Here is a 54,837-nt window from a genome sequence, read left to right as displayed (position 1 = left end):
CGTCGTCGAGCTGGACCGTCGGGACGGCCGGGATCGTGCAGGCGAAGGCCATGATTCGGGTCTCCTGCGAGCGGACGCGCCAACACGACAAGGCCCGGACGCTCGCGCGCCGGACCTCACCGTGAGAATTCCGAAGAGCGCCCGCCGGAGCGGGCGCCGGGTCACGCGCTCAGGCGGCGGTGCCGGTCGGGGCCGAGACCGGGGCCGGCGCGGCGGCCGGGCGACGCCCGCCCACGGGACGCGGCTTCGGCTTCGGCGCGGCGATCAGCCCCTCGCGGATCGCGGTCTTGCGGGCCTGCTTGCGGGCGCGGCGCACCGCCTCCGCCTTCTCGCGCGCCTTGCGCACGGAGGGCTTCTCGTACGCCTTGCGCTGCTTCATCTCGCGGAAAATGCCCTCGCGCTGCATCTTCTTCTTCAGCACGCGGAGGGCCTGATCGACGTTGTTGTCCCGAACGAGTACCTGCAAGGGTGTGTCCTCTAGAATTCTCGATAATCGTGGCCGGCCGGGGGCCGTCCTCGCGACTTCCGGCGAACCGGAATGCGCCCCGCGCCCGGTCGGTCCCGACCGGGTGAGGCACACGTCGCGATTGCCGCTACTGGCCGGCGCACGTCGCGCCTGGCTGCGCCATACACCAGTTCAAGGCGATTTCCAACCGGGAGCGGCGCGATTCCGCCGAAACCGCCCGCCGGTCAGGCGTTCGACTGGATGAAGTTGCGCACCAGCGGGTAGGTCTGGTTCTCCCACTTGCGCCCCGAGAAGACGCCGTAATGGCCGACGCCGGCCTGGAGGTGGTGGCGCTTGCGGAAGGGCCGCAGGCTGGCGCAGAGATCGTGGGCCGCCATGGTCTGGCCGACCGCGCAGATGTCGTCGCGCTCGCCCTCCACCGTCATCAGGGCCGTCTTGCGGATCGCCCGCATGTCGATCGGCTCACCCCGGTAGGTGAGTGCGTTGCGGGCGAGCGTCGCCTCCTGGAACACTGTCTGCACCGTCTCCAGGTAGAACTCGGCCGGCAGGTCGAGCACCGCGAAGTACTCGTCGTAGAAGGTCTCGATCTGCGTGGCCTTGTCGGTCTCGCCGCGGGCGATGTGCCAGAACAGGTCGAGGTGGCCGTGCATGTGCCGGGCGGCGTTCATCGACATGAAGGCGGTGAGCTGGAGGAAGCCCGGATAGACCCGGCGCCCCGCCCCGGCATGGCGGCGCGGCACGGTGGCGATGAGGTTGCGCTCGAACCACGCGATGGGCCGCGAGGTGGCGAGGTCGTTGACCTTGGTCGGGTTGATGCGGGTGTCGACGGGCCCCGCCATCAGGGTCATGCTGGCCGGGTGCGCGGCGTTGCGCGATTCGGCCATCACGGCGGCGGCGGCGAGCGCCTGCACGCAGGGCTGACAGACCGCGACGAGGTGGGCCCCCTCCCCGATCGTCTCCAGGAACTGCACGAGGTGGCCGACGTAATCGTCGAAGCCGAACCGCCCCGCCTCGACGGGCACGTCGCGGGCATTGTGCCAGTCGGTGATGTAGACGTCGTGGTCGGCGAGCAGCGTGCGCACGGTGGCGCGGAGCAGCGTCGCGAAGTGCCCCGAGAGGGGCGCCACCACCAGCACGCGGGGCTGCGCGGTGTCCAAATCCTTCCGAAAGTGCAGCAGCGTGCCGAAGGGCGTGCGCGCGGCCGCCTCCTCGCGCACCGGCACCTCGCGGTTGCCCACCCGCACGCTGTCGATGCCGTAGGCGGGCCGCGCGTGGGTGAGGCCGGCGCGCATCATCATGCGGGACGCCGCCAGCAGCCAGGTCGCGGGCTCGCCGTAACCCCGGTCGGTCCAGGGCGAGATGCTCTGGTGCATGAGGTGGCCCCAGGACCGCGCCGCGGCCGCGGCATCGGACTGAAACTCGAAGAGATCGTAGAGCATCAGCCCGAGGACTCCTGTTCGCGCGCCATGGTGAACGCGCCTGCCGCAGACGAGAGCAAGGGCACCGCTCGCTCTCGACCACCTGACTTCACGTCAATCCCGTTCACAATTGGTGAGCGCCGGATGCCCGGCGGACGAGGCCGATCCCGCCGCGGCGGCTTCTCCCCGATCATCTCAGGCATGCGATGGCCGTGCCAAGCGCCAAGTGCACGGCGACCGCCGGGGGCGAGGCCGCTGGCGCACCTCACCGCGCCCGCCTATGGTTCCGGCACGGCCGGGTCGGCACCGGCAGGAATTCGGCACCGGCACGAGTTCGACACCGGCACGAGTCTTGGATCCGCTGACGCTGGGGCGGGCCCCGTCGGGCCCGCGGGGAGGAATCGCATGGCCGAGGCCACGCTGACGGTGTCGAGCCGGAACTACTCGTCGTGGTCGCTGCGCGGCTGGCTTCTCTGCCGGATGGCCGGCCTCGACTTCGCCGTCGAGGTGCTGGGCACCGGCGACGCGGCGAGCCGGGCGGAGCTCCTCCACCTCTCCCCCTCCTTCCTGGTGCCGCGCCTGACCCACGGCCCGGTGCGGGTCTGGGACGTGATGGCGATCGCCCAGTACCTCCACGAGTGGCGGCCGGAGGCCGGGCTGGTGCCCGCCGACATCGTGCAGCGGGCCTGGTGCCGCTCGGTCGCGGGCGAGATGCATGGCGGCTTCGTGAACCTCCGCTCGGCCCTCCCGATGAACCTGCGGGCGCGCTACACCGCGTTCAAGCTGTGGGGCGGCGCGCAATCGGACATCGCCCGGGTCCGGGAGATCTGGGAGGAGGCGCTCACGGCGAGCGGCGGCCCCTGGCTGTTCGGGCACGCGCCCACCGTCGCGGACGCCATGTACGCGCCGGTCTGCACCCGCTTCGTCACCTACAACGTGGATCTCCCGCCCCGCTGCGCCGCCTACCGCGACCACGTCATGACGTGGCCGCTGATGCAGGAGTGGATCGCCGACGCGCAGGGCGAGCCGGAGGAGATCGAGGAACTCGACATGGAGTTCTGAGGGCTGATCCGGATCTCCCCCTTCCCTGTTCCGGACGACGGGAGCGACAGCGGAAGGAGATCCGGAGACCAGATGATGGATCGCCGCGAAGCGGCTCCGCTTGTCGGCAACGTTGCTGACAGACGGCCGCTTCGCGGAGTCTTGCGCTGGTTTCCGGGTCGCATTCCGCTGTCGCTTCATGCGCCCGGAAAAGGGTGGAAGAGGGTGCGCCTCTCCGATCAAGCGCTCCCTATTGCCGCCCGGCCTGCTGCTGCTGGATCAGCGGCGTGATCCGGCGCACCGTCACCCGGCGGTTCTGGCGGTTGGCCTCCTGGGTGTTCACCTTCAGGTACTGCTCGCCGTAGCCCTGGGTGGTCAGGTTCTCGGGGGGCACCCGGAAGTCGCGGGTGAGCACCGTCGCCACCTCCTGCGCCCGCCGGTCGGAGAGCGAGAGGTTGTCGACGTCGCTGCCCACCGCGTCGGTGTAGCCCTCGATCAGGAACACCTCCTGCGGGTTGCGCTGCACCGCGCGGTTGATCGCGTCGGCGATCACCGCGAGGCGCCGGGCCTGGTCGGGCGCGACCTGCCAGGAGCCGCTGTCGAAGGTGATCGTATCGATGTCGACGCTGCGCATGCGGGCGCGCAGGGTCGGGCTGTAGCGCACCTCGTCGAGGGTGTAGCGGCGCTCCACCGGCGCCACCGGCGGCGCGGTGAGGGTCTCGTAGATCAGGCCCTCATCCGCCTGCTCCGCCTCCACCACGTAGCGCTCGCGGGGGATGCGGATGTCGGGCGGGGGCAGCACCACGACGTCGCGCTCCATCAGGCGCGGCCGTCCCTCGAAGGTGTTGTCGATCAGCACGACCTCGCGTCCGTCCGGTGCCCGCCGGGTGCGGCGGAGCAGCCGGCCGTCCTCGTCCACCACCGTGACGATCTGGTCGCCGCCGGGGCGGTCGATGATCGTCACCACGTCGCCGCCGCGGCGCTCGATGCGGGCGTTGCGGTCGAGTTCGCGGAAGCGCTCGGTCTCGTCGTGGCGGATGAAGTAGCGGTCGTTGTCCCGCACGATCACGCGGCCGGGCTCGCGGATGTAGAGGCGGCCGCCCTCGTTGTACTCGCGCCGCTCGCGCCGCACCTCGTCGTAGCTGCGCACGTCCACGTCGCTGCGCCGGAAGCCGCCGGGCACGAAATCCGGGTCGTCGCGCCGGCCGCCGCCGGGAAGAAAGTCGCGGCGATCCAGATCGCGGCCCTCCCTGCCCGGTCCGCCAGGCGGGGGCGGGGGCGGCACGGGCTGGCCGGGCTGCGGACGCTCCAGCGCTCCGGGCGGCGGCGGCGGAGGAGCCTCGTTCGGCGGCCGGCCGGGTGCGGCGGGAGGCAGGGCTTGTCCCGGCTGAGGCCGCCCGGGCGCGCCCGGCGGCGGCGGGGGAGCCTCGTTCGGCGGCCGGCCGGGTGCGGCGGGCGGCAGGGCCTGTCCCGGCTGGGGCCGTCCGGGCGCGCCCGGCGGCGGCGGCGGGGGAGCCTCGTTCGGCGCACCCGGCCGGCCCGGGCGCGGCTCGCCCGGCCGCTCGCCCCGCGGTCCCGGCTCGCGCGGCGGCACCGCCGGTTCGCCCGGTGCCGGCGGCGCGGGCCGGGCCTGATTCGGTCGATCGGGTGAAGCGGGTGGGCGAGGCGCTTCCGGCGGCCGGGGCGGCGGGGCCTCCGGCGGCCGCGGACGCTCGTCGCGCGGCGCCGGAACGGCCGGAGCCTGCGGGGGCGCGGGCTCGCGGGCCGGCGGCGCCGCCGGGGGACGGGCGGGTTCGGGACGCTCGCCGCGGGGCGGCGCCGGGCGCTCGGGTGGCGGCGCGGGGCGCTCCGCGGGCGGAGCCGGTCGCTCCGCAGGGCCGCGCTCGGGCGCGCGCTCGCGCGGCGGTGCCGGACGCTCGGCCGGGGTCGGCGCCCGCTCGGGGCCGCGCTCGCGGGGCTCCGGCCGCTCGGGGGGATGCTCCCGCGGCTCCGGACGGGGCGGGCGCTCTCCGCGCTCGGCGGGCGGGGCGGGCCGCTCGGGGGCGGGCCCGCGGGGCTCCGGCCGCTCGGGACCCGGGCCGCGCTCCGGCCGGCCGCCGGGCCGCTCGCCCCGCTCCGGGCCGTGGTCCGGACCGCGATCCGGCCCGGCCTGCGCCAGCCTGAGGCGTCCCGCGGGCTCGGGATCGGCCCGGCCGGGCAGCGGCTGGATCAGGAGGGCGGGGAGGATCGTTCCGGTCAGCAGGAGCGCGCGGACGGGCCGCATCATCTCACCTCGGGTCACGTGGCGGTCCTGTCGAACCGCCAAGGCGCCGAATGGTTCCGCCGCCCGGTCAGCCCTTGGCGCGCATCAGGCGCGCCTTGTCGCGCTGCCAATCCCGCTCCTTGGCGGTCTCGCGCTTGTCGTGGAGCTTCTTGCCCCGCCCGAGCCCCAGTTCGACCTTCGCCCGGCCGCGCTCGTTGAAGTAGATCTTCAGCGGGATGACCGTGTAGCCCTCGCGCTGCGTCGCGCCCAGGAACTTGTTGATCTGGCGGCGGTGCAGCAGCAGGCGGCGGGGCCGCTTGGTCTCGTGGTTGAAGCGGTTCGCCTCGAGATATTCCGGGATGTAGGCGTTGAACAGGAAGAACTCGTTGCCGGACGGGCCGGCATAGGCGTCCCCGATCGTGGCCTTGCCCCCGCGCAGGGACTTCACCTCGGTGCCGGTGAGCGCGATCCCCGCCTCGACCGTGTCGGTGATCTCGTAGTTGAAGCGGGCCTTGCGGTTGTCGGCGACGACGCGGCGGGCGGGATCCGATTTCGGGGCCATCGACGGGCTCTTCTCCGGCGCCGGCCACGAGGCCGGCGCGTCACGATTGCGGTGTCAGGCGGTGGCGAGGCCGGCGTGCCGCAGGGCCTCGTCGACCGCGCGGCGGGTCCCCTCCCCGACCGGCACCAGGGGCAGGCGCACCTCCGCCTCCATCAGGCCGAGGCGTGCGAGAGCGTACTTCGCCGGGGACGGGTTCGTCTCTAGGAAGAGGTTCGTGTGGAGCGGCATCAGCCGGTCCTGCACGCGCAGGGCCGCCCGGTACTCGCCCGACAGGCAGGCTTCCTGGAAGTCCGCGCAGAGGCGGGGCGCCACGTTCGAGGTCACCGAGATGCAGCCGTGGCCGCCATGCGCCATGAATCCCAGCGCCGTCGCATCTTCGCCAGAAAGCTGGATGAAGTCTTCTCCCATCGCTTGGCGCTGGAGGCTGACGCGGGCCACGTTGGCGGTGGCGTCCTTCACGCCGGCGATGTTGGGCAACTCGTACAGGCGCTTCATGGTGTCGACGCTCATGTCGATCACCGAGCGGCCCGGAATGTTGTAGATCAGGATGGGAATGCCGATCGCGTCGTTCACCGCCTTGAAGTGCTGGTACAGCCCTTCCTGCGTCGGCTTGTTGTAGTAGGGCGTGACGATGAGCACCGCGTCGGCCCCGGCCTTCTCCGCATGACGGGCGCGCTCGACCGCCTCCGCGGTGGAGTTGGAGCCGGCGCCGGCGACCACCGGCACCTTGCCGCCGGCCTCGTCCACGCAGGCCTCGACCACGCGGTCGTGCTCGGCGTGGCTGAGCGTCGGGCTCTCGCCGGTGGTGCCGGTCGGCACCAGGCCGTGGGTGCCGTTCTCGATCTGCCACGCCACGAAGCGCCGGAAGGCGGCCTCGTCGAAGGCACCGTCCCGGAACGGGGTCACCAGGGCGGTGAGCGATCCTCTCAGGCGCTGCGAAATCGACGTCATGGGGTTCCTCGCCCGAACGGGGCCGCGGCGGCCACGCCGCGTCGATCGACACATAGGCGCTCCGCCGCGCGGGCGCAAACCGCTCCGCTCACGGTTAATGCCTTCTTAACGCCCCGCTTCCACGATGGCATGTCCGCTCTCGCTTAGGGGAACGACGACGATGGAGCTTTCGCCCCGACGGCGCCGCCTCGCTGTCCTCACGCTTCTCGCCTCCGGGTCGGCGCTCGCCCTCCTGTGCGGGCCGGCCGTCCGCGCCGCGGATCCCGAGGGCGAGGTCTCCGCGCGGCCGGAGGTCCAGGGCGAGGCCGCCACCGGGACGATGGTGGCGGGGGCTCTGCGCGCCTCGGCGAGCGCGGAGGACGCGCTCCCGGCCCCCTCCCCGCTCGCCGAGCGGGTCCCGGGCAGCGGCCCGGCCGGCGCGAGCCCGGCCGCCGCCTTGCCCGCCTCCGCCACGGCCTACGCCTCCGCGGACCCGTCGGTGCCGATCCCGTTCCCGGCCCCGGACGCCGCCGTGACGCCCGCGGCGCCGGTGCCGAGCGTGCCCGATCCGGGCCGGCCCCCGCCCGCCGTCGACGTGGATGTCCCGGCCCTGCGCAGCGCGATCGACGCCTACCGCCAAGGCCGGATCGAGGAGGGCGACCGCCAGCGCGACGCCTTCGCGGACCCGGCTGCCCGCGCCCTCCTCGACTGGGTGGCGATCCGCGCCGGCACCGCGATCGGCTTCGAACGGATCGTCGGCTTCGTGCGCGACAACCCGGACTGGCCGGTCGGCGCGGTGGTCCGGCGGCGGATCGAGGAGGCGCTGCTGATCCAGCGCAAGCCGCCGAGCGTGGTGCGCGCCTACTTCGCCACCCGCCGGCCCGCGAGCCCGCCCGGCAAGTTCGCCCTCGCCCTGGCCTTCAAGGCCGACGGGCTCGACGCGGACGCGGCCGCGCAGGTGCGCGCCCTGTGGCGCGAGGACCTGTTCGGCCGCAGCCTGGAGACGAAGGTGCTCGACGCCTTCCCTGGCGTCCTCACCGAGATCGACCACCGCGCCCGCATGGAGCGGGCGCTGATGAAGGAGGATTGGGAGAGCGCCGGGCGCGCCGCCACCTACGCGGGCAAGAGCTACGCGACCCTGGTGCGGGCGCGCCGCGCCGTCGAGGCCAAGTCGTCCGCCGCGGCCAAGCTCCTCGACGCCGTGCCGCCGAGCCTGCGCGGCGATTCCTCCACCCTGTTCTCCCGCGCCCAGCTCCTGCGCCGGCTCGACAAGCCCGCGGAGGCCGCCGCCGTGCTCGCGGCCGCGCCGCGCAACCCGGAGGTGCTGGTCGATCCCGACGAGTGGTGGGTCGAGCGGCGCATCGTGGCGCGCAAGCTCCTCGACCTCGGCGATGCCCGGACCGCCTACGCGGTCGTGGCCGGCCACAGCGCGCGCGCCGTGGACAAGCGCATCGAGGCGGAGTTCCACGCCGGCTGGATCGCCCTGCGCTTCCTCCACGACGCGGCGCTCGGCGCGACCCACTTCGCCAACGCGGCCGCCATCGCCGAGACGCCGATCTCGATCGCCCGGGCGGCCTACTGGCAGGGCCGCGCCGCCGAGGCGCTGGACCGGCCCGAGCAGGCCCGGGCCTTCTACCGGACGGCCGCCGCGCAGCCGATCGCCTATTACGGGCAGCTCGCCCGGGCGAAGCTCGGCGAGGAGACGCTGGCCCTGCGCAGCCCGGCCGTCCTCGACGAAGCGGCGCGCGCGGCCTTCGCGGCCCGCCCGGCGATCCGGGCCCTGCGGCTCTTGGCGGCGGCGGGCCTGCGCGAGCAGGCGCTGCCCCTTTACATCGACCTCGCCAACGGGCTGAACGACCCGGCCGAACTCGACGCGCTGGGCGACGTGGCGATGGCCGACAACGACCCGCGGGCGCTGGTGGCGCTCGGCAAGGTCGCGGTGCAGCGCGGCCTGCCCCTCGACCGCCACGCCTATCCGGTGAACGGCATCCCGGCCTACGAGGCCTTCTCGGCGGTGCCGCAGGTCGAGAAGGCGATGGTCTTCGCCATCGCCCGGCAGGAGAGCCAGTTCGATCCCAGGGCGCAGTCCGGGGTCGGCGCGCGCGGGCTGATGCAGATGATGCCCGCCACCGCCCAGCGCACGGCGCGGCGGGTGAGCGCCGCCTTCGACGCGGACCGCCTCCTCAGCGACCCGGCCTACAACGCCCGGCTCGGCCAGGCCCATCTCGGCGAGCTGATGGAGGATTGGCGCGGTTCCTACATCCTCGCCTTCGCCTCCTACAACGCGGGCGGGGGCAACGTGCGCAAGTGGATCGAGGCCTACGGCGATCCCCGCGACCCGAAGGTCGACCCGGTGGACTGGGTCGAGCGAATCCCGTTCACGGAGACGCGCAACTACGTGCAGCGGGTGACCGAGAACCTGCAGGTCTACCGCAGCCGGCTGGAGGGCCGCAGCGCGCTGCTGATCGAGAGCGACCTGCATCGCGGCGCCCGCTGACGCGCGCGCCGGGTGCGATCCGGCACGTCGGCCCGCGGCCCGGATCCCCACCTCTCGCCTATGGCCCTTCGGCCAAAGGCACCTCGTTATGTCCACGCGTCTCCCGCGCAGCCGCGGGTGGGCCGCCCTCGAGAGCACCACCGGCAAAGCTGGCAGCATCCCCCTCCTCACCGTCACGGGCGAGGTCGAGACCCCGCCCGGGTCCGGTCCGGTCTACCTCGCCGAGGCGATCCTGCCGGAGATCGGCCCCGACGCCCTGGTCCTGTGTCTGCGCGGGGCGCGCTGCCCGGACGAGGGCGAGCCCTCCGTGCGCCATCCGGTGAGCTTCAAGAAGCGCGAGCATCACCGCAGCTTCAGGGAGGTGGTGGTGCTGTGGAACGGCACGCCGATCCTCCGCCACCCGGTGACGCGGCCCCACTGATCGGTCCGCGGGGTCCGGTTCGGGCCTGCGTGATCGCTCGGCCGGACCGGCTGCGCGACCGCTCGCATGGCCTCACAAGGCTCGATCGGCGCCAAGGCGGTTGAAGATCAGCAGATTCGATCGAGCCCAGCGATGATGAGTCCCAGCATCAAACCACGAGGGTGGCAGCAACACACCTCAGCATGAGGATGTCGTGCCTTCCAGATCCGCTCAACTGATGCGGTGGCGACAAAGATCGGTGCACACGATCGCCTTAGGGAAAGTTGGAGATCGCCCCACCCGCAGGTCCGCCGCTTCCCCCGGCACCACGGCCCTGCCAGAACCCTCGGGCGGCCGCGGCGTTGGCCGGGCGCGCATGGAGGAACCAGCACCATGAAGGTCGTGGCGGATCTCTGCATCGTCCCGATGGGCGTCGGCCCCTCGGTCTCGCCCTACGTGCGCGAGATCAAGGCGATCCTCGAAGCGAGCCCGGTCACCGCGGAGATGCACGCCAACGGCACCAACATCGAGGGCGACCTCGCCGACATCTGCCGGGTGATCGAGCAGTGCGAGGCCCGCCTCGCCGAACTCGGGGTGCAGCGCGTGTTCTACACGATGGTCTTCGGCTCGCGCCGCGACAAGGCGCAGAGCATGGCCGACAAGCTCAAGGCGGTGTCGTAGGGCGGGTCAGTCCGGGCGCTTCGAGAAGCCGATCTCGGCCGCCACGGACGCGAGCCGCTCCGGGTCGCGCTCCTTGCGCTCGCTGTAGCGGTCGACCAGGTGGTCGGCCCGCTCGCGGGTGAGCAGCGTAAACTTCATCAGCTCCTCGCAGACATCCACCACCCGGTCGTAGAGCGGCCCCGGCCGCATCCGGCCGGATTCGTCGAATTCCCGGTAGGCCATCGGCACCGAGGACTGGTTGGGGATGGTGATCATCCGCATCCAGCGGCCGAGCACCCGCAGGGCGTTCACGGCGTTGAAGCTCTGCGAGCCGCCCGACACCTGCATCACCGCCAGCGTGCGCCCCTGCGTCGGGCGCAGGCCGCCCTCGCTGAGCGGCAGCCAGTCGACCTGGCTCTTCATCACGCCCGTGAGGGTGCCGTGCCGCTCGGGCGAGACCCAGACCTGGCCCTCGGACCAGAGCGAGAGGTCGCGCAACTCCCGGACCTTCGGGTGGTCGGCGGTCGCATCGTCGGGCAGGGGCAGGCCGTGGGCGTGGAAGATCCGCACCTCGCCGCCCATCGCCTCCAGCAGCCGCGCGGCCTCGTAGGCCAGGAAGCGGCTGAACGACCGCTCCCGCAGGGAGCCGTACAGGATGAGGAAACGCGGGGCGTGGGCGAGATCCCGAACCGCCCGCAGCTGCGCCGCCGAGGGCACCACGACATGCGCCGCGCTCAAGGCCGGGAAGCCGTCGCGGGCGGAGGGGTCGGGCGGCAGGCTCTTGCTCACGGATCCGCGCTCATTCATACTTCAAGAATGTTTGAGATATTGCACCGATGATGGACGAGCGGCAAGCGGTCGCCGCCCTCGCGGCGCTCGGCCAGGAGCACCGCCTGCGCATCCTGCGCGCCCTCGTCACCGCGGGCCCGGAGGGCCTCGCGGCCGGCATGCTGGCGGCGACGGTCGGCGTGTCCGGCACCAACCTGTCCTTCCACGTCAAGGAACTGAGCCATGCGGGGCTGGTCCGGTCCCGGCGGGAGGGCCGCTCGATCCTCTACAGCGCGGCCTATCCGGCGCTGAGCGATCTGATCGCCTTCCTGATGCGCGATTGCTGCCGGGGCCGTCCGGAGGTCTGCACCCCCGCCGTCGAAGCCCTGGCCGCCGGCCTCTGCCCCGCGGGAGACGCAGCCCATGCCTGAGCCGTTCGACGTCGTGATCTACCACAACCCGGCCTGCGGCACGTCCCGCAACGCCCTGGCGATGATCCGCCATGCGGGCATCGAGCCGCACGTGATCGAGTACCTGAAGACGCCGCCCGCCCGCGCGCTGCTGGTGCGGCTGCTGTCGCGCGCCGGCCTCGGCGTGCGCGACGTGCTGCGCCGGAAGGGCACGCCCTACGCGGAGTTGAACCTCGGCGATCCGGCCCTCACCGACGACCAGCTCCTCGACGCGATCGAGGCACATCCGATCCTGCTCGAACGCCCCCTGGTGGTGAGCCCGACAGGCGTGCGCCTGTGCCGGCCGTCCGAGGCGGTGCTCGCTCTCCTGCCGCCGCAGCGGGGCGCCTTCGTCAAGGAGGACGGAACCCGAACCGAGGCGCTCGCGCCCGTCTCCCGTGAGGCCTGAGCCCCGCGGCGCGCGCAGCCGCCGCGCCGTCGTCGGCGCCCTGGGCGTGGTGCAGATCCTGACCTGGGGCAGTTCCTACTACCTGCTCACCGTGCTGGCGCCGCCGATCGCGGCCGAGACCGGCTGGCCGCTGCCCTGGATCGTCGGGGGTCTCTCGGCCGGGCTGCTCGTCTCGGGGCTGGTCTCGCCCCGGATCGGCCGCGCCATCGGCGAGGCCGGCGGGCGGCCGGTCCTGGCGGGCGCCGTCGCGGTGCTGGCCCTCGGCCTCTGCGTGCTCGGCGCCGCGCCGAGGCTGCCGGTTTTCGTGCTCGGCTGGCTGATCCTCGGCGCCGGCATGGGCGGGAGCCTCTACGACGCCGCCTTCGCCACCCTCGGGCGTCTCTACGGGGCGCAGGCGCGGCCGGCCATCGCGACGCTGACCCTGTGGGGCGGCTTCGCCAGCACGGTCGGCTGGCCGCTCTCCGCCTTCCTGGTGGCGCATCTCGGCTGGCGGGGCACATGCCTGACCTACGCGGGTCTGCTGCTGCTCGTGGCGCTGCCGCTGATCCTGCTCGTCCTGCCCCCGGCGCCGCCCCGGCCGGAGCCGGACGCGGCCGCCGGGCCGCCGGGCAATCCCGCGCTCTCGCCCCGCGAGCGGCGGGCCTTCCGGCTCCTCGCCGGCATCCTGACCCTGGGCGGGGCCACCACGGCGATCCTCTCGGTGCATCTCCTCACCCTGCTGCAGGCGCAGGGCGCCTCCCTCGCCGCGGCCGTCTCCCTCGGCGCGCTGGTCGGCCCGGCGCAGGTCGCGGCCCGCCTCGTCGAGATGGCGAATCGCGGCCGCCACCACCCGATCTGGACGCTGAGCGCGGCGATGGGCCTGATCGCCGTCGGGCTGGTGCTGCTGGGGACCGGATTCCCGGTTCCCGCCCTCGCCCTGACGCTCTACGGCGCCGGCAACGGCGTCTACTCGATCGCCCGGGGCACCCTGCCCCTCGCGCTGTTCGGGCCGGGCCGCTACGCGCCGCTGCTCGGGCGCCTCGCCCTGCCGAACCTCGTCGCCCAGGCGCTCGCGCCCTCCCTCGCCGCCCTCGTCCTGGCGCGGAGCGGTGCCCCGGCCGCCCTGGCGCTGGTGGCCGGGCTCGCACTGGTCAACCTGGTGCTGGTGAGCGCGCTCTGGCGAGTGCGGTGAGGCCCGCCCTCTCGCCGGCCCTTGACAATTAGCTGCATATGCAGCAATTTCCATCGCGAAGGGAAGCGGCCATGTCCCCCGAGATCGTCGAGGAGATCGCCCGGCACTGCGTCCTGACACGCACGCGCCTGATCGCCCGGACCGTCACGGCGATCTACGACGACGCCCTCAGGCCGTTCGGAATCCAGGCGTCGCAATTCGCGCTCCTGGTGATAATCGCCAAGCTCGGGCCGGCGCGGCGGGCGGAGATCGGGCGCATCAATCAGCAGGACCGATCGACGCTCACGCGCAACCTGAGGATCATGCTGCGCGAGGGCTGGATCGAGGAGGTGCCCGGCCGCGACGGGAAGGGCCGCCTCGTGCAAGCCGCCGCGCCGGGTGCGCGCCTCCTCGCGGAGGCGCTCGCCCCGTGGCGCGCGGCCCAGGCGCGCGCGAACGCGCTGCTGGGCGAGGTGGGCGCCGCGACACTCACCGACATCGGGAACCGCCTCCTGTTCGGGGCGGCCGCCTGACGCGTGATCCAATTGTTGCATATGCAGCTTATTCGCCCGCCGGAGAATGAGAGGAGAGCGACATGACCCCGATCCGCGACGCGCTGTTCCTCGGCTACGTCGTCGCCCTGGCGGCGCTCCTGGCCGGCATCGCCCTCCGCTTCCTGGCCGGCCGGGACCGGATCCTCGCCGTGGGCACGCTCGCCTTCTGGCTCGCCTTCGTCGGGACGCTCGGCGCCCTCGGCATCACCCTCGACCCGACGCTGCGGCCGCCCGGGCTCCTCCTCGTCGCCGGGCCGACCGTCCTCGGCATCCTGCTCCTCGCCCTGTCGCCCGCGGGCGGTCGCCTCGCCCAGTCGGTGCCGGTGCCGGTCCTGCTCGGGCTGCAGACCTTCCGGGTCGGCGTCGAAGGGACGATCCACCTGTTCGTGCAGGCCGGCCTCGCACCGCACCTGCTCACCCTCGAGGGCGGCAATGTCGAGGTGCTGGTGGGCCTCACGGCACCCGTGGCCGCCTGGATCGCCCCGCGCGGGGAGGCCAGCCGGCGGCTCGCCCTCGCCTGGACGCTCCTCGGCGTCCTCTCGCTCCTCAACGTCGTGGCGAGGGCCGTGTTGACGACGCCCGGACCGCTCCACCTCCTCAACGCGGAGGTGCCGACCGTCGCGATGGGCCTGTTCCCCTACGCCTTCATCCCGGGCTTCATGGTTCCGCTGGCTCTCCTGCTGCACGGCCTCGCGCTCCGCGCGCTTGTGGCCCGGCCCGGTCCCCTCCCCTCTTCGCGCATCCCGGCCGCTCCCGCGCGATGACCCGGTCCCCCACTCCGAACCGACGATCGACCAGGAGGCTTCCATGACGGCGACGCAGCACCCCTCCACTCTCTGGCGCCGGGCCTGGGACAGGCTCCTCACCGTTGAGGCGGCCTTGGCGGCGACGCCCGAGGAGATCGGAGACCGGCGCATCGGTCGCATCGAGGGCGAGGTCGCCGCCCTGCGCCGGGAGGTGGCGGCGCTCCGCCAAGCCCAGACTCGGGGAGCGGCCGAGGCCCGGCACCCGGATCAGGACTCCCCCGCGGGGAACGCCGCTCATACCAACGGCCCAGGATGCTGACGCATCGATTCGATCTCGGGCAGGCCCGAGATCGACGGGGCCGTTGACCATCTCGAATTTTGGACACCAAGCCAGAGGCTTGGCGAATCGGCGTCATTGCAGGGGAGACGACTCGCCTGATCGATGGCCTGGCGATCGGCAAAGAGCGGTCGCGCGGGGCACGGCGTCACCGCCGCGAGGATCGCGCGTCCGACACTCGCGAGCCCGAGGAGCGCCGTCCCGATCCGCGTCATGTCCGCAAGCTGATCGCCGATGTGGGGCGCGATCCCGTGCCTCGACACCATCGCGGCGACGCGCGCGTTGCCGGCACGGGAAACGCCAAGACTTGCGTGACCAACGCGCGACTCGCAGCGCGTCCGGGGCACCCGTCCGCCGGGCCGGGCGGTCAGGCCGACCGAGCCCTCGGCAGCGCCCCGAGCGCGCAGCCCGCGGCGTAGGGCACCAGCAGCAGGGCGGCGATCTCCACCCAGAGGCCCGCCCGTCCGGGCACCAAGCCGCTCGCCGCGGCCCCGACCGCCGCTGCGGTCAGCAGCGCCAGCGCGAGGGCAGAGACGCGCGCGCCCCGCCCCGTCGGACGTCCCGCGAACCAGCCGACTGCTCCCCCGACGAGCAGGGCGGCGGCGCAGAACGGCCAGAGGCTGGCGATCAGCACGTCCATCGCGGCCGTCAGGAGCGCAGCGCGAAGGCGACGGCGCGCCGCGCCGCCTCGCCCGGCACGGCCGCGACGCGCTCGGCCGGCACCCCCGCCTTCAGCAGGTAATCGACGATGGCGGCGGCCCGGCGCTGCGGCAGCGGCAGGTCCGGCTCGGGAGGATCGGGCGGCCGCTCGTCCTTCGCGGCCTTCGCGGCGGCCGGCCCCTTGGCTGCCGGGCCGCCGGGCGCCGGCTTGGCCGCGTCCTTCCCGGCATCCTTTGGCTTGGCGGTGTCCTTGGCGGTGTCCTTGGCCGCATCCTTCACGGCCTCCCCGGCGGGCCTCGCCGCCGCGGCCGGGGGATCGTCGTGGCCCGCCACCTCGATCCGGACCTCCGGGCAAAGGCGGGCCAGCGACGCGAGATCGTCGAGGGCAGGATAGAAGCCCGGCTGCAGCGCCGCGCTGCCGGGGGCGAACCGCACCTCGCGGCCGGCGGTGCGCTCGGCGAAGGCGGCGCGGCAGGCCGCCGCGTCGAGGAGGGGCGGCGCGTCCTTGGCCCGCACCTCGCCGAAGGCGTGCCAGCCCGGCGGGGCGAGACCCGGGGCCGCCGCGGTGAGCCGCCGGGCGCTCTCCGGGTAGAGGCTCTCGCCGCTGAGGCGCAGGTCGCGGTCGCTGACGGCGACCTCGCCGCGGGCGAGCTGCGCGAGCGGCGGGACCGCGGCCCGCAGCGCCGCGAGCAGCCCGTCCGGCGCCCCGTCCGCGAGGCGCGTGCGGTCGACGATCCGCTCGCCGAACAGGAGCGGGCGCAGGGCGGCGAGGAGCGCCGCGCGGGTCTCGGCGTCGGGCAGGTGGCCGGTCAGCGTGACCGTCGCCGGCTCCCGGCGGATCGCCACCCGGTAGGGCGAGACGGGGCTCGCCGTCAGCTCGGCCCGGCCGGGCACGAGCCCGTCCGACAGGCTGCCGGTGGTCAGCACGTCGGCCTCCCGCACCGCCTGGGCGTCGATGGCCGCGCCGCGCACCGTCAGGGCGGCCCCGTCGAGGGCGACCGTGCCCTCGCGCAGGAGCGCCAGGGCCGCGAAGGCCCGGGTGATCAGGCCGCGCGGGTCGAGCCTGGCCGGCAGCCCGCGGGCGATGCGCAGGAAATCCTCCACCGGCGCGCCCTCGGCCAGGGCCCGGGCCGCCGCCCGCATCGCGGCCCGGTCCGCCTCCGAGACCGCGTAGCCGTCGAGCCGGATGCCGCCATCCGCCCGCCGCGTCGCCGACCACGCGAAGGGATGCACCAGGGCGGGGGCGACCGCGATCGCGCCGAGGGTGAAGCCCTCCGGTGGGGCTGCCAGAGCCGCGCGCAGGGCCTCGTGATCCGCGACGGAGGCCGCCTCGCCCCGCAGGCTCAAGGTGCGGTCGCGCAGGGTCGCGGTGCCGCCGGGCGCGAGGCGCGCCGCCTGGGCGGCCAGGAAGGCGGCCGCCGCGGCGACGCCGGGCGGGGCGCCGCGGGCCGCGTGCGCCTCGTCCCGCAGCGTCGCGTCGGGTCCGAGGCCGGCGGCGACCTGGGCCTCCAGGGTGTCGCGCCGCATCTCGGCGGGGCGGTCGCCGCTGAGCGCGAGGCCGGGGCCGTCGCGGCGTTCGACGGTGAGGACGAAGGGAGAGTGCTGGGAGACCGTGCCGATTCGGTCGACGAGGTGGCGCAGGCCCGGGATCTCGCCGAGCCGGTCGCGGGCCGCGTCGCGCTCAGGGCCCGTCGGCGCGTCGCCGCTCGCCACGAGGTCGCGCCCCCACCGCTCGACGGTGAGCCAGGGCTCCGCCGTCTCGCCGAGACTCGCCGCCGCCACCGCGGCGGCGGGCCGGCTGAGGACCGCGTCGAGCCGCGCCTCGGCGAGGCCCGCCGCGCCGGCCCCGAGGGCGATCAGAACGGGAAGACCGGCGAGCCAGCCGATGGCGCGAACCGACACGCATCACCTCGACGCTGCGCGCCGGGGCGCGCACTCAAATCCTGTGCGCCCGCTTTGGGGCTTGAGCAAGGCGGCCGGCCCCGAATCAGGACTCCGCCTCGACCGCGAAGCCCGCGGGCCTCAAGCCCCGCGCGGCCCGGGCCAGCATGCGTCCGTAGGCGACCTCCAACCCCCGCGTGAAGCGCACCGGGTCGAAGAGCGCGGGGCCGGCCGCGAGGCGCGCGGCGAGCCGCCCGCGCAGGACCGCGAGGGCCGCCGGATCGGCGGCGAGGCGCAGGGCCTCGCGCTCGTAGGCGGCGAGGTCGGGCGCGACGAGGTCGGGCAGGCCGAGGGCGTGGAGCAGGCTCCCGGCCATGCGGCTCGCGTAGCTGCGCCCGGCGCAGGTGAGCAGGGGCACGCCCATCCAGAGCACGTCGCTCGCGGTCGTGCCGCCGTTGTACGGGACGGTGTCGAGGACGAGGTCGGCGCAGCGCATCCGGGCGAGGTAGGTCTCGTAGGCGACCCGCGGCGCGAAGACGAGGCGCTCGGCCGCGACGCCGTGCCGGCCCGCCTCCGCCGCGAGGTTGCGGCGCGCCGCCGGGTGCTCGGCCACGAGCCAGAGCACGCTGTCGGGCACGGCCTGGAGCACCCGCATCCAGACCGCGAAGACCTCCGGGGTGAGCTTGTAGGGGCTGCCGAAGCAGGCCAGGACAAGTCCCGTCTCGGGAAGCCCGTGGTCGGCGCGGCGGACCTCCTCCCTCCCGTCGTCCGGCCCCGGCCGGGGGCGCAGGCCGTTCGCCTGGAAGCAGCCCGGGAGCTGCACCAGCGCCTCCGAGAAGGCCTCCTGCAGGGCGCCCCCGTCCGCCACGAAGGCGTCGCCGAGGGTGTAGTCGATCCAGGGCGCGCCCGTGGAGCCCGGATAGCCGAGGTAGCTCACCTGCAGCCGCGCCGGGCGCGAGGCCAGGATCCCGGGCCGCGCGTGGGTGGTGAAGCCCGCGAGGTCGACCGCCACGTCGATCCCGGCCTCGCGAATCAGCGCGGCGGCCTCGGCGTCCCCGCGCTCGCGCAGGTCGGCGAAGTGGTCGGCCCCCTCCCGGATCCGGTCCCGCAGGGCGCCGCCGTCGTCGGGCCCGTAGGAGAGCGCGAAGACCTCGAACCGCGACCGGTCGTGGGCCGCGATCACGTCCGCCATCAGGGCCGCGACCGGGTGCTGGCGGAAATCCGGCGACAGGTAGGCGAGTCGCGCCCGCCCTCCCGGCGCCGGCGGCTTCGGGCGCGCCGCGGTCGTCGGCGGCGCGAAGGTCGCCGCGTGGGCGCGGGCGCGGCGGAGCTGGAGCCGGGGATCGTCGATGAGGGCGAGGAGCGCGAAGGGCGCGGGCGGGTCCTCGGCCCGCCACGGCTCGGGCCTCGCCGCGAGCGCCTCCCGGTCGGCGGCCAGGCCGGACCAGTCGCAGAGCACCTGGCGCAGATGCGCCCGCATGGACAGGGCGCGGCCGTGGCCGGGATCGCGGTCGCAGGCCGCCTCGAAGCTCGCCAGCGCCTCCGGGAGCTCGCCGAGCGCCAGGAGCGCGTTGCCGAGATGCACGTGGCCCTGCGCGGCCTCCGGCGCGTCCCGGACGGCGGCGCGGAAGCAGGCGGCCGCCTCCTGCGCCTCGCCGAGTTCGAGATGCGCGAGGCCGAGATTGCCGATGGTGCCGGGATCGGGCCGCAGGGCGAGCGCGCGGGCGAAGCTCTCCCGTGCCTCCGGGAGGCGCCGCAGGGCGAGGAGGGCCGCCCCGAGATTGCCGTGGGCGGCCGGATTGCGCGGATCGAGGCCGACCGCGCGCGCGGCCGCCTGGGCCGCCTCCGCGACGCGGCCGACCTGCTGGAGCGCCACCGCGAGGTTGCTCAGCACCTCGGGATCGCCCGGCTGCAGGGCGGCGGCCCGCTCCAGGAGCGGCAGGCCGGCGCGGGTGCGCCCGCGCTCGTGCAGGAGCATGCCGAGCAGGTGGAGGGCGACCGGATGGTCCGGCTCGCGCGCCAGGAAGGCGCGGTAGAGGGTCTCCGCGCGGGCGTGGTCGCCGCCGCGATGGGCCGCGACGGCCTGCTGGGCGAGGGAGAGCGGATCGGCCATGCCCGAGCCATAGCCCGCCGCGGCGGCCGGGGCGAGGGAGGCCGCCAACGGAAAAGGGCCCCGGGATGTCCCGGGGCCCCTCTTGACGTCGTGTCCGGCCGATCAGAAGTCGCGCTGGACGCGCATGCGGATGTTGAACGTGTCCTGCGAGGACACGGTCGGCGTGGCCGCGACATTGGCCAGCGTCAGCGCGCCGCCGAAGTTCCCGGCCGTGGGGCTGACGGCCTTGTTCGGGTTGATCACCCGGCCGCTGTTGACGGCCTGGCGGATGTAGTTGCCCTCGACGCCGATATCGAGGTCCTTCACCGGCGACCAGATCAGGCTCGCGCCCGCCACCAGCTCGTTGCTGTCGCGCAACACCGGGCTGATCGCCAGGGCCGCGATGCCCGCCGCCGTCGTCGGGGTCGGCAGGCCGGCGACGCCGAACAGCGCGTTGTTGAAACGGGCGTTCTTGTCGAAGCTGATCTCGCCGTAGGAGCCGAAGAAGGCCGAGCGCCACTCCGGCGTCCAGTAGTGGAGGTAGGAGGCGGCAACCGTCCAGCTCGTCGACAGGGTCATCCGGCCCGTGACCGGGTTGACCACGGCATCGGCATAGTACTGGTTGAAGAGACCCGCGACCGCGTTGTTCGAGAGCGCGTAGCTGCCGTTGTAGTTGGAGAACCCGGTGTAGAGCTGGGAACCCTCACCGTAGGCGCCCTGCAGGTAGAGGGCGTCGCCGGCGGCGATGAAGGGCAGGTTGACCTTCAGGCCGCCCTGCACGGCCCAGCCGTATTCGGTCTGCACGCGGCCAGCGGGCGCCGCCGTGGGGGGCAGGAACCCGGCGACTCCCGCAGGAAGCGCGGCGAACGTGTTGGCGCCAGCGGTGAGCGCGTTGTTACCCGCGTTCAGCTCGTGGACCGCCGCGGAGACCTGGGCCGAGCCCCAGGCCGCGTCATAGCGCAGGGCGCCGACGAAGTCGGGCAAGCGCGTGCGCTGGATCACGTCGGCGAAGTTGACGCCGATCGGAACGCCATTCACGTCCGTCACCAGGATCGGAGCGAAGTTGCCCGCAGCGGCGGACGGGGCGCCGGTGATGGCGGCCAAGGTGGTGCCGGCGCCGCCGAACAGCGGGGTCTTGCGGAAGTTCGGGTCTTCCATCGAGATCGTGGCCGAGAAGCCCTCGCCGAACGTGGCCGTGTAGGCCAGCAGGTTCGTGGAGGAGACGTCCGAGCCGAGCGTGCCGGTGATGATCTCGAAGTCGTGGGCGTAGAAGTCGAAGAACGACGAGGCGCGACCGGCGGTGAGACCGGCGAACTGGATGAAGGCCTTGTCGACGTTCACGAACTGCTGCACGCGGCCCGTCGTGTCGATACCGGTCGCTCCGAAGGCGTTGCCGATGCGCTCCTGGGTGCCCGACCGCAAGAACCCGCCGGTCCGGCTGGCGATCTCGAAGCGGACGAAGGCGCGCAGGGTGCCGTAGCCGGTCTGGGTGCGGGCGTCGAGGTTGAGACGGCCCAGGCCGCGGTAGCCGGTGAGATCGCCGTTGCCGGTGTTGCGATTGAGCGGCTGCACGTAGTTCGCTTCGAAGCGGGCACGGCCGCCGACGCGAAGGCAGGTATCGGTGCCCGGAATATAGAAGAAGCCGGCGCCGTAGGCCGAGCAGATCCGCACGTATTCGACAGGCGCTGCCTTCTTGATCGGCAGATCAGCCGCCTGAGCCCCAGCCACGACCGTCAGACCAGCCGCAGACCCGAGCAGTAAGCTCTTAACGAGCCTCATCGAGACCTCCAAAGTTTCGAGACCCTTGGGGTGAACGACTGTGCCACCCGGGTCCTGACGGACCCGATCCACGCCACTCTTATCCCCGCCAACTCAGCCCTCCCGCACGGGGCAGTGGCCGAACCGCCCCGGACCATTCGCCCGGCGCCCAGGCACCATGCGGGAGCCCCCCGGTGCGATCAACACTGTTCCGCTTGAGAGGCAGGTATCTGGCCGGCTTTCCGCCGCAATGTTGCAGCGAGGCAACGAACGACCGATGGACATTGATAGATTGCGGATCTCGAGGCGCCCTGTCGCGGTCGAAATCTGGTCTTCGATGCTCACCGACGGGGCGATCCGGGGCGAATCGGAGCGCCCGGCCGCCGCTTCGGTCCGCGGATGCAGCGGCCGGACCCGGCTATCCCTCCAGTTCCTCGCGCAGCATCTCCAGGGCGAGCCAGCGCTCCTCGGCGGCGGCAAGGTCCGTCTCGGCGGTGGCGAGGCCGCGGGAGACGGTCTCGAACCGGGCGGGATCGCGGGCGTAGAGCGTCGGGTCGGCCATGGCGGCGCGCAGCTTGCCCACCGCCGCCTCGAGGGCGGCGATGCGGGCCGGCAGGGTCTTGAGTTCGTGCTGCTCGTTGAAGCCGAGGCGGCGCCGGGCCGCGGCCTCCGGCCGGGCCGCCCGGCTGGGCGAACGCTCCGGTTTGGCCTGATCCGCTTTGGCCGCCCCGGGCCGCGCCTCGACCCCGGCGCCGCGCTGGGCGACCATGTCCGCGTAGCCGCCCGCATAGGCCGTCCAGCGCCCGTCGCCCTCCGCCACCAGCACGGTGTCGACGACGCGGTCGAGGAAGTCGCGGTCGTGGCTCACCAGGATCAGCGTGCCGGCGAAATCCGCGAGCATCTCCTGGAGGAGGTCGAGGGTCTCCAGGTCGAGGTCGTTGGTGGGCTCGTCGAGGACGAGCAGATTCCCGGGCGTGGCGAGCGCGCGGGCCAGCAGCAGCCGGTTGCGCTCGCCGCCCGAGAGGACGCGGACCGGGGTGCGGGCCTGCTCGGGCGCGAACAGGAAGTCCTTCATGTAGCCGATCACGTGGCGGTTCTGGCCGCCCACCGCGACGGTGTCGCTGCCCCCGCCGGTGAGCACGTCGGCGACGGTCTGCTCGGGATCGAGGGCGGCGCGGCGCTGGTCGAGGAGGTTCAGGGTGACGGTCGCGCCGACGCGCACGCCGCCCTCGTCGGGGGGAAGCCGGCCCGTGAGGAGGTTGACCAGGGTGGTCTTGCCGGCGCCGTTGGGGCCGACGATGCCGACCCGGTCGCCCCGGTGGATGCGCAGCGAGAGGTCGCGGACGATCACCCGCCCGTCATAGGCCTTGCCGGCCTTGACCGCCTCGATCACCAGGGTGCCGGAGGACTCGGCCTCCGCGGAGGCCATGCTGACGGTGCCGACCGGCCCGCGATGCTCCTTGCGCTGGCGGCGCAGGTCGTGGAGGCCCGCGAGGCGCTTCACGTTGCGCTTGCGCCGCGCGGTGACGCCGTAGCGCAGCCAGTCCTCCTCGGCGGCGATCTTGCGCTCGAGCTTGTGGCGCTCGCGCTCCTCCTCCTCGAAGACCGCGTCGCGCCACGCCTCGAAGGCGGAGAAGCCCTGCTCGATCCGCCGCGTCACGCCGCGGTCGAGCCAGACCGTCGCCCGCGAGAGGGCTTCGAGGAAGCGCCGGTCGTGGCTGATGAGGACCAGGGCCGAGCGGCTGGCCTTCAGTTCCTGTTCCAGCCACTCGATCGCCGGCAGGTCGAGGTGGTTCGTGGGCTCGTCGAGGAGCAGGATGTCGGGCTCGGGCGCGAGCGCCTGGGCGAGCGCCGCGCGGCGCGCCTCGCCCCCCGAGAGCCGCGCGGGATCCTCCTCGCCGGTGAGGCCGAGGCTCTCCAGCAGGTACCGGGCGCGGTAGGGCTCGTCGCCCGGGCCGAGGCCGGCCTCCACGAAGGCGAGCGTCGTCGAGACGCCGGAGAAGTCCGGCTCCTGGGCGAGGTAGCGCACCGTCGTGCCGGGCTGGAGGAAGCGCTGGCCGCGATCCGGCTCCAGCAGGCCCGCGGCGACGCGCAGAAGCGTCGACTTGCCCGAGCCGTTGCGGCCGACCAGGCAGGCGCGCTCGCCGGGTCCGATGGCGAGGTCCGCCCGCGTGATGAGCGGGGTGCCCCCGAAGGTGAGGGCGACGTCCTGGAGGGTGAGGAGCGGGGGAGCGGCCATGGGCCGGCTTATGGCAGCGCGCGGCCCGGCGCGAAAGGCAGTCGGGCCGGCGCCGGGACCGCACCCTCCCCCCGGTGCCGCTTGCGGATTCACACTTCGGGTGGTGCGCATGCCCTCTCCCCGCGTGCGGGGAGAGGGGAAACCCGCGCCTCATCCGGCGACGTGTGAATGAGTGAGCCCCGGTGCCGGGGGGAGGGTTCCGGCGCCGCCCTCAGAGGGCGTTCACCCCCTGCATCTGGATCGCGGCGGGGAAGTAGCGGAACCCGTCGCCCTGCCGGGCGACGTGGCCCAGGCCCGGCCAGGCGAAGTGGTAGGCGAGCACCGGCACGCGGTTGGCCGCCAGCATGGTCAGCATCCGCACCCGGCTCTCCGCCGATTGCGCCGGGTCGGTGTCGTAGGCGAATTGCGTGCGCGGGTGCTCCAGCAGCAGCACCGGGTGATGCGCGAGGTCGCCGATGTAGCACAGCGACTTTCCGCCGGCCTCGATCATGAAGATCGTGTGGCTGACCGTGTGCCCCGGGGCCGCCAGAGCGGTGATGCCGGGCAGGATCTGCTCGCCGTCCTTGTAGAAGCGGATGCGGTCGCGCAGCGGGAGCAGGTTCTTGCGCGCCTGCGCGATGAAGCGCTCCCGGGCGGGGGCGTTCGCCGGGACCGTCTCCTCGCTGGTCCAGTAGTCGAAGTCGGCCTGACCGATGTGGTAGCTCGCGTTCGGGAAGTTGGGCTTGCCGTCGTCGCTCATCAGGCCGCCGCAATGGTCGATATGGGCGTGGCTCATCACGACCGCGTCGATGTCGGCCGGCGCGATGCCGGCCTGGGCGAGCGTGGTGAGGAGCTTGCCGGTGGTCGGCCCGAACAGCGTGTCGGTCCCCATCCCGGTGTCGAACAGCACGACCCGGTCGCCGAAATTCACCACCAGGACGTTCTGCTCCAGCATGGCGGAGGCCGGGGGCAGGAAGTTGTCCCGCAGCTCGCGCGCGATCTCGTCCTGCTCGATCTTGAGGAAGGAGACCTTGGGATCGCCGAGAGGAAGCAGGCCGTCCGACACGATCGTGCACTCGGCGGTGCCGAGCCCGAACCGGTAGAAGGACGGTGCCTGCGGTTGCCCGAAGGGCATCTTGGCCTGCAGGGAGCCTGGCAGGAGCAGCGCTCCCGCCGCCCCGCCCAGGATCTGGCGACGGCTGATCGCAGGCCGAACGATCGACATGGCATTCCTCCCGTTATGAATTGGGGCGCAGCGTCCTGCAGCCAGGATGAGCTTCGCCATCTTCGTACCGGAAGGCAAGATGCAGAGCGCTTCTGCGGCAGCGCAGCATGGAGGGTTTTCCTTGCTGTTCGCCACACGTCGAAAACCTCGGACGATCAGACGCGGCTTCCGACAATATCGGGTAGAGAGATCGTCGGAGTATCAGACCCGTCGGGCTCCCGGACGGGTTCCGACGACGCGGCGGCTGGAACGCGGATCCCGCCCTACGCTTCCAGCGCCAGCAGCGCGAAGCTCGCCAGCCAGTGCTCGCCCATGTAGTCGTCGGCGAGGTGGGGCAGGCTCGCGGCGAGGTGGCGCTCGGCGGCCTCCCGCATCACCGGCACCCGGGGATCGCCGGGCTCCAGGGCCGTCGCCAGGGCGCGCCAGCACCACGCCCGGCTGAGGTTGAGCCCGTCGAGATGGGCGATCTTGCCGTCGCTGCGGTCGGTCACCTCGGCCGGGCGGAACAGGGTCGCGGGCTCCCCCGCGGCGAGGCGCGGCAGGAAGCGGTCCAACCACGGCCGGAAGCGCTCGGGCGCCCACAGGCGGCGCAGGCACTCGGCCTCGATCAGGGCGGAGGACAGGAAGTCGTCCCCGCCCGGCTCGCCCCAGGCGGGGCAGTCCGCGTCGGCGCCGTACCAGCGCTCGGCCGTGGCGCAGAGCAGCGCGGTTAGGGCCTGATCCCCGGACGCCTGCGCGTAATCGGCGCCCATGCGCAGGGCGAAAGCGGTGTTGAAGTGGGTCCCGACCCGCACCGGGTAGGGCGAGACCGGCAGGAAGTCGCGCAGGCGCCGGGCCACGATCTCGGCGAGGGGTGCCAGGGCCTGCGCCCAGCGCGGCTCGGGGAGCCCCTGCAGCTCGGCGGCGAGCCGCAGCAGCCAGGCCCAGCCGTAGGGCCGCTTGAAGCCGCGCGCCGTGGGGGCGAGGAAGTAGGCGCATTCCTCCGCGACCTTGGCGGGCACGATCTGGCGGTCGAACAGGTCGCGGATCGCCCCGGCCCAGGGCGCGTGCGGATCGCGCCGCAGCAGGCGCGTCAGCAGCCAGTAGCCGTGCACGCAGGAATGCCAGTCGTAGCTGCCGTAGAAGACCGGGTGCAGGGCGGCGGGCGTGCGCGCGTCCTCCGGGCCGGCCAGCACGTGGTCGGGCTTGTTGGGGTATTCGCGGGTGACGTGGCCGAGGGTGAGCGCCGCGAAGCGGGCGGCCAGGTCGGTCGTCAGGACGTGCGGCATCGGGGATCTCCCATCGGTTCGGCGCCGGGCCTGCCCAAGGCACGCCGATGGCGCAGGACGGACTGGAACAGGCGCGGCAGGGTGTAGATCGGGACCTGCGCGGCCGCGAAGATCAGCACCATGGACGGCGTGGCCGCGGTGCCGAGCGCGGACCAGACCAGTCCGACGTTGCGGTTGCCGAGAATCAGCCCGGCGCTGGCCCGCGCCGCGAGACCGCCCGGCCGGAGCGCCCCGAGCGCCTGCTGCCCGAGATTGACCGCGAAGGCGAGGGCGACGGCTTCCAGCACGGCGCGGGGCTCCGCCCTCAGGCGATCCTGCATCCCGGCCATGGCCGCGACGGCGAAGACCGCCAGCGCCGCCACCAGCAGGGCGTCGAGGGCCGAGCGCTGCCCGGCAAGCCGTGGACCGGCCCAGCAGCGCAGCAGCGAGGCCGCGAGGGCGGCTGCGCCGACCAGCGCGGCCATCCGCCCGGCGAGGGCCAACGGGTCGATCGCGATCCCGCCGAGGGACCGGGCCAAGGCAGGGACGGTCACGGGCGCGGCCGCGGTCGCGGCCAGGGTCACCGTCAGGGCCATCGCCCCGTCGAGGCCGAGCATCCAGGCCAGTGCCGCCGTCCCGGCCGAGGGCGGAGAGGCCGCCGCGAGGACGAGCGCCGTCACGAGGTCCGACGGCCCGCCGGCCGCGTGCGCCAGCCAGCCGACCGCCAGGGGACAGCCGATCGCGGCCAGGAGCGTCAGCGCGAGCACCGTGGCGGGGCGGCGGACGCACGCGGCCACGTGGCGCCCGTCGACCCGCAGCAGCGTGCCGACCAGGAGCACGAAGATGGCGCCGGACATCGCCGGGCGCGCCAGGTCCGCCAAGCGGGGCCAGGCCAGCCCGAGACAGAGGCCGAGCCACAGCATGAGAGGACCGCGCGCGGTGATGCCCGTCAGGATCTGCGTCACGGCCCTTCCTCCCCACGGTGACGAGACCCTATAGCGGGGCGTCATTCATCCGTGAAATCGATTGATGCCATGCCGATCATCGCCGGGAAGAATATCGCGGGCGTCGACCTCAACCTCCTGGTCGCGTTCGAGGCGCTGCTGGACGAGCGCAGCGTGACGCGGGCGGGCGCGCGCATCGGCCTCGCGCAACCGTCCATGAGCGGCGCGCTGACGCGGCTGCGCGCGCTCTTCGGCGACGACCTGTTCCGCAGGGCACCGGGCGGGATGGTGCCCACGCCGCGTGCGATGGCCCTGGCGGGTCCGGTCCGCGAAGCCTTGCGGCAGGTGCGGCTGGCCCTCGACCCGGAGGCGCCCTTCGATCCGGCCACGACCCGGCGCCCGTTCCGGATCGCCGTGACGGATTACGGGGACCTCATCATCGTGCCGGCGCTGGTGCGGGCCCTCCGGGCGCAGGCTCCGCGAGCCGACCTGCAGGTCCATCCGCTCGGCGACGCGGACGCGGCTGCCGAGCGCCTGGAACGGGGCGACCTCGACCTCCTGGTCGGCGGCCACCTGCCCCTGCCGCGGACCGGGTCTCGGCATCTCCTGTTCGAGGAGCGTTTCGTCGCCATCTGCGCGGCGTCGCGCGCGGCGGATTACGCGCGCCTCGATCTCGCCGGCTACGCGGCCCTCCCCCACGCCCTGTTCTCACGTGCGGGCGGCGATCACGCACCACCGGTGCTCGACGCTCTCCTGGCGCGGCACGGTCTGCATCGCCGGGTGGCCCTGCGCCTGCCCCACGCCACCGCCCTTCCCTTCGCGATCGCCGGGACCGATCTCGTGGCGGCCCTCGCCGAGCGGGTGGCCCGGCGCCTCGCCGCCGTGGCGGAGATCGCGGTCATCCCGCTCCCGGCGGAGATCCCGCCCTTCGCCGTCGACGCGATCTGCACGCAGCCATCCTTGCTCGCGCCGCCGGTCCGGTGGCTTGTCCGGCAACTCGTCTCGGCGGGAGCGCGCATCGCCGCCCAGCCTCCCGCGGGATGAGGCCGCGCCCGCTCACATCGTCGGGTTGGCCGGCCCGGTCGGCGACGGGTCCGGGGTGATCGCCGGGGAGTGGCCGGGATCGTTCACCGGGATCTCGGTCGGTGTCCCGCCGGGCGCCTCCTGGGGCACGGTGGTCGGCGTATCGGGACCCGGGCCCGGCGAGGGCGGGACGGGGTCGTAGGGCTGGTCGGGCGGGGAGCCGGGATTGGTCACGGGCGGCCTCCTTGGGCGTGTCGACACCCAACCGGGTCCTGCCGCAGGAGTTCCGGGCCTACTTCTTCGTCAGGAGCTTCACGCCGTTCTGATCGATCGCCTGCTGAATCCGGCCGGCGAAGAGGGAGAGGATCAGCGGCAGGTTGACCTCGACGCGCACGGAATCGGCCGCCACGTCGATGTGGCCGTCGACCTTCTGGTTGAGGGCGCCGACCAGGAAGGACAGGCGCTCGCCCTCCCAGGACGCCTCGGCCATGCTGAGGCCGGCCTTCTGGAGCAGGGCCTTCGCCTCCCCGATCCCGCCGTCGAGGCGCCGATGCGCCTCCGCCAGGCCGAGCTGGTGGGGGATCACCACGACCAGGGGTTTTGCCATCGCGTCAGTTCCCTTCCTCGGCCCCGGACCGGAAACCCGGAGATATCCCATCCGCGCCGCCATTCCATAGTCAGCGTGACGGTTCCGAGAAACCCGAACGTGCGAGGAGGGATCCCGGGTCCGCCGTCAGTCGATCCGCTCGAGGGCCACGCGGGTGACGCCGCCCATGCCGATCGCCCGGGCCGAGCCCCGGCTGAGGTCGATGATCCGCCCGCCCGCGAAGGGGCCGCGGTCGTTGATGCGCACCACGACCGAGCGGCCGTTCGCCGTGTTGGTGACCCGCACCCGGGCGCCGAAGGGCAGGCTGCGATGGGCCGCCGTCAGCCCGTTGGGATTGAAGCGCTCGCCATTCGCCGTCTGCCGGCCCGACGCGTACCAGGAGGCCCGGCCGGTCTGGGCCTCGGCCGGCCCGACGGCGCCCAGCGCCCACAATCCGGCCAGGGCCAGCGCCCCGCCGAAACATCCCGCCATCGGTCGACGCACGACTCGTCCGCTCTTCATCCCGCATTCCCTGATTGTTGATCGATGCCCGATCAATCATCCGAGAACCGGACGAAAATTTGGCCGCACCCATGCGCCAGACGGGACCCTTGCCTGCGCGTTCATCCTGGCCGTCAGCTTCAGTCGGGCGGTTTCGTCTTCGGTCTGCACTGGCCGATTGCGGCATTCGCCGGACCCTCAACGCAGGCAGCCGCAGGCCGATCTTCACCGATGGTGAGATCTGCTGATCGCGCGCGGCACCCGGCAAAAATTGCAGCCCCAATTCGAGACGCGGAGTGTTTCTGCGGGCAACGCGGCCTTTACCCTGCCGGGGCCAAGGTCCCGCCTGTCAGTCGCGTAACCGGTGTTCGCCATGGCTTCCCCGCGTACCGCGGTTGCCGGCGCCGCCGCCCGGAATCAAGTCTCGCGTACCGGGCGTGCCGCGTCGGCGCCGCGGATGGGTCTTCTCCCCTCCTCGCCGCGTCTTCCCCTCGACGAAGTCCTCCTCGGCGACTGCGTCGCCGCCCTCGACGCGCTGCCGCCGTCGAGCGTGGACCTCGTCTTCGCGGATCCGCCCTACAACCTCCAGCTCGGCGAGGGCGCGCTGCTGCGGCCCGACCAGAGCGCCGTCGACGCGGTCGACGACGACTGGGACCAGTTCGCCAGCTTCGAGGCCTACGACGCCTTCACCCGCCAATGGCTCCAGGCCTGCCGCCGGGTGATGAAGCCGAACGCCACGCTCTGGGTGATCGGCTCGTACCACAACATCTTCCGGGTCGGGAGCGCGCTGCAGGATCTTGGTTTCTGGATCCTGAACGACATCGTGTGGCGCAAGGCCAACCCGATGCCGAACTTCCGCGGCAAGCGCTTCACCAACGCCCACGAGACCCTGATCTGGGCCTCGCGCAGCGCCCAGAAGGGCTACACCTTCCACTACGAGGCGCTGAAGGGCGGCAACGACGACCTGCAGATGCGCTCGGACTGGTTCCTGCCGCTCTGCACCGGCGAGGAGCGCCTGAAGGGCGGGGACGGGCGCAAGCTGCACCCGACCCAGAAGCCCGAGGCCCTGCTCGCCCGCACGATCCTGTCGGCCTCCAATCCCGGCGACGTGATCCTCGACCCGTTCTTCGGGACCGGCACCACCGGCGCCGTCGCCAAGCGGCTCGGACGCCGCTTCATCGGCATCGAGCGCGAGCCCGCCTACGCGGCGGCGGCCCGCGCGCGGATCGCGGCGGTGGAGCCGCTCTCGACGGCGGCGCTGCTGACGGCGCCGGCCAAGCGCGCCGAGCCCCGCATCCCCTTCCTGGCCCTCATCGAGGCGGGCCTGATCCGGGCCGGGATCGAACTCACCGACGAGCGGCGGCGCCACCGCGCCCTCGTGCGACCGGACGGCACCCTCAGCGTCGGCCCGGCCTGCGGGTCGATCCACAAGATCGGCGCCCTCGTGCAGGGGCTGCCGGCCTGCAACGGCTGGACCTTCTGGCACCTGGAGCGCGGCGGACGCCTCGCGCCCATCGACGACCTGCGGGTGGAGATGCGCGCGCGGCTCGGCACGGCGGCCTGAACGGCCCCGCCGCGTCATCCTGACCCCGCTTGATCCTTTGGCGATGGCTGCCGCAATCGCTGCGGGATGGCGGATCCGGGCTTCGCTCAGGCGTGCGGAGCGAAGCGCCGCCACGCGGGCGTGCTGATAGGGGCTCCGCTTTGATCAAGCGGATCCCGGATCAGGTCGTCACCGGCTTCGCTGTCCCTCGCGCATGAACATGTGTGCTGATTGGCGGTGACGATATTGAGTCACTGATGCCGGCACGTCGATGCCCGTGCAGGAGCCTCTCTCGAGCAGGCGACGTGCGCGCAACGCTCCGCGACGAGATCATCAGCGGAACGAATGAAGAAGACACAACATCCCTCATGCTGAGGTGCGACCGTAGGGAGCCTCGAAGCACCCCTGACGCGTGCTCCAAGACAACGGCTGCTTGGACGGACTGTTCTGGGGTGCTTCGAGGCTCCCTACGGTCGCACCTCAGCATGAGGAGTGTAGTGCGCCCCCGGAGCGTTCAGCCGATGATCCCGTCGCGGAGCGTTGCGCCCACGTCGCCTGGTTGAGAGGGGATCACCCCGCGCCACGATCCCGGAAACGGGGTGCCCCAGATCTCGCAGCAACCACAATGCCGCGGGAGCGCGTTCGAGTTAGGGCGCGTTGCGCGGCGGCAGCAGCGCGCCGATCTCGCGCAGGAAAGTCGAGGGCCGGAAGGGCTTCGGCAGCACGCGCACGGCGCCCGGCAGGTGGGCCACGTCCGGCCAGGCTCCGGAGGCCATCACCACGCGCAGGCCGGGCCAGCGGCGCTGCGCCGCGCCCGCGAAGGGCGCCGCGCCGCTCACGTCCGGGTCGGTGACGAGGACACGCGGGCCGGACTCCTCGCCGAGCCCCCCCTCGCCCAGGAGGCAGAGCGCCGCGTTCCCGTCCCGCGCCGCCGCCACCCGGATGCCGCTGCGTGTCAGGATCTCCCCCATGAGGTCGCGCAGGAGCCGGTCGTCCTCGACGATCAGGACGTCCGCGGGCGGCTCGGTCTGTTGCGTCATCGCTCGCCCTCTCCTGGTGGCGCCCGGCCTACGCAATCCCAACACCGGTCATGCTACCGACAGCGCAGATGGAACCGCAATTCAGACGCGCTGTCTAGACCTTCTGGGCTAAGCTCAGAGGCCCGAAATGCGGAGATACATCGCCCAGATCCCCAGAAGGATCCTTGTTCCTCAGCGGAAGAGAGGCCGCGCCCACCACGTCAAGCGTGTGTCCGGCGCCCGCGGGAGCCGGTCCCGCCGCGGCGCGGCCGGCCTGTTCCCGGATCGCGCTCGCGCTACCTGCGGGGCGTGGCCGGACCCGCGCCGGATCGCGCCCGGCCACGCGACGATCCGCCAGGATAGCCAGCCGATCGCGGCTGCGGAGACCCTGCCATGCGCCTGCCCCTGATCCCGCCCTCCGCTCTCAGCGCGGAGCAGCGCCCCCTCTACGACGACATGCGCCGAGGCATCGAGACGAGCTTCAAGGGCTTCAAGGCGATCGGCGACGACGGCGCGCTGATCGGGCCCTGGAATCCCTGGCTGCACTTCCCGCACTTCGGCGGGCCGGTCTGGGAACTGGTGAAGGCGCTGTCCGCCTCGCCCAAGCTGCCCAAGACCGTGCGCGAGGTGGCGATCCTGGTCACCGGCACGCATTTCCACTCGGGCTACGAACTCTACGCCCATATCCTGGTGGCGGAGCTGCGCGGCCTCTCCGACGAGACCATCGCGACGATCTGCGCCGGGCAGCGTCCCGCCGACCTGCCGCGGCCCGAGGCCATCGCCTACGACGTGGCCTCGGCGCTGGTGTCGGGTCGGCTGCTGCCGAAGCTCAACTACGACCTCGCCAAGGCGGAGTTCGGCGAGGAGGGCGCGGCGGAGCTGATCTACCTGATCGGCCTCTACTGCTCCGTGTCGATCATCCTCAACGGCTTCGACGTGCCGATCCCCGAGTGAGGCGGGATCCGCTCGATCGGAGCGGGCCCCGCCTCACCGGTCCGCGCAGCGGGGCGGCGGCGGGGCCGGAGCCGGATGCCGGAGCCTGATGCCGAAGCAAGGAGCGGGAGGCCGGCCCGCCGGCGGCCCCTGATCATGAGCGTCCGGCCCGATGACGGACTGGCTCCGGACCTCCCGCAAGATTCCGCGCTCGCCCGGATTCCGGAAGAGCGCGACCGCCCGTGACGGGGCGCCCCGGCGACCGCCCGGGACCGGGATCGATCACCACTCGGTGAGACGCGGAACTTGGCCGGACCCGCCGGGCCTATCCGGTCGGACCACCGAGCAACGAAAGACCCGCATGTTCCGCCTGATCCCCCTCCTGGTGGCGAGCGCCGCCCTGGCCGGCTCCGTCGGCGCCGCCCAGGCCCGCGACCGCCACAATGACCGTCCCATCGACCGTCCCTTGCGCCTCACGGTCCGCCAGGCCGCGCCCCGGCACGTCGCGGTGACGGACGACCTGCGCCGGCTCGACCGGCTGGACGCCCGCCTGATCCGGAACGGTTTCATCCCGGTCTCGCGCCTGGAGCGCCGGCCCCTGCCCTCCTCGCCCTACTACCCGGCCCGCGACCCGAGCGGCGTGGTGGGCTTCAGCGGGCCGCCCGGGATCATCGGCGACAGCGTCGGCAGCCTGAGCCCCCTGCCGCCGGGCTCGCCGGCCAGCCTGGACGGACAGCTCTACTGATCGGCCCTGCGCTCGATCGCAGCGGGCGGCGGCGCTTCGCACCGGCCGCCTGACCGAAACCGGTCTCCGCATCGCGCGGCCATCGATCGGCCGCCCCGAGACGGGACAGCGCTACTCCGCCGCCTGGACCGACAGCCCGGGGGCGGGCGCCTGCGCCGCGGCGAGGCGGACGGGCGGCCGCTCCCACATGACCGGATCGCTGGTCAGGCGGAGCCGGCGCGCCTCGCGGCCCGGCGTCACCGCCTCGACGCCGACCTCCACGATCAGCCGCTCCGGCCGGGCGCGGCGCCACAGGCCGGGCGAGGGCGGCGCGACGAAGAAGTGGAGGCGGCCCTCGCCGGGATGGTCGCCGGGCCCGGCGCCCGGTTCGTACCGCTTGCGGTCGTGGATCTCGCAGTTGGGCGACAGAACCGGCCTGTAGGCGAGGTGCGCGTAGCCGCCCGAGGGCCGGACCTCGGCGGCCGAGACCGTGGCGCCGCGGGGATGGCGGACGCGGACGTAGCCGATCCGGAACCGGTTCCGCGCCGGATCGCTCAGGCGGATGTAGAAGAGCTGCCCGTGCGCCTCCGGCGCCGCGTGGCGGCTCGCGTGGAGCGACCACAGGCTCTCGGCCGCCCTGCGCTCGCTGCGCCGCAGGTGCTGCAGGGTCCGCCAGCTGATCAGCACGCTGGCAATCGAGGCACAGGTCAGAAGACCGAGGATCAGCATAAGCTGCGGCGGACCGGCCATCGCGCCCCTCCCTTCACGCTGAATCAATGGCCAAGATTAGCGAATCCGGCGGATCTGTACAGTCCCCTGGGAGACATCACGGCGATGCCTCGGGGCGATGTGCGTTTCATGATTGATAGGAGAGAAAAATCTGCGCGGAATATCAGTCAATCGTGCGCTATCCGATCGGCAGCATGGCGCCGCGGGGACGATCGCAGGGCACGCGCGGCGCATTTCAGGTCTGGGAAACGGGGCGGCTCCGTAGTCTGCACCGTTCCGGATGTCCGCATCGGCGGTCAGAGTTAACGCAATCTCAACGCGCCTCGACCGGAGCAGAATCGATGAAGTGGACCCTTCTGTCCGCGGCCACCCTCGCGGCGGCCCTCGCGGCGCCGACCGGCGCCGAGGCCGGCGGATACGGATATGGCGGCGGCTACGGCCGCAGCTTCGGCGGGTACCGCGCCGCCTATCACGGCGGGTACGGCCGCTACGGCTACGCGCGGTACGGCTACGGCCACCGCGCCTTCTACGGCCATCGCGGCTACGGATACGGCTATCGGAGCTACGGCTACCGGTCCTACGGCTACCGCCGCGGCCTCGGATGGGGCGGCGTCGGCACCGCGCTCGGATTCGCCGCCGGGACGGCCTACGGAGCCGGCTATGCTCCGGCCACCTACGATTACGGGAGCTACGGCTACGGCACGTCCTACGCGCCGGCCTTCTACGGCAGCTACGGCTACGGGGCCTACGCCCCCGTCACCTACGGCGGCTACGGCTACGGCTGCGGCTGCTGAGGCGCTGCGAACCGGGGACCGGGTCCGGACGGCGGACCCGGTCCCGCCGGTCAGCTTTTGCCCTTCAGGGCGTCCTTGATGCCGCCGACCGCGTTCTGGACCTTGCCCTTGACCTGATCCGCCACGCCCTCGCTGCGCAACTTCTCGTCGCCCGTCAGCTTGCCGGCGCCTTCCTTGATCTTGCCGCCGACATTCGTGGCAGATCCTTCGACCCGATCCTTGTCCATCTCTCTCTCCCTGGCCGATACTGGTCGATCAGGGTGAGGAAACGGTGCCGCCGTACCCATCGTTCCATACGGAGAGACCAGAGCCGGCCGGCCGTGCGGCGGATCGCGACCGGCTGGGAGACGCGCCCGGCCCACCTCGCGGGGCCGGATCAGGTCCTCTGCAGGATCCGGCGCACCTGAACGGCGCTCCAGGCCCGGCCGCGGGCGGTCGGGATGCCGCGCGCGTTCAGCGCTCCCGCGATCTCGCTGAGGCTGACGGCACCGGCCGCCTGCACCTCGCGGATCAGCGGCACGGTCAGCGCGGCGCGCTCGGCCGCCGCGGCCGTGCGGGTCGCGACGCTCCGCTCGATGCCCTTGTCCCGCATCCGGCGCAGACGGGCGAACTTGTTGTGTCCGGACTGCATCGGTCTCGATCCCGAGACCCCCTCGCGTCTCGGCTAGCACCGGGATGGCGCCCCCACAAGGGGGACCCGCTCCCCGCGCGGCGGATCGCCGGGCCGCCTCAGTCCTTCCGGCGTCCCAGGCCGCTCGCCTTGGCGAGTTCCGAGCGCTGCGCCGCGTAATTCGCCGCCACCATCGGGTAGTCGGCCGGCAGATCCCACTTGGCGCGGTACGCCTCGGGCGTGAGGCCGCGGGTGCGCAGGTGCCGCTTGAGCGACTTGTAGGGCTTGCCGTCCTCCAGGCTGATGATCGCGTCGGGCGTCACCGTCTTCCGGATCGGGACGGGCGGGACCGGGCGGGCCGCCTCCGGCGACTTGGGGGCGGCAAGGCCGCTCAGGGCGCGATGCACCCCCTCGACGAGGGCCGGCAGCTCCCCTTGGGGCAGGGGATTGTTCGAGACATAGGCTGCGACGAGCTCTGCGGTCAGGTCGATGAAAATCGGATCCGGCAACGATTGTTCAGGCATGTCTACCCCCATCTCTGCCTGGAGATGTCGATGCCGACCTGAAAAAAGTCAATGCGCGCGGGCCCGGCTGGCCGATTTCACCTCGCGTTCGACGTGCAAGCGGTCCGTCCTGTCATCCCGGCCGGAGCGGAACCCTGCGGTAGGCTGCCGCCGAGGCGGACGGGTCCCGCCCGACCCGGAGCCCCCCTGTCCCTGGCGATCGTGGCGTCGGCGCTCCCCTAGAGGCCGTCACGAAGAGACGGACGCTGCGCCCGGGGAGCCGCACCTCGTCCTTCTTGAACGATGCGGCGTTGCGGATGTCCGCGTTCAGGAGGTTGCGGCCTTCAAGCCCCAGCGTGACCTCGCTGGCGCCGTAGGCGGCGGGGTCCAGCGCCCGGGTGGTGCTGACCTCGGCCCGCAGGTCGTTCCAGCCCGGCGTCGGGGTTTCGCGCGGCGCGACCTCGGTGTGCGCGAAGGCGGCAGCAGGTTCACCCGCGCGAACCAGCCCCCCGCGCGCAGGAAGAGACCGCCCCCGACCCGGTAGGGCGGGATGCGCGGCACGTTGGTCCCGTCGTCGAACCGGGCGCGCACGGTGTCGAACTGCCCCTCGACCCCGAACCAGCCGTCGCCCACCGGGATGGCATCGAGTTGCGCGGCGACCTCGGAGCCGTGGAACGTGGCGTTCCGCTGCCGGTAGACGATCTGCGGGCTCTCCGTCCCCTGGCCGCAGGAGGCGAAATCGGTGTCGCAGAGCAGGCCCGTCTCGGCGCGGTAGATGAAGCCCGTGATGCGCGTGACGTAGGCGGTGGCGTCGAGCCGCAGCGGCCCTTCGGCCCGGCGCAGGCTCGCCTCCAGGGTGCGCGCCCGCTCCCGCCGCAGGGTCGGATTGCCGATCTCGAAGGTCGCGGTGGCGTCGTGCGGCCCCTGCGAGACCATCTCGTAGGCGGTCGGCGCCCGCTCGACGGAGGAGCCGTTGAGGCTGGCGACGAACCCGGCGGGGAGGGCCTGCAGCGCGCCGAGGCTGGCGCTGCGCGGGGCGAAGCGGCGCGTCAGGGGGTATTGCGCCGGGTCCTGCAGGTCGAGCTGACAGCGGCACGGTTGCGTCGTCTCGCCGAAGCCAGCGTCCCTCACAGCCCGGGCCGTCTCTCCCATACGGGCTTGCGGATACACACTCCGGGATGTGCGCGTGCCCTCTCCCTGCATGCGGCTAACGCATGCAAACAGCACAGGAAACCATGTTCTGAATCAGGAGGATGATCGTTCCGATCGATCAGACATCGAGCGGATCCGTCATCGCTCAGCCGCACCCGCTGCGTGATCGCCAGCAGGGCATCGCAAGGCTCGATCGACGCCGATCAAGCTGAAGTCTGCTCGATGTCATCCCGTTAGGTGAGGGTGAGCCACAGCGTCAAACCCGGCTCATGGCAACAAACCCGCCTCAGCATGAGGAGTGTTGTGTTTTCCAGAAGCGTCCAGCTGATGAGCCGACTACAAAGATCTGTGCACACGGGAGCCGCATGCGCAGAGAGCGCATGCGATGTCGACCACCGGTCCCGACCGACGACCGGTGCCTCCGCTCCCGACGGGTCGCCACGCCGTCGGCGTCGTGCCGAACCGTCGCGATCGCGGCCGGGAGGGGCGGCGCCTCAGCGGCGCCAGCGCTTGTCCTGCATGATCTCGAGCTGGAGCTGCTGGATCTCGGCCAGCCGCTGCCACTGCTTCGTGATCAGGTGGTCGACCTTCTCGTGGAGATGCCGGATCTCGAGCTCGGCCTTCAGGTTCACCCGGTAGTCGTTGAGGGAGCGGAGGCGGTCCTTCTCCTCCTGGCGGCGCTGGCTCATCATGATGATGGGCGCCTGGATGGCCGCGAGCGTCGACAGCACCAGGTTGAGCAGGATGAACGGATAGGGATCGAAGGCCTTGCTCTCGCCCTCGTAGAGGTTGATCGCCATCCAGACGGCGAGGACGACCGCGAAGGAGATCAGGAAGGCCCAGGAGCCGCCGAACGAGGCGAGCAGGTCGGAGACCCGCTCGCCGAAGGTCCGGTGCTCCTCGAACTCCTCCTCGACGTTCTCGGCGATCGTCTCCTGATTGGCGATGCTCTCGGCCACCTGCTTGTCGAGTTCCGAGAACTCGCCGTGCTCCTCGCGGAGCATCTCCTCGACGTAGACGTTCCGGTAGCGGTTGACCTCGCGCCGATCGACGAGCGCGTCCTCGGGCAAGTCCGGAAACTCCGCCCGGATCCGATCGACCAGAGCCGGGCGCAGCGTGTCCAGACGAACCAAGTCTTTCTTGGGTCTTTCCCGCCCGGTGACCGCACAGGAGAACCGCTTCGCGACCCCACTCTCGTTGCCGGTCTCCAGATCTACGGTCGTTTCGGGCTGATCCATGAGGCTCTCGTCGGGCGCGCGTTAGGTCAGGCTGATGTGACGCCCGAGTATGACGCTTACGCGACAGGCCCGTTCCGTTCCTGCCCCAGGGATAGGAATGCGCCGGCTCCGCCCCCGCGGCTTTGTGCGGCAGGGGGCGGGGCGCACCGCGCCCGCGATCCCGCGTTGAGGCTCAGCCCGGGCGCCGCCGCGCATCGGGCCGGACGAGGAGGAACCCCGATGCCAGCAGGCGCCGACGCGCTGTCCGACCGCGCGCTCTCGATCTTCACCTTCGCGGCCTACCACCATCTCGCGACGAGCCAGCCGATCCGCGCCGTGGTGCGGCAGGACGATGCGGGCCATAGGGCGGATCCGGAGGGCGCCGCCGAGGTCGAGTCGCGCGGTTACGCGACCCTGAGCGACGACGCGATCACCTTCACCCCCGAGGGCGTCGCCGTCGTGGAGCAGATCGTCCGCGGCATCCGGCAGGCCGCCGCCTGAGCCGCCGCGCGGCCCTCCCCTCGCCGATCGGCCTTCGGCGCCGATCCGTCCGACGCATCCGCAGCGAAAGCCCCATGCCGCGCGCCGTCACGTGCCAGATCGTCGAGAGAGCGGGGGCCGGGTTCGCGGTCGTCGGGATCCTGGAGCCCGACACGATGATCGTGCAGGAGGGGTTCGCCACGCCGGCCGCCGCCGAGGCCTGGATCGACGGGCTGCGCGCGATCATGGCGGCCTGCGGGGCCCCGGTGCGCCGCGGGTCCACGGTCGCGATCGCGCCGAGCGCACCCCGCGATCGGGCCGCTCCCCGTCCGTCGCGGACGGGGCGCGACCCGCGGCCGCCGCGGGCGGGCTGGGTCCGGCCGGGCGGCCTCGACCCGTGACCTCCGGGCGCGGCGCGCCGCCGGCCGCCTCAATGCGGGCCGCTCGCCCCGCGCGCCCGGTCGGCCTCGTGGCCAAGGGCCTCCGCCAGGGCGCTGCGGGCGCGGCTGACCCGGCTCTTCACCGTGCCGACCTGGACGCCCATCAGCGCGGCGGCCGCCTCGTAGGTCAGGCCCTGCGTGGCGACGAGCAGGAGCGCCTCGCGCTGCGAGGCCGGCAACTGGCCCAGCCGCTTCCAGACGTCCCGCAGGGCGACGCCGTCCTCCTGGTCGGGCAGCGCCATCATCTGCGTCGCGGCGGCGCCGTCGACGTCCTCCACCTCCCGGCGGAGCTTGCGGTGCTGCGTGTAGAACTGGTTGCGCAGGATGGTGAAGAGCCACGCCTTCATGTTCGTGCCCGGCGCGAACCGGTGCTGGTTCTGCCACGCCTTCAGCAGCGTCTCCTGCACGAGGTCGTCGGCGTGGACGACGCTGGTGGTCAGCGACAGCGCGAAGCCGCGCAGCGCCGGCAGGACCCCGAGCAGGTCCTGGCGGAACGTCGAGGCCGGCTGGTCCGCCAGGGCGGATTCCAGGCGCACCAGCAGGTCGAGGACGGTCCGGGGCGGCTCGGTCACGATCGCCGCGTAGGCGGCCCGCAACTGAGTCCCGAGATGATCGTGCACGACGCGCGGCAGACGGGGCCGCGCGTCGGCCGTCGGGCTCTCCGGCGCCGTCCGCTCCGGCACGGCGGGACCCTTCCGGTCAGGAACCATGATGCCTCTTGCTGTCATTCGCACCTGAGCCGACCCGAACAAGCCAGCCGGAACGGTGCGGCTTCTGGCAGGGAGACCCTGAACGTCGCCTGTATGACTGCCAAGCGCGCAATCTCAACTAGGTTTCTGGATCTTTGCAGCTTTGCCTTATTGAAGGTAAATGGCTTTTTGATTGAAAATCGTACTGAAAGTATTTCTGGACCCGCGAAAGTTCTGGGCGCGGTGCGTCCGACGCCGGACTGGTCGACAGCATACGATGCCCAGCATCACACCAGATGAGCGCGGGCTTCCGGTCGGGCCAGCGGGCGGGACGGTGAGCGCGGTCCCGCCGGGAACGGCGTTGCGTCGCGCGGGCGGCCGGCCGGCGCTGCCCCGCGGCGGGGAGCAGGGGATGGTCCAGCACCACCTGGCCGAGGCCCGCGCCAAGCTCGCCCATCCGCAGCGGCTGGAGCGCGCACTCACGGGGATGGTCGACACCTGCCCCGGGGAGCGACGTCCCGCGCTGCCCGATCCTGGACGCGCTCATGGACGGGGGGGAGCCCGCCGGCGGCTGACGCCGCGCGGGTCGACCGCAACCTGGGTAATGCCGCTCGGCGTCGCGACGGTACGCGCGGCTTGTCCGGCTCGATCGAGGGACGAGCGACCGGCGCATGGTCGATCGCGGATGTCCGTTTCTCGCAACGTCCGCCTGATGCGGGATCAATCCGGATTTTGCGGGGAGGCTCAACCACTCAGCGAGTGGTTGGTGCCCAGGAGAGGACTCGAACCTCCACGGCTTGCACCACTGGTACCTGAAACCAGCGCGTCTACCAATTCCGCCACCTGGGCCCGAAGCGCCAGCGGCGCCGCGGTGGGCATCGTTTAGTGGGGGGCGGGCTCAGCGTCAACGGGGAAAACGTGAGCCCGCCACCGAAAGCGTCACACGGAGCGCGGCCACTCGCGGATGTCGACGAAGTGGCCCTCCAGGGCCGCCGCCGCCGCCATCGCCGGGGAGACGAGGTGCGTGCGGCCCTTGTGGCCCTGGCGGCCCTCGAAGTTGCGGTTCGAGGTCGAGGCGCAGCGCTCGTGCGGCTTCAGCCGGTCGGCGTTCATGCCCAGGCACATCGAGCAGCCCGGCTCGCGCCAGTCGAAGCCGGCCTCGATCAGGATCCGGGCGATCCCCTCCTCCTCGGCCTGCTGCTTCACCACGCCGGAGCCCGGCACCACCATGGCGCTCACGTTCGGGTGGACCTTGCGGCCCTCCACCATCCGCGCCACCACCCGCAGGTCCTCGATGCGGCCGTTGGTGCAGGAGCCGATGAACACCTTGTCGAGGCCGATCTCGGTGATCCGCTGGCCGGGCGCGAGGCCCATATAGGCGAGCGCCTGCTCCTTCGAGCGGCGGATATTGTCGTCCGCGATCGCCGCCGGGTCCGGCACCCGACCCTGCACCGAGACCACGTCCTCGGGACTGGTGCCCCAGGTCACGATCGGCGGCAGGTTGGCCGCGTCGAGCCGCACCTCGCGGTCGAAAGACGCGCCCTCGTCGGTGACGAGGCTCTCCCAATAGGCCCGCGCCCGGTCGAAGGCCGCGCCCTTGGGGGCCTTCGGGCGGTCCTTGACGTACGCGAAGGTGGTGGCGTCCGGCGCCACCATGCCGGCCCGGGCGCCGCCCTCCACCGACATGTTGCAGATCGTCATCCGGCCCTCCATCGAGAGGCTCCGGATCGCCTCGCCGGCATATTCCAGCACGTGGCCGGTGCCGCCCGCGGTGCCGATCTCGCCGATGATCGCCAGGATGATGTCCTTGGCGGTGACGCCGGCGGGAAGCCTCCCGTCCACCGTCACCCGCATGTTCTTGGCCTTCTTCTGGATCAGCGTCTGGGTGGCGAGCACGTGCTCCACCTCCGAGGTGCCGATGCCGTGGGCCAGCGCCCCGAAGGCGCCGTGGGTCGAGGTGTGGGAATCGCCGCAGACGATCGTCTGGCCCGGCAGGGTGAAGCCCTGCTCCGGCCCGATGATGTGCACGATGCCCTGACGCCGGTCGAGAGCGTCGTAGTACTCGATGCCGAAGTCGCGGACGTTGGCGGCCAGCGTCTCGATCTGCGTGCGGCTCTCCGGATCCTCGATGCCGAGGCTGCGGTCCGTGGTCTGGACGTTGTGGTCCACTACCGCGAGCGTCTTCTCCGGGTGGCGCACCTTGCGCCCGGCGAGCCGAAGCCCCTCGAAGGCCTGGGGCGAGGTCACCTCGTGCACGAGGTGGCGGTCGATGTAGAGGAGGCAGGTGCCGTCCGGCTGACGATCGACGACGTGGTCGTCCCAGATCTTGTCGTAGAGGGTGCGCGGGGCCATGGCGTGAGGTGCCTTGTGGTGTTTTCTTGCACAGACCAGCCCGGTCGCGGGCCGTTCCTCGCGATGTAATATGGCGCGGCGCGGCGCGCAAAGGGCGCACGGCGCCTTGCCGCCGCGCGCCCGGAGCAGGGCCGCGCAGCCTATTCCTTCACGGCGCCGGTCATCGCCGAGACGTAGTGCTCCACGAAGAACGAGTAGAGGATCACGAGGGGCAGCGAGCCCACCAGCGCGCCGGCCATCAGCGAGCCCCAGCGGTAGATGTCGCCGTCCACGAACTCGCTCACCACCGCGACCGGCACCGTCTTGTTCGGGGTCGAGGACAGGAAGGTCAGCGCGTAGATGAACTCGTTCCAGCACAGCGTGAGCGAGAAGATCCCGGCCGAGATCAGCCCCGGCACGGCCAGCGGCAGGATGATCCGGGTCAGGATCTGCCAGCGCCCGGCGCCGTCGATCAGCGCGCATTCCTCCAGCTCGTAGGGAATCGTCTTGAAGTAGCCCATCAGAAGCCAGGTCGAGAACGGGATCAGGATGGTCGGGTAGACCAGGATCAGGGCGAGCGGCGAGTCGAACAGCCCGTAGGCCTGGATGATGGTCGCGAGCGGGATGAACAGGATCGAGGGCGGCACCAGGTAGGCGAGGAAGATCGCCGCGCCGACGAGCGCCGCGCCCCGGTAGCGGATGCGCACGATCGCGTAGGCCGCGAGCACGCTCGCGAACAGCGACAGCCCGGTCGCCGCCACCGAGACCAGCATCGTGTTCCAGAGCCAGCGGGGATACTGAGTCTCGAACAGCAGCTTGGTGATGTGCTTGAGCGTCGGGGACACCACGAAGAACGGGTTGTAGGTCTCCATGTCGATGAGCTGCTCGTCCGGTTTGATGGCGGTCAGCGCCATCCAGTAGAACGGGAACAGCAGCACGACGAGGATGACCCCGAGGGGCAGGTACACGGTCACGAGCCGGCGCGGCAGCGTGTCCAGATAGGCCATGCCCTCGGAATGGTCGGCGGCCTGTGCCATCGGGTGTCTCCCTGGGGCATTTTCCGCTGACGTGGATGCCGGTTCAGCGGAGAAAATGCGACCAAAACAAAGAAAGAGAGCGAGAGGCGATCGCCTCTCGCTCTAGCCGGACTGCCACTTGCGGTTCTGCAGGCCGAACCACGAGATCAGGATGGCGACGAGCAGGAAGGGCACCATCGCGGTGGCGATCGCCGCGCCCTCGCCGAGGCTGCCCGACAGGATGCCGCGCTGGTAGGACAGGGTCGCCATCAGGTGGGTGGCGTTGACCGGCCCGCCGCGGGTCATCGCCCAGATCAGCTGGAAATCCGTGAAGGTGAACAGGACCGAGAAGGTCATCACCACGGCGATGATCGGGGTGAGCAGCGGCAGCGTGATGTGGCGGAAGTTCTGCCAGGGCGTGGCCCCGTCGATCGTCGCCGCCTCGTAGAGCGAGGGCGACACGGTCTGCAGGCCGGCGAGCAGGGTGATGGCGATGAAGGGCACGCCGCGCCAGATGTTGGCGAAGATCACGCAGATTCGCGCGGAATTCGGGTCGCCCAGGAAGTCGATGTTGTGGTCGAGGAGACCGAGATGGCGCAGCGACCACGAGATGATCGAGAACTGACTGTCGAAGATCCACCAGAAGGCGAGCGCCGAGAGCACGGTCGGGACCACGAAGGGGATCAGCACGATCGAGCGGATCAGCGCCTTGAAGGGCAGCCGCTTGTTGAGGAGCAGCGCGAGGTAGAGGCCGATCCCGAACTTCGCCACCGAGGCGACGGCGGTATAGATCAGCGTGTTGAAGACCGAGAGCCAGAAGACGTTGTCGTCCCACAGCCACTCGTAGTTCTCCAGGCCGACGAATTCGCCGCCGCGGCCGATCCGGGTGTCGGTGAAGGAGAGCCAGATGCCCTTCACCAGCGGGTAGGCCAGGAACAGGATCAGGATCAGCGCCGCCGGCATCATGAACCAGACGCCGAGCCAGCCGCGGCTGGTGCGCAGGCGGCTCCAGGCCGAGGGGGCCTCCCGGGCGGAAGCCGCGGGGCGGGCGAGGGCGAGGTCGGCCATGCGGGCCTCCAGGACTCTGGGAACGGGTGACGACGGTGTTGGGCGGGGTGCCCCCGGGGCGGTCACCGGTCACCGCCTGGGCGAACGCATCCGATGCCAGCGCGGGATCCCCTCTCCCACCCGGGAGAGGGGAACCGCGCTTGACCCCGGGGCGTCGGCTCAGGGCGGGAACCGACCCCCCGCCCCGCTCACGCCTGGCGGAAGATGCGCTGGGCCTGCCGCTCCGCGTTGCGGATGGCGCCCTTCGCGTCCTCGCGCCCGGTGCAGTAGGAGGCGAACATGTCGACGATCACGAAGTCGGCGAGCACCGCCGCCACCTTCTCGCTCACCGGGGCGAGGCCGCCCGCCGCCAGCGTCCGGGTCGAGGCCTCGCCGAACACCTTGTTCTTCGGGTCCTTCGTCCAGATCGGGTTGTTGGCGTAGGCCCGCAGCGGGTGGCAGAGATAGCCCTGCGCCGCCTCCAGCCACGCATTGTAGTTCTGCGCCTCCAGCGCGAAGGCCATGAAGGCTTTGCAGGCGTTCGGCGCCTTCGTGTAGGTGTAGGCCAGGATCGGGAAGGCGAGCTGGAATTCCGTCGGCTTGCCGGACTTGCCGACCGGATAGGCGGCGTGGTCCATGTCCTCGGCGATGTCCTTGCGCTCGGTCTTGGCCGAGGCGTAGATCGAGATGCCGTTGTTGGTGAGGTAGAGCTCGCCCGACAGGAACGCCTTGTTGTTCGAGGAATCGTTCCACGAGACCGTGCCGGGAATGAAGGTCTCGTAGAGGCTCTTCACGTAGTCCAGCGCCTTGGCGGTCTCCGGCGAGTTGATGACGATCTTCTCGTTGGCATCGACCAGATAGGCGTCGTGCGACCACAAGGCCCAGTGGATCCAGGAATTGGCGTCGCCGGTGGCGTGCCCCATCGCGAAGCCGGCCGGCGTGTTGTTCTTCTTGAGGCCGCGGCAGAGTTCGAGGAAGCCGCCGAGATCCTCCGGGAACTTGCTGAACCCGGCCTTGTTCATGGCGGCGACGCGGTAATTCATGTAGCCACCGTTGAAGGCCATCGGGATCGCGATCCACTTGCCCTTCACCTTGCCGTAGGCCTCGGCCGCGGGCAGCCAGCCGCCGTACTTCTTGCCGAGGTAGTCGGCGACGTCGCCGACCTCCAGGCACTTCGACGGGAACAGCGCCGGGAAGGAGTAGAGGCCCCAGACCATGTCCGGTCCCTGGCCGGTATTGGCCGCCACCGAGGCCTTGGGCTGGATGTCGTCGAAGGATTCGCTCGTCACCGTGACGGGCACGCCGGTCGCCTTGGTGAAGGCGTCGACGAGGCGCATGAAGGCCTCGTCCTCGGAGGGGATGAAGCGCTTCCAGCGCAGGAGCTTGAGCGAGGCCCCGGCCTCCGGCTTCCACTGGCTCTCCTGGGCCCAGGCCCGGGCGAAGCCGTCGAGGCCGCCGGCCGCGGACAGGCCCAGGGCGGCGCCCGCTTTCAGGATCTGGCGACGGTCGAAGGACGTCATCGTGGCGTTACTCCCGATCGGTGTGGCGGGGGCTTGCCGCCCCTCTGCGAGGATGAGGGCCGGGCCGCCAGGCCCGGACGCTCAGTTCAGGCGACGGCCGCTCTCGGCGTCGAACAGGTGGACCAGGGCCGGATCGGCCGTGATGCCGATCCGCTCGCCGGGGCGGGCGGCGATGCGCTCGCGGAACACGCAGGCGATGTCGCGGCCGACATCCTTGACCACGTCGGCGGCGGCCGATTCGCCCGGCGGGCGCACCAGCACCAGGGTCTCGGAGCCGGTGGGCTCCACCACCGCGACCTCGACCGGAACGCCGTCGGGGCTCAGGGCCACGTGCTCGGGGCGCAACCCGTAGACCGCCCGCATGCCCTCGGCGGGGCGCGCGCCGCGCGTCGGCAGCGGCAGGGTGAGGCCGCCATCCGTGCGGAACTGCCCACCCGTCACCGCGCCCTTCATGAAGTTCATCGCCGGCGAGCCGATGAAGCCCGCCACGAACAGGTTGTCGGGCCGGTCGTAGAGGTCGAGGGGGGCGCCGATCTGCTCGACGATGCCGTCGTGCATCACCACGATCTTGTCGGCCATGGTCATGGCCTCGATCTGGTCGTGGGTGACGTAGACCGTGGTGGTGCGCAGCCGCTGGTGCAGCTCCTTGATCTCGGCCCGCATGGCGACGCGCAGCTTGGCGTCGAGGTTCGACAGCGGCTCGTCGAACAGGAAGACCTGCGGGTCGCGCACGATCGCCCGGCCCATCGCCACGCGCTGGCGCTGCCCGCCCGAGAGCTGGCGCGGGTAGCGGTCGAGGAGCTTGTCGAGGCCCAGGATCGCGGCGGCGCGGCCCACCCGCTCGTTGATCTCGGCCTTGGGCGCCTTCCTGAGCTTCAGCGAGAAGGCCATGTTGTCGCGCACGCTCATGTGCGGGTAGAGCGCGTAGTTCTGGAACACCATCGCGATGTCCCGCTCCTTGGGCGGCACCGCGTTGACGACGCGGGACCCGATCCGGATCTCGCCCGCCGTGATGTTCTCCAACCCCGCGATCATCCGCAGCAGCGTCGACTTCCCGCAGCCCGAGGGGCCGACCAGGATGACGAATTCTCCGTCCTCGATGTCGATCGAGACCCCGTGCAGGATCGCGGTCGTACCGAAGGATTTCTGGACGTTCCTGATCTCGAGTCCGGCCATCGCCTCGTCCTCCCGCCGCTCTTAGAGACCGGCCCGGAGGGGCCGGCAGGGGGTGACGGCGGAGCGGCAGCGCTGCCACAGCTCGGCGACGGAAGCGTGACGGCGCGGCGCGTCGGGCGTCATAGGCGATCCTTCCCTGCATCCGGGCGGCTTGCCGCCTCTCTGATTTCAAGGCCATCATCCGCACCCGAGGGCGCGAGATCAAGCGCCCCGGCCTGCATCTATCGTCGGATGCCGGCCCCATCCCCCGGGAGACGCGCTTGAAGTCCACCGAACTCCTGATGCTGCGGCCGATGATGCCGCTCGTCACCGAGGCCCTCGACCGCCACTTCACGCTGCACCGCGCCGGGCCCGACACGGATCCCGACCGGCTGATCGCGGAGGTCGGCCCCCGGGTGAAGGGCATGGCGGTGAGCCACGTGCAGGTGGACGACGCCCTCCTCGACCGGCTGCCGGCCCTGGAGATCGTCGCGAATTTCGGCGTCGGCTACGACACGATCGACGCGGCGGCCTGCGGGCGGCGGGGAATCGTGGTGACGAACACCCCCGACGTGCTCACCGACGAGGTGGCCGACCTGACGCTCGGGCTGCTGCTCGCCACCGTGCGGCAGATCCCGCAGGTCGACCGCTACCTGCGGGCCGGCAAATGGCTGGAGAAGCCCTATCCCCTCACCGCGACCCTGCGCGGGCGCCACGTCGGCATCCTGGGCCTCGGGCGGATCGGGCGGGCCATCGCCCATCGCCTCGAGGGATTCGGCGTCACGATCGCCTATCACGGGCGCCGCCGTCAGGAGGACGTGTCCTACGCCTACCACCCGACGCTCCTCGACCTCGCGCGCGCCGTCGACGTGCTGATCGTGGTGGCGCCGGGCGGGCCGGAGACGCGCAACATCGTCGACGCCGAGGTGCTGGCGGCGCTCGGGCCCACCGGAATCCTGATCAACGTCGCCCGCGGCACCCTCGTGGACGAGGAGGCGCTGGTCCAGGCGCTCAAGGACGGCACCATCCACAGCGCCGGCCTCGACGTCTTCGCGGACGAGCCGCGGGTCCCCGCCGAGCTGATCGCGCAGGAGCACGCGGTGCTGCTGCCGCATGTGGGCTCCGCCTCGGTCCATACCCGCGACGCGATGGGGCAGCTCTGCGTCGACAACCTCGTCTCGTGGTTCTCCGGCAAGGGGCCGCTCACCCCCGTTGCCGAGACGCCCTGGCCCCGGACGGCCCGGTGAGGCGCCTCCTCCCGGTCGCCGCGGCGCTCCTCGCCGCGGCGCCGGCCCTCTTCCCCGGGGCGCCGGCCCTGGCCGATCCCGCGCGCCCGCGCAGCGAGGCGGAGGCCCGGGGCACCTGGGCGCTCTCGCTCAACGGCAGCCACCGCCGCTGCGTGGTGACCCTCACCGACGAGGAGGCGCCGGGGGGCCACGCCCTGCGCTTCCCGGCGGGCTGCCGGCGGGCGCTGCCGGTGCTCGGCGCCCTGACCGCGTGGCGCCTGGAGGACGGGGCGCTGCGCCTCGTCGGGCCGGGCGCCAAGGGCCTCGACTTCGCCCTCACCGAGACGCCCGGCGACCTGAAGGCGGATCTCGGCCCCGCCGAGGTCTACGCGCTGGCGCCCGAGGGGCCGCGGGCCGCGCCCCCCGAGGCCCCGGCCGCGACCGTCCAGCCGGCCGCGGTCGCGCCGGCGGCGGAGCCCGCCCGGCCCGCCGCGGATCCCGGGCCGGCGGAGGCCCTGGCGGGCACCTACGCCCTCGACCGCGCCACCCAGAAGGACACCTGCCGGCTCGCCCTCGAGGGCACCGCGGTGCGGGTGCTGGAGGGATGCCGCGACCTCGGCCTGACGGTGTTCGATCCCGTCTCCTGGCGCGCCGAGCCCGGCCGCATCACCCTCGTGGCGCGCCGCGGCCACACGGTGACGCTGGTCCCGGCGGGCGAGGGCCTGTGGCGCCGCGAGCCGGAGGTCGGCATGGCCTTCACGCTCAGGCGGGTGACGCCGTAGCGGTCCCGCGCGGCCAGGGAGACCGCCTCATCGGAATGGTCCCCGGATCGCCGTCACGCGGTCGCGAAGCCGATCGATGCAAGACCCCGGGTCCGGGCGGTCGGAGAGCGTGGCGGCGTCGTGCCAAGCCCTTGGCCACGATCATCCGTCGGTGTCGCCTGCGCCCGGGCGAGGGGTTGCTCGATGCGACCCACAATTGGCTATGATCATCTCAATCTGCGACTCAAAGACATCGATGATGCATTCTAAATGCAACATCAAATCGAATTATCTCTTCTAATTTATTCGATCTGATGGCGCGACCGCATGAAAATTTGATGTATTCTAGGATTATATCGTTTGCTTGCGTCGGATCCGCAAAGAACCAAAAGACATTCCTCGACAGTCATCATCAAGTCGGCAAATGAATCACGAGTGACCTCCGACGACAGCGCGTCTCGGCGACTTGCCATTTCGGACACCAAGGATCACTATCGAGGTCGTCAACGATAGGACAGCAGCGGCCGCACCAGCGCCGGCGTCTCGAAAGCCGGTCGCGCGGCGGCCGACTCCGCTCGCGCGGCGGCTGTCCGCGTGGCGTGAGGGAGGGGAGACACATGCCGCACCATCGTCCTCATCGGCCGCGCCAAGGCGCGGGGCAGGGCGGCTACGGGGTCCTGCGCGGACACCCGGTGGAGATGCGGACGGAGCCGGACGATCCGACATCGCCGCATGTCCAGATCCGGATCGAGGCGGCGGACGAGACCTGGCGGATCGCCGTCAACGTGAAGTCCTCCGTCCGGCGCGGCGAGGGCGAGCGCAGCTCGATCCTCCTGCACCGGGCGATCGACGGCTTCGATCACCCGCTCCTCGACCGGGTGCGGGACGTCGCGGCGGGCTTCACGCCCCTCGCGCCCCGGCCCGACAGCGGAGCCCTCGACTTCATCCGCGGCAACCTGTTCGACCCGCAGGACATGACGCTGCTGCCGCCGACCGACGAGGACGGGTCGGGCCGCGACCTCAACGATCTGCTGGCCGGCTTCGTGAACCCGGCGATCGCCGACCGCGGGGCGGAGATCTTCGCCTTCGGCACGCCCTGGGGCCCGGAGGAGAACGCCGACAAGGTATTCGGCTTCGCGCCGGGCCGGGGCATCCACAACATCCACATGAACCAGGGCAACCCGCGCGGCTTCCACGACGAGGACAACGGCGTCTGGCATGACGGCGGCCTGCTGATCCGCTTCCCGCGCACGGAGCGCTGGGTGGCGGTCTTCCTCGCCTTCCAGAGCCAGGCGTGGCACACCGACGACCGCACCGGCGACGCCCTGCCCGGCAGCACCGGGCCGGAGGCGCGCCGCTTCGACCCGACGACCTTCCGGCCGGCCCCTCCGGAGGCGCAGCCCGCGCCCGTCGTCACCCTCGCGGCGGCGCGCCGGGGCGGCCCCGCCCCGGCGGTCCTGCTCCTCAACGGCACCGGCGCCGACGTCGCGCTCGACGGCTGGGCCCTCGCCGGGGGCACCGGCGCGCGCCAGCCTCTGGCGGGCCGTCTCCCAGGGGGCGGGACCCTCGAAGTGCCCGTCACCGAGACCCTGCTGCCGGCGGGGGGCGGGATCGTCTCGCTCCTCGACGCGGCCGGGCTGAAGGTGGACGGCGCCGCCTACCGGGCGGCCGACCTCGCCCGCGGCGGCTGGACCCAACTCGGCTGACGCGGCCGGAGGGCGCACCATGATTCCCGACGATTACCAGCTCGCCCAGACCCGCGCGCGCTTCCAGGCGAGCGCCGAGAGGCGGGCGCGCAACGAGCGGCTGATCGCCGAGGGCCGCCTGCTCCAGGTCGACACCCCCGACCGGGTGAACAAGTTCCTGGCCCGGCGCGGGATCGTGCCGTCCCCGACCGGGTACGAACTCGCCGCCCCGGCGGCGGCCGGCGAGCAGGACCTCGCGGCCGGCACCGGCGAGGTGCTGGAGCGCATCATCGGGACCAGCGACCTGATGGGGGTGTCGTTCCTGGAGACCGGCCTGCGCGTCGCCCGGTCGGTGGCGCGGGTCTGGGTGGACGTCCAGGCCGGGCAGCCGGCGGCCTACGGGACCGGCTTCATGGTCTCGCCCCGCCTGCTCCTCACCAACCACCACGTCCTCGGCGACCCGGCCGTGGCGGCGCGCTCGCTGGTGCAGTTCGACTACGCGCTCCAGGCGAGCGGCATCCCCTACCCCTCCGCCACCTTCGCGGTGGACGCCGCCACCTTCCACCTCGCGGACCAGCACCTCGACTACGCGCTCGTCGCCCTCGTGCCCGTCTCCGGGGACGGGCGCGGGCTCGCGGAATTCGGGTGGAACAAGCTCCTGGCCGAGGAGGGCAAGACCATCGCGGCCCAGTACGGCAACATCATCCAGCATCCGAACGGGGAGATGAAGCAGCTCACGCTCCGGGAGAACCGGATCGTCGACGTGCTGCCCGAGTTCCTGCACTACACCTCCGACACGCTCGGGGGCTCGTCGGGATCGCCGGTCTACAACGACCGCTGGGAGGTGGTGGCGCTGCACCATTCCGGCATCTGGAAGACCAACGCGGCCGGCCAGCCGCTCACCGTCGAAGGCACGGTCTGGCAGCCGGGCATGGACGAGAACCGCATCCAGTGGCTCTACAACGAGGGGGTCCGGGTCTCGTCCCTCGTCGCGCAGATGCGCCAGCAGCGCCTCTCCCTCGACCGGCAGGCCCTGCTCGACGCGATGCTGCAGGGCGCGGCGCCCGCCCTGCCGCCGCCGCCGCGGACGCGCGAGACGGCGTCGCTGCCCCCGGCTGGGCCGGAGACGGCCGGCGGAGGTCCGGCGCGGACCGGGCCCGCCACCTGGACGATCCCGATCACGATCTCCGTCGCGGTCGGCGAGGCCGGCGCGGCGGCCGGACCGGCCGTCCCGACGGTGCCCGCGCTCGCCGCCGCCGCGACCGTCCCCGCCTCCCCTCCCCGGGATCCGGCCGCGCCGGCCTCCGAGGGCGCGGTGCTCGACGCGGCACGCCAGGCCTTCAACCGCCCGGACGTGATCCGGGTGCGCTGGGGCTACGTGTTCCGGGACGGCGCGATCACCCGGGAGCGCGCGCTCGTGGCGACGGTGCGGGAACGCCGGAGCCTCGCGGCCCTGCGCGCCTCCGGCATGGACCCCCTGCCCGACAGCTTCATGGGTTTCCCCGTCGAGGTCACCGGGCCGCTGCCGGAGGACCTGATCGCCCAAACGAGCGGCCCGGCCGGGCGGGAATTGTTCGGACGGCTCGCCGACATCGCCCAGGAGATCACCTACGTGCCGCCGCCGGGCGTCCCGCTCCAGCAGGTCAAGGCGCCGATGCGCGTGCTGGCGCATCTGAGCCCCGACATCGGCTGGCCGACCCTTAAGGCGTTCCTGGCCGGAACCCGCGACCGGCTGGTGGTCGGCATGTACGATTTCGGCGCCCAGCACATCGTCGACCAAGTCATCGCCACGGGGCGCAAGCGCGGCTTCGACAAGATGACCCTGACCATGCGCCGCCACGGCTCCCTCGACGACGGGGTCAAGGGCGACGACCTCGACAACGAGGAGGCCGCGACGCGGATCGAGGCGGCGCTGAAGACCCGGTTCGAGTGCGCCTTCGTGACGATCGGGACCGTCAACGGCTGGGTCGCCCGGGCCTACCACATCAAGGTCGCGGTGCGCGACGAGGCCGCCTTCTGGCTGTCGAGCGGCAACTGGCAGAGTTCGAACCAGCCGGACATCGCCCCGATCACGGACAAGCCCCCGTCGATCACGCCGCTGAGGACCTACAACCGGGAGTGGCACGTCATCGTGGAGCATGCCGGCCTGGCGCAGACGCTCCAGGCCTACCTTCTGAACGATTTCGCCAACAACCCGGCCGCCGCCGAGGAGGCGAGTGCGGCTCTGCCCCCGCTGCCGGACCTCTTCGTGCCGGTCGCCGCGCCGGGCCTCGAAGCGGCGGCGCAGTTCCGCTACTTCGCCCCCTTCGACGAGACTCGCGAGTTCGACGTCACGCCGCTCCTCACGCCGGACGGCTTCGTGGACCCGGTGGTGGCGCTGATCGAGGAGGCGCAATCCGAGATCCTGGTCCAGAACCAGACCTTCGACGCGCCCACGAAGGACCAGGACGCACTTGAGCGCCTGATCGACGCCCTGATCGCCCAGCAGCAGCGGGGGATCGCCGTCCGGGTGATCATCCGCAGCTTCATGCCGAGCAAGGACCGGGACAACCTGGAGCGGTTGACCGAGCGCGGCCTCAAGATCGGGACCGTGCGGTTCCAGCCCAACAGCCACACCAAGGGCGTCGTCGTGGACCGCCGGAAGGTGCTGATCGGAAGCCAGAACTGGTCGCAGGCGGGGGTCACCCTGAACCGGGACGCGAGCCTGCTGTTCGACGACGCCCCGCTGGCACGCTACTTCGCGGAGGTCTTCGAGCACGATTGGTCGGTCCTGGCTTCGGCCCGGATCGGCTCGGAGGCGATCGGCCCGCGGCTGGCGGCCCCCGGCGAGGCGACGCCGGCCGGCTTCCGGCGCGTGAACGCGGCGGCGTTCCTCAGCCCGTCGTGAGCCATCCGACACCACGCGCCCGATGCCGGCAGAGGGGCGATGAGGAACACCGCCCGCCGCCGCAGAGCGATCAGGCCCGGTTCGGCGTCGTCACGCGCGGCCGCTCCGGCGCGGGCCGCCGCCGACACGTCCCTCCCCGCTCTCCGGCTCCCGCGCGTTCGACCGTGCCGCACCGCGCGCGAGGGCCTCGTGCATCCGCGACTGCCATCCCGCGCCGCCGGCCTTGTAGGAGGCCAGCACGTCGGGATCGATGCGGAGCGTGACCTGCACCCGCTTGTTCGGCGACCTCGGACGCCCGCGCCTCGTCAGGGCCTCGAACAGGGCTGGCGGCAGCACCTCCCGCGCCGGTCGCATCCCGGCCAGTTCCTCATCCGTCATCTCGCGGGCGTCCGGGTCCGCGGCCATGCGGGCCTGCAGGTCCGCCTCGTCCGCGTCGCTCAGGAGCGGCACGCTGTCAGGCTTGACGGTGCGCGTCATAGGCTTTCCTCTCGCGGTTACTGGCGGCGCGCAAACTGATCGCCGAGATCGCCTCCGTCCCGAGGAGTGAGAAGGCCAATGAGACGAGCGCTCCGTCGAGGTAGCCGGTCGCCATGAACCGGGCGCCATGAACCGGGCACCACCGTGCCGGCCGTCATAGCTCCGGCTGATCTGCGCCGTGCCCCATTCGAAGCGGTCACGCGCATCGGCGAAGTCGAGCCCGTGCCCGGTTAGCGGAGCCCGCCGGTTCTTCTCGCGCTTGTGCTCGTCCTACACCATCAGCACGGCATTATGGTAGCTACCGAAACGGAGACGCACAAGGCGAAACGGCACCGGTCGAAAAGTCGCCGGGAGGCGGCCGCGCACGAAGCGACCGGCCGGGCGTCTCTCCCGGTGCCAGCCACCGTGCTAGACTCGGCCGCCTTCACCCTCGACGAGATCCGCCGATGAGGCCCTTCAGCTTCCAGACCAGCCCCAACATCCTGTTCGAGCCCGGCGCCGCCGGAAAACTGCCGGAGATCGTCCAGGGCTTCGGAGCGCGGCGCGTGCTCCTGGTGACGGATCGCGGCGTGCGCGGGGCGGGGCTGACCGGGGCGGCGGAGGCCGCCCTGCGGGAGGCGGGCCTGCATCTCGCCGTCTACGAGGAGGTGGTCGCGGACCCGCCCGCCGCCATCGTCGAGGCCGGGGCCGCCCGCGCCCGGGCCGAGGAGGCCGACCTCGTGCTGGCGATCGGCGGCGGCTCGGCCCTCGATACGGCCAAGCTCATCGCCTACCTCGCCCGCAGCGACGCGCCGCTCGACTCGCTCTACGGGGTCGGGCTCGCGCGGGGACATCGCCTGCCGCTCGTCCTGGTCCCGACCACCGCCGGGACCGGCTCCGAGGTCACCCCGATCGCGATCGTCACCACGCCCTCCGAGGAGAAGAAGGGCGTCGTCTCCCCCCGCCTCCTGCCGGACTGGGCGGTGCTCGACCCCGACCTCACCCTCGGCCTGCCCGCCCCGGTCACGGCCGCGACCGGCATTGACGCGATGGTCCACGCCATCGAGGCCTATACGAGCCGGCACCGGAAGAACCCGCTCTCCGACCAGCTCGCCCGGGAGGCCCTGCGACTCCTGTCGGGGAACATCCGCACGGC

The 54,837-nt window shown here is 72.2% G+C and carries 53 protein-coding genes, 1 tRNA gene and 1 pseudogene (2 of these 55 only partly in view); 22 read left to right on the top strand and 33 right to left on the bottom strand.

Annotated elements, in window-relative coordinates; genetic code table 11:
* The 3 genes from ACW9J6_RS19985 to ACW9J6_RS19975 all read right to left on the bottom strand — a co-directional run.
* Nucleotides 1-52, bottom strand: partial view of a cupin domain-containing protein gene (locus ACW9J6_RS19985; RefSeq protein ID WP_457118256.1) — the 5' end (the start) only. 257 nt of this gene lie to the left of the window's left edge; the window shows 52 of its 309 coding nt (coding positions 1-52); its start codon is at nt 50-52; the stop codon falls past the left edge of the window.
* Nucleotides 53-169: 117 nt separating this feature from the next.
* Nucleotides 170-466, bottom strand: a complete 297-nt coding sequence (gene rpsU / locus ACW9J6_RS19980) for a 30S ribosomal protein S21 (RefSeq protein ID WP_457118255.1) — start codon at nt 464-466, stop codon at nt 170-172.
* A gap of 224 nt (nt 467-690) precedes the next feature.
* Nucleotides 691-1,905, bottom strand: a complete 1,215-nt coding sequence (locus tag ACW9J6_RS19975; protein WP_457118254.1) for a polyhydroxyalkanoate depolymerase — start codon at nt 1,903-1,905, stop codon at nt 691-693.
* Nucleotides 1,906-2,289: 384 nt separating this feature from the next.
* On the opposite strand from ACW9J6_RS19975, the gene ACW9J6_RS19970 reads away from it, so the two are divergent.
* Nucleotides 2,290-2,946 (top strand): glutathione S-transferase family protein, encoded by a 657-nt coding sequence (locus tag ACW9J6_RS19970; RefSeq protein WP_457118253.1) that lies wholly within the window; start codon nt 2,290-2,292, stop codon nt 2,944-2,946.
* A 229-nt stretch (nt 2,947-3,175) separates the two neighbouring features.
* Here the strand turns inward: ACW9J6_RS19970 and ACW9J6_RS19965 are convergent, their stop codons facing one another.
* From ACW9J6_RS19965 to dapA, 3 genes are all read right to left on the bottom strand, one after another.
* On the bottom strand, nt 3,176-5,188 hold the full coding sequence (locus ACW9J6_RS19965; RefSeq protein ID WP_457118287.1) for an OmpA family protein: 2,013 nt from the start codon (nt 5,186-5,188) through the stop codon (nt 3,176-3,178).
* Nucleotides 5,189-5,255: 67 nt separating this feature from the next.
* Nucleotides 5,256-5,729 (bottom strand): SsrA-binding protein SmpB, encoded by a 474-nt coding sequence (smpB, locus tag ACW9J6_RS19960; RefSeq protein ID WP_457118252.1) that lies wholly within the window; start codon nt 5,727-5,729, stop codon nt 5,256-5,258.
* A gap of 54 nt (nt 5,730-5,783) precedes the next feature.
* Entirely contained in the window at nt 5,784-6,680 is an 897-nt protein-coding gene (dapA, locus tag ACW9J6_RS19955) for a 4-hydroxy-tetrahydrodipicolinate synthase (protein WP_457118251.1), read from the bottom strand.
* A 160-nt stretch (nt 6,681-6,840) separates the two neighbouring features.
* Here dapA and ACW9J6_RS19950 point away from each other — a divergent pair, with 160 nt between their 5' ends.
* The 3 genes from ACW9J6_RS19950 (at nt 6,841) to ACW9J6_RS19940 (ending at nt 10,237) form a co-directional block, all read left to right on the top strand.
* Nucleotides 6,841-9,156: a transglycosylase SLT domain-containing protein gene (locus tag ACW9J6_RS19950; protein ID WP_457118250.1), complete on the top strand. Its 2,316-nt coding sequence runs from the start codon at nt 6,841-6,843 to the stop codon at nt 9,154-9,156.
* 88 nt (nt 9,157-9,244) lie between these two features.
* The gene (locus ACW9J6_RS19945; protein WP_457118249.1) at nt 9,245-9,577 is read left to right on the top strand and encodes a hypothetical protein; all 333 of its coding nucleotides are present in this window, start codon (nt 9,245-9,247) and stop codon (nt 9,575-9,577) included.
* 372 nt (nt 9,578-9,949) lie between these two features.
* On the top strand, nt 9,950-10,237 hold the full coding sequence (locus ACW9J6_RS19940; protein ID WP_457118248.1) for an MTH1187 family thiamine-binding protein: 288 nt from the start codon (nt 9,950-9,952) through the stop codon (nt 10,235-10,237).
* Between the two features lie 6 nt (nt 10,238-10,243).
* Here ACW9J6_RS19940 and arsH read toward each other — a convergent pair whose 3' ends face one another.
* Entirely contained in the window at nt 10,244-11,005 is a 762-nt protein-coding gene (arsH, locus tag ACW9J6_RS19935; RefSeq protein WP_457118247.1) for an arsenical resistance protein ArsH, read from the bottom strand.
* A 50-nt stretch (nt 11,006-11,055) separates the two neighbouring features.
* On the opposite strand from arsH, the gene ACW9J6_RS19930 reads away from it, so the two are divergent.
* From ACW9J6_RS19930 to ACW9J6_RS19905, 6 genes are all read left to right on the top strand, one after another.
* Nucleotides 11,056-11,415 carry an ArsR/SmtB family transcription factor gene (locus tag ACW9J6_RS19930; RefSeq protein WP_457118286.1) on the top strand — a complete coding sequence of 120 codons (360 nt, stop codon included), beginning with the start codon at nt 11,056-11,058 and terminating at the stop codon, nt 11,413-11,415.
* On the top strand, nt 11,408-11,842 hold the full coding sequence (gene arsC, locus ACW9J6_RS19925; protein ID WP_457118246.1) for an arsenate reductase (glutaredoxin): 435 nt from the start codon (nt 11,408-11,410) through the stop codon (nt 11,840-11,842). The genes ACW9J6_RS19930 and arsC overlap by 8 nt, the downstream gene beginning before the upstream one ends.
* Nucleotides 11,832-13,013, top strand: a complete 1,182-nt coding sequence (locus tag ACW9J6_RS19920; RefSeq protein ID WP_457118245.1) for an MFS transporter — start codon at nt 11,832-11,834, stop codon at nt 13,011-13,013. Before arsC ends, ACW9J6_RS19920 begins: the two co-directional genes overlap by 11 nt.
* 71 nt (nt 13,014-13,084) lie before the next feature.
* Complete coding sequence (locus ACW9J6_RS19915) at nt 13,085-13,525, top strand: MarR family winged helix-turn-helix transcriptional regulator (RefSeq protein ID WP_457118244.1); 441 nt, start codon at nt 13,085-13,087, stop codon at nt 13,523-13,525.
* Nucleotides 13,526-13,587: 62 nt separating this feature from the next.
* The gene (locus ACW9J6_RS19910; RefSeq protein ID WP_457118243.1) at nt 13,588-14,310 is read left to right on the top strand and encodes a hypothetical protein; all 723 of its coding nucleotides are present in this window, start codon (nt 13,588-13,590) and stop codon (nt 14,308-14,310) included.
* A gap of 43 nt (nt 14,311-14,353) precedes the next feature.
* The gene (locus ACW9J6_RS19905) at nt 14,354-14,611 is read left to right on the top strand and encodes a hypothetical protein (RefSeq protein ID WP_457118242.1); all 258 of its coding nucleotides are present in this window, start codon (nt 14,354-14,356) and stop codon (nt 14,609-14,611) included.
* 385 nt (nt 14,612-14,996) lie between these two features.
* Here the strand turns inward: ACW9J6_RS19905 and ACW9J6_RS19900 are convergent, their stop codons facing one another.
* The 8 genes from ACW9J6_RS19900 to ACW9J6_RS19865 all read right to left on the bottom strand — a co-directional run bounded on the left by ACW9J6_RS19900 (nt 14,997) and on the right by ACW9J6_RS19865 (nt 26,675).
* The gene (locus ACW9J6_RS19900) at nt 14,997-15,269 is read right to left on the bottom strand and encodes a hypothetical protein (RefSeq protein WP_457118241.1); all 273 of its coding nucleotides are present in this window, start codon (nt 15,267-15,269) and stop codon (nt 14,997-14,999) included.
* An 8-nt stretch (nt 15,270-15,277) separates the two neighbouring features.
* Nucleotides 15,278-17,191 carry a flagellar motor protein MotB gene (locus ACW9J6_RS19895; RefSeq protein ID WP_457118240.1) on the bottom strand — a complete coding sequence of 638 codons (1,914 nt, stop codon included), beginning with the start codon at nt 17,189-17,191 and terminating at the stop codon, nt 15,278-15,280.
* Between the two features lie 85 nt (nt 17,192-17,276).
* The gene (locus tag ACW9J6_RS19890; protein ID WP_457118239.1) at nt 17,277-19,331 is read right to left on the bottom strand and encodes an O-linked N-acetylglucosamine transferase, SPINDLY family protein; all 2,055 of its coding nucleotides are present in this window, start codon (nt 19,329-19,331) and stop codon (nt 17,277-17,279) included.
* A gap of 54 nt (nt 19,332-19,385) precedes the next feature.
* Entirely contained in the window at nt 19,386-21,041 is a 1,656-nt protein-coding gene (locus tag ACW9J6_RS19885; RefSeq protein WP_457118238.1) for a porin, read from the bottom strand.
* A gap of 397 nt (nt 21,042-21,438) precedes the next feature.
* The gene (locus ACW9J6_RS19880) at nt 21,439-23,259 is read right to left on the bottom strand and encodes an ABC-F family ATP-binding cassette domain-containing protein (protein ID WP_457118237.1); all 1,821 of its coding nucleotides are present in this window, start codon (nt 23,257-23,259) and stop codon (nt 21,439-21,441) included.
* Nucleotides 23,260-23,470: 211 nt separating this feature from the next.
* The gene (locus ACW9J6_RS19875; protein WP_457118236.1) at nt 23,471-24,463 is read right to left on the bottom strand and encodes an MBL fold metallo-hydrolase; all 993 of its coding nucleotides are present in this window, start codon (nt 24,461-24,463) and stop codon (nt 23,471-23,473) included.
* A 263-nt stretch (nt 24,464-24,726) separates the two neighbouring features.
* Nucleotides 24,727-25,731: a DUF2891 domain-containing protein gene (locus ACW9J6_RS19870; protein ID WP_457118235.1), complete on the bottom strand. Its 1,005-nt coding sequence runs from the start codon at nt 25,729-25,731 to the stop codon at nt 24,727-24,729.
* Entirely contained in the window at nt 25,716-26,675 is a 960-nt protein-coding gene (locus tag ACW9J6_RS19865; protein ID WP_457118234.1) for a hypothetical protein, read from the bottom strand. The genes ACW9J6_RS19870 and ACW9J6_RS19865 overlap by 16 nt, the downstream gene beginning before the upstream one ends.
* Nucleotides 26,676-26,744: 69 nt before the next feature.
* Here ACW9J6_RS19865 and ACW9J6_RS19860 point away from each other — a divergent pair, with 69 nt between their 5' ends.
* Nucleotides 26,745-27,698, top strand: coding sequence for a LysR substrate-binding domain-containing protein (locus ACW9J6_RS19860; protein WP_457118233.1), 954 nt, complete (start codon nt 26,745-26,747; stop codon nt 27,696-27,698).
* 12 nt (nt 27,699-27,710) lie between these two features.
* Here the strand turns inward: ACW9J6_RS19860 and ACW9J6_RS19855 are convergent, their stop codons facing one another.
* From ACW9J6_RS19855 to ACW9J6_RS19845, 3 genes are all read right to left on the bottom strand, one after another.
* The gene (locus ACW9J6_RS19855) at nt 27,711-27,911 is read right to left on the bottom strand and encodes a hypothetical protein (protein WP_457118232.1); all 201 of its coding nucleotides are present in this window, start codon (nt 27,909-27,911) and stop codon (nt 27,711-27,713) included.
* A 58-nt stretch (nt 27,912-27,969) separates the two neighbouring features.
* Nucleotides 27,970-28,284 (bottom strand): polyhydroxyalkanoic acid system family protein, encoded by a 315-nt coding sequence (locus ACW9J6_RS19850; RefSeq protein ID WP_457118231.1) that lies wholly within the window; start codon nt 28,282-28,284, stop codon nt 27,970-27,972.
* A 126-nt stretch (nt 28,285-28,410) separates the two neighbouring features.
* On the bottom strand, nt 28,411-28,785 hold the full coding sequence (locus ACW9J6_RS19845) for a septal ring lytic transglycosylase RlpA family protein (RefSeq protein ID WP_457118230.1): 375 nt from the start codon (nt 28,783-28,785) through the stop codon (nt 28,411-28,413).
* Nucleotides 28,786-29,137: 352 nt separating this feature from the next.
* On the opposite strand from ACW9J6_RS19845, the gene ACW9J6_RS19840 reads away from it, so the two are divergent.
* Complete coding sequence (locus ACW9J6_RS19840; protein WP_457118229.1) at nt 29,138-30,328, top strand: DNA methyltransferase; 1,191 nt, start codon at nt 29,138-29,140, stop codon at nt 30,326-30,328.
* A 626-nt stretch (nt 30,329-30,954) separates the two neighbouring features.
* Here the strand turns inward: ACW9J6_RS19840 and ACW9J6_RS19835 are convergent.
* Nucleotides 30,955-31,347, bottom strand: a complete 393-nt coding sequence (locus tag ACW9J6_RS19835) for a response regulator (RefSeq protein WP_457118228.1) — start codon at nt 31,345-31,347, stop codon at nt 30,955-30,957.
* 372 nt (nt 31,348-31,719) lie between these two features.
* Here ACW9J6_RS19835 and ACW9J6_RS19830 point away from each other — a divergent pair, with 372 nt between their 5' ends.
* Nucleotides 31,720-32,280: a carboxymuconolactone decarboxylase family protein gene (locus ACW9J6_RS19830; protein ID WP_457118227.1), complete on the top strand. Its 561-nt coding sequence runs from the start codon at nt 31,720-31,722 to the stop codon at nt 32,278-32,280.
* Nucleotides 32,281-32,620: 340 nt separating this feature from the next.
* The gene (locus tag ACW9J6_RS19825) at nt 32,621-33,004 is read left to right on the top strand and encodes a hypothetical protein (protein WP_457118226.1); all 384 of its coding nucleotides are present in this window, start codon (nt 32,621-32,623) and stop codon (nt 33,002-33,004) included.
* A 111-nt stretch (nt 33,005-33,115) separates the two neighbouring features.
* Here ACW9J6_RS19825 and ACW9J6_RS19820 read toward each other — a convergent pair whose 3' ends face one another.
* The gene (locus ACW9J6_RS19820; RefSeq protein ID WP_457118225.1) at nt 33,116-33,733 is read right to left on the bottom strand and encodes a hypothetical protein; all 618 of its coding nucleotides are present in this window, start codon (nt 33,731-33,733) and stop codon (nt 33,116-33,118) included.
* Between the two features lie 320 nt (nt 33,734-34,053).
* Here ACW9J6_RS19820 and ACW9J6_RS19815 point away from each other — a divergent pair, with 320 nt between their 5' ends.
* Nucleotides 34,054-34,506, top strand: coding sequence for a hypothetical protein (locus ACW9J6_RS19815; protein WP_457118224.1), 453 nt, complete (start codon nt 34,054-34,056; stop codon nt 34,504-34,506).
* A gap of 50 nt (nt 34,507-34,556) precedes the next feature.
* Here the strand turns inward: ACW9J6_RS19815 and ACW9J6_RS19810 are convergent, their stop codons facing one another.
* From ACW9J6_RS19810 to ACW9J6_RS19790, 5 genes and pseudogenes are all read right to left on the bottom strand, one after another.
* Nucleotides 34,557-34,733 carry a CsbD family protein gene (locus tag ACW9J6_RS19810; protein ID WP_457118223.1) on the bottom strand — a complete coding sequence of 59 codons (177 nt, stop codon included), beginning with the start codon at nt 34,731-34,733 and terminating at the stop codon, nt 34,557-34,559.
* 149 nt (nt 34,734-34,882) lie between these two features.
* A complete protein-coding gene (locus ACW9J6_RS19805) occupies nt 34,883-35,137 on the bottom strand; it encodes a recombinase family protein (RefSeq protein ID WP_457118222.1) in 255 nt (84 codons plus the stop codon).
* Nucleotides 35,138-35,235: 98 nt separating this feature from the next.
* Nucleotides 35,236-35,640 carry a MucR family transcriptional regulator gene (locus tag ACW9J6_RS19800; RefSeq protein WP_457118221.1) on the bottom strand — a complete coding sequence of 135 codons (405 nt, stop codon included), beginning with the start codon at nt 35,638-35,640 and terminating at the stop codon, nt 35,236-35,238.
* Between the two features lie 223 nt (nt 35,641-35,863).
* Nucleotides 35,864-36,690 (bottom strand): annotated as a pseudogene (locus ACW9J6_RS19795) (TonB-dependent receptor domain-containing protein); the annotation flags it as partial.
* A gap of 575 nt (nt 36,691-37,265) precedes the next feature.
* Nucleotides 37,266-38,009 (bottom strand): DUF1003 domain-containing protein, encoded by a 744-nt coding sequence (locus ACW9J6_RS19790; RefSeq protein WP_457118220.1) that lies wholly within the window; start codon nt 38,007-38,009, stop codon nt 37,266-37,268.
* Nucleotides 38,010-38,228: 219 nt separating this feature from the next.
* On the opposite strand from ACW9J6_RS19790, the gene ACW9J6_RS19785 reads away from it, so the two are divergent.
* Nucleotides 38,229-38,489 carry a hypothetical protein gene (locus tag ACW9J6_RS19785; RefSeq protein ID WP_457118219.1) on the top strand — a complete coding sequence of 87 codons (261 nt, stop codon included), beginning with the start codon at nt 38,229-38,231 and terminating at the stop codon, nt 38,487-38,489.
* Between the two features lie 74 nt (nt 38,490-38,563).
* Complete coding sequence (locus ACW9J6_RS19780; RefSeq protein WP_457118218.1) at nt 38,564-38,869, top strand: hypothetical protein; 306 nt, start codon at nt 38,564-38,566, stop codon at nt 38,867-38,869.
* A gap of 29 nt (nt 38,870-38,898) precedes the next feature.
* Here ACW9J6_RS19780 and ACW9J6_RS19775 read toward each other — a convergent pair whose 3' ends face one another.
* From ACW9J6_RS19775 to ACW9J6_RS19745, 7 genes are all read right to left on the bottom strand, one after another.
* On the bottom strand, nt 38,899-39,618 hold the full coding sequence (locus ACW9J6_RS19775; protein WP_457118217.1) for a sigma-70 family RNA polymerase sigma factor: 720 nt from the start codon (nt 39,616-39,618) through the stop codon (nt 38,899-38,901).
* Nucleotides 39,619-40,361: 743 nt separating this feature from the next.
* A tRNA-Leu gene (locus ACW9J6_RS19770) sits at nt 40,362-40,446 on the bottom strand.
* A 90-nt stretch (nt 40,447-40,536) separates the two neighbouring features.
* Nucleotides 40,537-41,949: a 3-isopropylmalate dehydratase large subunit gene (gene leuC, locus ACW9J6_RS19765; protein WP_457118216.1), complete on the bottom strand. Its 1,413-nt coding sequence runs from the start codon at nt 41,947-41,949 to the stop codon at nt 40,537-40,539.
* Between the two features lie 140 nt (nt 41,950-42,089).
* Nucleotides 42,090-42,965, bottom strand: coding sequence for a carbohydrate ABC transporter permease (locus ACW9J6_RS19760; RefSeq protein ID WP_457118215.1), 876 nt, complete (start codon nt 42,963-42,965; stop codon nt 42,090-42,092).
* Between the two features lie 102 nt (nt 42,966-43,067).
* Nucleotides 43,068-44,012, bottom strand: a complete 945-nt coding sequence (locus ACW9J6_RS19755; RefSeq protein WP_457118214.1) for a carbohydrate ABC transporter permease — start codon at nt 44,010-44,012, stop codon at nt 43,068-43,070.
* A 188-nt stretch (nt 44,013-44,200) separates the two neighbouring features.
* Entirely contained in the window at nt 44,201-45,511 is a 1,311-nt protein-coding gene (locus ACW9J6_RS19750) for an ABC transporter substrate-binding protein (protein WP_457118213.1), read from the bottom strand.
* A gap of 81 nt (nt 45,512-45,592) precedes the next feature.
* Nucleotides 45,593-46,687, bottom strand: coding sequence for an ABC transporter ATP-binding protein (locus ACW9J6_RS19745; RefSeq protein WP_457118212.1), 1,095 nt, complete (start codon nt 46,685-46,687; stop codon nt 45,593-45,595).
* 281 nt (nt 46,688-46,968) lie between these two features.
* Here ACW9J6_RS19745 and ACW9J6_RS19740 point away from each other — a divergent pair, with 281 nt between their 5' ends.
* From ACW9J6_RS19740 to ACW9J6_RS19725, 4 genes are all read left to right on the top strand, one after another.
* Nucleotides 46,969-47,913, top strand: a complete 945-nt coding sequence (locus ACW9J6_RS19740) for a 2-hydroxyacid dehydrogenase (protein ID WP_457118285.1) — start codon at nt 46,969-46,971, stop codon at nt 47,911-47,913.
* Nucleotides 47,910-48,674, top strand: coding sequence for an AprI/Inh family metalloprotease inhibitor (locus tag ACW9J6_RS19735; RefSeq protein WP_457118211.1), 765 nt, complete (start codon nt 47,910-47,912; stop codon nt 48,672-48,674). The genes ACW9J6_RS19740 and ACW9J6_RS19735 overlap by 4 nt, the downstream gene beginning before the upstream one ends.
* A 596-nt stretch (nt 48,675-49,270) precedes the next feature.
* A complete protein-coding gene (locus ACW9J6_RS19730; RefSeq protein ID WP_457118210.1) occupies nt 49,271-50,359 on the top strand; it encodes a DUF2278 family protein in 1,089 nt (362 codons plus the stop codon).
* A 19-nt stretch (nt 50,360-50,378) separates the two neighbouring features.
* Nucleotides 50,379-53,225 (top strand): phospholipase D-like domain-containing protein, encoded by a 2,847-nt coding sequence (locus tag ACW9J6_RS19725; RefSeq protein WP_457118209.1) that lies wholly within the window; start codon nt 50,379-50,381, stop codon nt 53,223-53,225.
* Between the two features lie 90 nt (nt 53,226-53,315).
* On the opposite strand, the gene ACW9J6_RS19720 is transcribed toward ACW9J6_RS19725, so the two are convergent.
* Nucleotides 53,316-53,702, bottom strand: coding sequence for a BrnA antitoxin family protein (locus ACW9J6_RS19720; RefSeq protein WP_457118208.1), 387 nt, complete (start codon nt 53,700-53,702; stop codon nt 53,316-53,318).
* Between the two features lie 446 nt (nt 53,703-54,148).
* On the opposite strand from ACW9J6_RS19720, the gene ACW9J6_RS19715 reads away from it, so the two are divergent.
* On the top strand, nt 54,149-54,837 hold the 5' portion of the coding sequence (locus ACW9J6_RS19715; protein WP_457118207.1) for an iron-containing alcohol dehydrogenase. 475 nt of this gene lie beyond the right edge of the window; only the first 689 of its 1,164 coding nucleotides appear in the window; it begins with the start codon at nt 54,149-54,151; its stop codon lies beyond the right edge, outside the window.

The organism is Methylobacterium sp. JK268, assembly GCF_054052225.1.
Note: the sequence above shows the minus strand (reverse complement) of the source record. Positions and strands in the feature narration are given on the sequence as shown.

Coding starts and splice junctions, on each gene's coding strand:
- ACW9J6_RS19975 (WP_457118254.1), bottom strand. CDS start 1,905: ATGCTCTACGATCTCTTCGAGTTTCAGTCCGATGCCGCGGCCGCGGCG.
- ACW9J6_RS19970 (WP_457118253.1), top strand. CDS start 2,290: ATGGCCGAGGCCACGCTGACGGTGTCGAGCCGGAACTACTCGTCGTGG.
- ACW9J6_RS19965 (WP_457118287.1), bottom strand. CDS start 5,188: ATGCGGCCCGTCCGCGCGCTCCTGCTGACCGGAACGATCCTCCCCGCC.
- smpB (WP_457118252.1), bottom strand. CDS start 5,729: ATGGCCCCGAAATCGGATCCCGCCCGCCGCGTCGTCGCCGACAACCGC.
- dapA (WP_457118251.1), bottom strand. CDS start 6,680: ATGACGTCGATTTCGCAGCGCCTGAGAGGATCGCTCACCGCCCTGGTG.
- ACW9J6_RS19950 (WP_457118250.1), top strand. CDS start 6,841: ATGGAGCTTTCGCCCCGACGGCGCCGCCTCGCTGTCCTCACGCTTCTC.
- ACW9J6_RS19945 (WP_457118249.1), top strand. CDS start 9,245: ATGTCCACGCGTCTCCCGCGCAGCCGCGGGTGGGCCGCCCTCGAGAGC.
- ACW9J6_RS19940 (WP_457118248.1), top strand. CDS start 9,950: ATGAAGGTCGTGGCGGATCTCTGCATCGTCCCGATGGGCGTCGGCCCC.
- ACW9J6_RS19930 (WP_457118286.1), top strand. CDS start 11,056: ATGGACGAGCGGCAAGCGGTCGCCGCCCTCGCGGCGCTCGGCCAGGAG.
- arsC (WP_457118246.1), top strand. CDS start 11,408: ATGCCTGAGCCGTTCGACGTCGTGATCTACCACAACCCGGCCTGCGGC.
- ACW9J6_RS19915 (WP_457118244.1), top strand. CDS start 13,085: ATGTCCCCCGAGATCGTCGAGGAGATCGCCCGGCACTGCGTCCTGACA.
- ACW9J6_RS19910 (WP_457118243.1), top strand. CDS start 13,588: ATGACCCCGATCCGCGACGCGCTGTTCCTCGGCTACGTCGTCGCCCTG.
- ACW9J6_RS19905 (WP_457118242.1), top strand. CDS start 14,354: ATGACGGCGACGCAGCACCCCTCCACTCTCTGGCGCCGGGCCTGGGAC.
- ACW9J6_RS19900 (WP_457118241.1), bottom strand. CDS start 15,269: ATGGACGTGCTGATCGCCAGCCTCTGGCCGTTCTGCGCCGCCGCCCTG.
- ACW9J6_RS19885 (WP_457118238.1), bottom strand. CDS start 21,041: ATGAGGCTCGTTAAGAGCTTACTGCTCGGGTCTGCGGCTGGTCTGACG.
- ACW9J6_RS19880 (WP_457118237.1), bottom strand. CDS start 23,259: ATGGCCGCTCCCCCGCTCCTCACCCTCCAGGACGTCGCCCTCACCTTC.
- ACW9J6_RS19875 (WP_457118236.1), bottom strand. CDS start 24,463: ATGTCGATCGTTCGGCCTGCGATCAGCCGTCGCCAGATCCTGGGCGGG.
- ACW9J6_RS19870 (WP_457118235.1), bottom strand. CDS start 25,731: ATGCCGCACGTCCTGACGACCGACCTGGCCGCCCGCTTCGCGGCGCTC.
- ACW9J6_RS19860 (WP_457118233.1), top strand. CDS start 26,745: ATGCCGATCATCGCCGGGAAGAATATCGCGGGCGTCGACCTCAACCTC.
- ACW9J6_RS19850 (WP_457118231.1), bottom strand. CDS start 28,284: ATGGCAAAACCCCTGGTCGTGGTGATCCCCCACCAGCTCGGCCTGGCG.
- ACW9J6_RS19845 (WP_457118230.1), bottom strand. CDS start 28,785: ATGAAGAGCGGACGAGTCGTGCGTCGACCGATGGCGGGATGTTTCGGC.
- ACW9J6_RS19840 (WP_457118229.1), top strand. CDS start 29,138: ATGGCTTCCCCGCGTACCGCGGTTGCCGGCGCCGCCGCCCGGAATCAA.
- ACW9J6_RS19835 (WP_457118228.1), bottom strand. CDS start 31,347: ATGACGCAACAGACCGAGCCGCCCGCGGACGTCCTGATCGTCGAGGAC.
- ACW9J6_RS19830 (WP_457118227.1), top strand. CDS start 31,720: ATGCGCCTGCCCCTGATCCCGCCCTCCGCTCTCAGCGCGGAGCAGCGC.
- ACW9J6_RS19825 (WP_457118226.1), top strand. CDS start 32,621: ATGTTCCGCCTGATCCCCCTCCTGGTGGCGAGCGCCGCCCTGGCCGGC.
- ACW9J6_RS19820 (WP_457118225.1), bottom strand. CDS start 33,733: ATGGCCGGTCCGCCGCAGCTTATGCTGATCCTCGGTCTTCTGACCTGT.
- ACW9J6_RS19815 (WP_457118224.1), top strand. CDS start 34,054: ATGAAGTGGACCCTTCTGTCCGCGGCCACCCTCGCGGCGGCCCTCGCG.
- ACW9J6_RS19810 (WP_457118223.1), bottom strand. CDS start 34,733: ATGGACAAGGATCGGGTCGAAGGATCTGCCACGAATGTCGGCGGCAAG.
- ACW9J6_RS19805 (WP_457118222.1), bottom strand. CDS start 35,137: ATGCAGTCCGGACACAACAAGTTCGCCCGTCTGCGCCGGATGCGGGAC.
- ACW9J6_RS19800 (WP_457118221.1), bottom strand. CDS start 35,640: ATGCCTGAACAATCGTTGCCGGATCCGATTTTCATCGACCTGACCGCA.
- ACW9J6_RS19790 (WP_457118220.1), bottom strand. CDS start 38,009: ATGGATCAGCCCGAAACGACCGTAGATCTGGAGACCGGCAACGAGAGT.
- ACW9J6_RS19785 (WP_457118219.1), top strand. CDS start 38,229: ATGCCAGCAGGCGCCGACGCGCTGTCCGACCGCGCGCTCTCGATCTTC.
- ACW9J6_RS19780 (WP_457118218.1), top strand. CDS start 38,564: ATGCCGCGCGCCGTCACGTGCCAGATCGTCGAGAGAGCGGGGGCCGGG.
- ACW9J6_RS19775 (WP_457118217.1), bottom strand. CDS start 39,618: ATGGTTCCTGACCGGAAGGGTCCCGCCGTGCCGGAGCGGACGGCGCCG.
- leuC (WP_457118216.1), bottom strand. CDS start 41,949: ATGGCCCCGCGCACCCTCTACGACAAGATCTGGGACGACCACGTCGTC.
- ACW9J6_RS19760 (WP_457118215.1), bottom strand. CDS start 42,965: ATGGCACAGGCCGCCGACCATTCCGAGGGCATGGCCTATCTGGACACG.
- ACW9J6_RS19755 (WP_457118214.1), bottom strand. CDS start 44,012: ATGGCCGACCTCGCCCTCGCCCGCCCCGCGGCTTCCGCCCGGGAGGCC.
- ACW9J6_RS19750 (WP_457118213.1), bottom strand. CDS start 45,511: ATGACGTCCTTCGACCGTCGCCAGATCCTGAAAGCGGGCGCCGCCCTG.
- ACW9J6_RS19745 (WP_457118212.1), bottom strand. CDS start 46,687: ATGGCCGGACTCGAGATCAGGAACGTCCAGAAATCCTTCGGTACGACC.
- ACW9J6_RS19740 (WP_457118285.1), top strand. CDS start 46,969: ATGCTGCGGCCGATGATGCCGCTCGTCACCGAGGCCCTCGACCGCCAC.
- ACW9J6_RS19730 (WP_457118210.1), top strand. CDS start 49,271: ATGCCGCACCATCGTCCTCATCGGCCGCGCCAAGGCGCGGGGCAGGGC.
- ACW9J6_RS19725 (WP_457118209.1), top strand. CDS start 50,379: ATGATTCCCGACGATTACCAGCTCGCCCAGACCCGCGCGCGCTTCCAG.
- ACW9J6_RS19720 (WP_457118208.1), bottom strand. CDS start 53,702: ATGACGCGCACCGTCAAGCCTGACAGCGTGCCGCTCCTGAGCGACGCG.